A 57,287-nucleotide genomic window follows, 5' to 3' on the forward strand; every position below is an offset into this window, starting at 1 on the left:
GGCCCGCGAGGAGCGCAAGCGCACGGTGCTGATGCGCCTTGCGACGATGCCGGCCATCAAGACACTTGAGCAGTACGACTGGGCCCAGGCCGGTGGCGCCCCGAAGGCGCAGATCGTCGAGCTCGGCCATCTGGCCTTTGTCGAGCGCGCCGAGAACGTGGTGATGCTCGGGCCCAGCGGCGTGGGCAAGACCCATATTGCCCTGGCGCTGTGCCAGCGTGCGGTGATGGCGGGGCACAAAGCGCGGTTCATCACTGCGGCCGATTTGATGATGCAACTGGCCGCGGCCAAGGCCCAGAACCGGCTCAAGGCGTACTTCAACCGGGCGGTGCTCGGGCCGAAGCTGCTGGTGGTCGACGAGATCGGCTATCTGCCCTTCGGGCGCGATGAGGCCAATCTGTTCTTCAACGTCGTGGCCAAGCGCTACGAGCGCGGCTCGATGGTGCTCACCAGCAACCTGCCGTTCACGCAATGGCACAGCGCCTTCGCTGACGACCAGACGCTGACGGCAGCCATGCTCGACCGGCTGCTGCACCATGCCCACATCGTGCAGATCAGCGGCGAGAGCTACCGGTTGAAGGACAAGCGCAAAGCCGGACAGACGGTTAGCCGGGTGACGGCGATGGCATAACCGGCGCCGCGCTGCTCGGCTGCGTAGGGTCCAGCCCGTAGCAGCCGAACAGGGCGGTGATAACGACCCCGGGTGGGTCAGGTTTACTTCGGCGATCCGACGGAAAGTGGGTCAGATTTAAATCGGCGTTGACATAAAGTCGCCCGACAGTGAGCGCGCCAAGGAAGACGAACGCCTGCTGGGGCTGATCAAGCACCACTGGCTGGCGAGCGGCAGTGTGTCTGGGCATCGCAAGATCGCCAAGGATCTACGCGATCTGGGTGAGCGTTGCAGTCGCCATCGGGTGCATCGATTGATGCGCGCCGATGGGCTGCGTGCCCAGGTGGGCTATGGTCGCAAACCGCGCTTCCATGGCGGAACGCCGTGCAAGGCGGCACCCAACCTGCTGGATCGGCAGTTCGACGTGACCGAGCCGGACACGGCCTGGGCGAGCGACTTCACCTTTATCCGTACGCATGAAGGCTGGATGTACCTGGCTGTGGTAATCGATCTGTTTTCCAGGCAGGTCGTCGGTTGGGCGATGCGCGATCGAGCCGATACCGAGTTGGTCGTCCAAGCGCTGCTATCGGCGGTATGGCGGCGCAAACCCAACGCTGGTTGCCTGGTTCACTCGGACCAAGGGTCGGTCTACACCAGCGATGACTGGCAGAGTTTCCTGGCGTCCCATGGCTTGGTGTGCAGCATGAGTCGGCGTGGCAACTGCCACGACAACGCACCCGTGGAGAGCTTCTTCGGCCTGCTCAAACGCGAGCGGATCAGGCGGCGGATCTACCCCACCAAGGACGCCGCCTGCGCCGAGGTGTTCGACTACATCGAAATGTTCTACAACCCACAACGTCGTCATGGTTCAACGGGCGACCTATCGCCTGTAGAGTTCGAGCGGCGCTACGCGCAACGAGGGTCTTGAGTGTCTACGGAACTCTGGGCGTATCATTGCAGATCGGCTCGACCCCGTAGACATCACGGTGTTCGTCGATAAACCCCGTCATGGCTTGAACCGGCGGTCGAGCTCCGCCTGGGCAAAATACGCTGATGCCTTGCGCAGGATCTCGTTGGCCTGCCGCAACTCCCGTACCTCGCGTTCCAGCGACTTCATTTTCTCGCGCTCGGACGTGCTCAGCCCCTCACGCCGCCCCTGGTCGCGCTCGGCCTGCCTTACCCAGTTGCAGAGCGTCTGCGCCGTACAACCGATCTTCCCGGCGATCGATGCGATCGCCGCCCACTGCGAGGTGTGATCCTTCTGGTGCTCAAACACCATCCGCACCGCTCGCTCACGGACCTCTGGCGAATACTTCATTGCTTTGCTCATGACTCCATCCTCTCAAGAGTTGGAGCCTCCGAGAATCCCGGGGCGGTTCACCTCGACTTTTCGGCGCAGCTCTGGGTCTACGCCGTTCCAAAGCCGGGACCGTTGGGGGCTGAAGAAGCCATGGATGGTCTGGTGCGAGAGAGAGGCGCAGCTTGACCAGGTCGGCCCGTGGGAGAAGCGCTTGGGCGTGAGGGTTGAGCAACCAACGGTGCTCAGGCAGAGAGTCACCGCGACTACGAGGCTTGCCTTGCTCATCTTTCCTCCCAGAAAGGATTTGTCGCTTTCAGGGATAACCGATCTTGGACGGTTGGCAAGTGCAATGGCGAGCCCCCAGGGGGAGATTGCCACGGAGCAAACCTGGGGGCTCAGTGAACCAGGGCAGTCGAAGGCACCGGTTCGGTTGCATGCATAGCAGGCATTGAGCGCCTGTCAAGGATTCACTGGGCGGGCATTCGGTAGGTCGTGGTTGCGGGTCAGCGCCAGCAGAACAGTGGCGATCTCGTGTGCAGCCTTGACGAAAGGTTCGTCGTCGTCGGGGCTGTCGGTCCAGCACTCTTCCTTGCTGCCATGGAAGAGGTTGTTGCGCACTCGCTGCGCCGCTTCAACTAGCGCCGCCGCCTCGTTGTCAGGCAGGGCGTAGTCGTTGAAGACCGCCCGCTTCGCGGCGCCGTTGCCTTCCACTTCTTGCCGGCGGGGCCGATTCCTTGCCGGATCATCCAGGATTCGTCTTTGAGTCTCCGGCGATAGCCGCTCTTTCAGTGTGAGTGGTCTCAGGTCGGCGGCAGCCAGGCCGACCGCCTTCCAGTTGATAAGGGCGGGCGTGGGGCCATTGCCCTTGTCCTTTAGAAAGCGGGCGTGCTGCTTCAAGGCCGCCTCTAGCTCTGCAAAGACCTTAAAGAACGGCAGCGCGACGTCATCAGAAACGCTCATGGGGTTCCTTGGCAACTAATGTTGGCTCGTTTGACTAGGAAATGCTTGATTCAGTTGCTTGACTGGATCCCGTAAGACGTCCGCAACGATTGCAAAGTCCTCAGCTCGGAGAGCTCCCTGAGGCACGTCAAAGTCGATGATCTTAAACCCCGGGTCTTCGCGGATCACTGTGGGTGCAATCGAGCATTTTCGGGTAGCGCGGGCAGGAAGCTGGCGATGATCTTGAGCCTCAGGAACTCCTCGTCGCGATAGCCGTAGGCGCTGCGCTGGATGACCCGGATCTTGTTGTTGAGCCCTTCCACCAGGCCGAGGCTGACCTTGTTCTCCGGCCTGCAGTACGCCGCGATGCCGTCCCAGTGCCGCTCGATCATCCCCACGAACGTCTGGTAGGGCGCAAGCCGCTGCCAGCGCAGACTCTGCTTCCAGCGCTCGAAGAACTCCCGTGCACCTCGCTCGGTGCGGTAGCTCCACAGCTGCCCGAAGGACTCTTTCAGCAGGTACGCCGTGTTCAGACGTTTGTTGGCCGCCAGCAACTTGGCGAGCGCCTTCCGACCGTCCAGGGTAAGGTTTTCGCGATTGCTCAGCAGGGTGTAACGCTGGCCCTTGATGTAACTGCGATCCTGGCCTTGAAGGCGCTTGTACTCGTCGCGCCGCACCTGATCGAGCGCGTCGGACAGGTGGCGCATGATGTGGAATTTGTCGAACACGATGCTGGCGTTGGGCGCGTTCTTGCCCACCGAGTTGCGAAACGGCCGCCACATGTCCATCACCGCCACGTCGATGCCAGCACTGCGTTTTGGGCCCAATTCGGCGAAGAACTGGTCGATGTCCGCCTCGGTGCGCCCACTGCCGCCGAACCAGATCGGTCGGCCGCGCTCCAGATCGCTGACCACAACGCGGTAGTCATGGCCCTTGTGGATCGCGATCTCGTCGATGCCGATGGCGCGCGGCGCCGGCGTCCCCGCCCGGCGCACCTGCTCGGCCATGTACAGCTTGGACAGCTCCTTGACCGTGCTGTCGTGCAGGCGCTCCAGCTCAGCCACGGCCTTGTGCGTCATGCTTCGGCACAGATTGCCCACATGTAGGGCGAATCGCTCGGTGTAGCGCGGATTCTTGGCCAGCCAGTCCAGCCGCTCTACGTGCACGCCGCCGCACCCCGGGCAATCGACCCGCCAGCGCTCGAACTCCACGAACAGCATCCAGCCGGCCGCCCGCAAGTCGCGGGCGCGGCACAGGCGCTTGTCGTAGCGGCTGCGACACCGATGGCCACAGTTGGAACACACGGCCGTTTTTTTCGGCGCCGCAAGGTCACGATCCGCGCCTTCGGGGCGCCGAACACGCCCTTGAGCGTGGACTCCGCCGCGAAGCCAGGGAAGGAAAACAACTCACTCAGCCGACGGCCCGTTTTCATGCAGAACACCGCGTCAAGAAGTCAGCACAGGATGTACCACCTTCTGGGACGGTGGAAAGGGCCTGTTTCCAAGGCTCAACGCAGATTCAGGGGCCTCAAGGCACCCACACGAATCCGCGATGAGCCTAAACCCCGAAGTGTCTGTTCCGTCTGGCATCGTCTCGATTGCGAACAGGAGTTGGTGATTCTGTCCGGCCGCCGATGCAGCGGTCTCGATCATGTTCTTCAGGTTCTCGGCATCTTGTCCAGACTGCTGGGGTGTATCCATCACGAAGGGGAAGAAAGGCATGTCCCCATGCTCGGCGTTGGTGTCAATCAGCGCGAGATGAAGTGCGAGAACGACTCGGGCCGCGTAGCTTCCGCCAGCCCCGTCTCGGTCACCAACGACGATTTTTTTGGCCTGCTCCGCAAGGGGGATGTTGAGGCGATTGGAGTAGGTTGAGACTCTTCCCGCGTAGAAGTCCTTAACCACCTTTTTGCGCTTTTTGTCTTCCAACTTTTTGAGTTGATCCTTAAGTCGGCCTTCATCCAAAACAAGCTCTTCCAGTTCTTTTTGGAGAGGTTCAGCAGCTTCTCGGAAGGCAACGTCGAGCGTACGACGGCTCTCAGTGGCGAGGAGGTCGCTAAGTTGAAGATCCGCCTTGCGGCTCTGAGTTTCTTGGTCGTACAAATCGAGCTCTTGCCCAACATTCGTCAGAAGCTGTCGGAGCGAAGACTCCTCGTCCCGGAGTGCATTGCGCTGCTCGTGAAGCTCTTGGACCAACGCGCCCATGGTATCGGCGTCGACCGATAGCTCTAAGCGTGCGTGGAAAGAGTTCTGATGGAGGACGCAGCACGTCGGGCATTCGACCGGGCCGGACGGCAGATCAGATAGGTAGGCGATATCCGCGTCTAGCTCATGCTGGGCAGCCCAGGCCAGCTTTAACTCTGATCGGAGCTGCTCGCGTTGCGAGACCACGCTTAGGAGCTTGGCGCGGGTGGCGACCTGCAGCTCGTAGGTGCGTGCGGCTTGCCGTCCTAGGCGGGCCAGCTCCTCTTGGAAGGATTGCGCATCGATCTGAGGAACATCCGCAGGAAGGGCTTTTTGAACTTGCTTGAAGGCGTTGGACTGCGCGTCCAGCTCCCGTCGCTTTTCATTGGCTCTCGCTGTTGCCACTTCCTGTTGTTGCTTCGCCTCAAACCATGCGTTGGGCTTCATCCCGATGAAGGACTCAAGGGTGGGCTTTGGCCAACTCTTGAACTGGCTGAGACCTTTGAACGTTCCCCACTTGAGCCCCCAGCTTCCATCTTGGTCCAAATAGAACGGAACCAGCAGATGTTCCATACTGGCTTGGCCTGAGCCTGTACCGGCCTTTTGCCGAGTGAGATGCAAGCGGTAGCCAAAGAGCTGGCCCATGTGTATGTCCCATGCCCCCACTCGGTCCGTGGAGAACACAAGTGCTCCAGTCACGAACAGTCCGAGACGCTTGCCGTGGCGCAGTGCCAAGTAGTCTTGACCATTGTAGGAAAAGGCGGCCGCAGCGATCACATCGGGATCCCATGGGCCTGTCTCGCCTTTCGGGGGTGTGCAACCCAACGCCCAGAAGAGGTTCTTAGTTATTCTCGACTTGCCCATTCCGTTCGTGCCCAACAGGAGTGTCCTTGGGCCCAGGTCCAACTTGCGTGCGCGCTTGTCTCGCTGCGACAGCAGATAGAGCGTCTTGAAGGTGACGTTGCGGCTCATGCGCTTGCCTCAGGTTGCGTACCAGGCGCAGGAGCGAGTAGGTCGGGGTCGATTCCATCGTTGAGTACCAAAAGGGCGAGGGCGTAGATGTAGCCAGGCCTTAGGCCGGCGAACTCGGGAGGCGATGCGCTGATGGTTTGGGTGACCAGGCTATCCATAAGGTCTCTCAGCGGTAGGCTGCTGGCGGTTGTGGAAAGGTGAGACAGTTGCGTCGCAAGCGCTGCGACACACGTTTTGAACTGATCGTTGGTCCGATCGACGGCGTGTGCTAGGACCGTCGTCCTTTCGGCTTTGATCTTCTTAAGGGTCAGGAAGGGGTAGCCCGCCGCGGAAAGCTGATCAAGCGCAGAGTCGAGCTGATCGGAAGCCCGGTGTGTGGCGCCGGCGGCTTCGGAGAGGGCTTGGATGGCCTCGGATCTGGAGAGCACGCGGCTCTGCAGCTCGCGCAGACTGCCAGCGTAGCTGGTATCCGCTGCCTTGTTCTGAAGAGCCGACGCCAAGTAGCGTGCCCCAATCGTAGGATTGGGCAAATCAAATGGAATCTTGCCCGCGGCGCTTAGGTGCGCCAACTTGCCTGCCAAAAAAAGGTACTGCTCGCCCAATGGAAGGTTGGTGCGATGGAGCGCCCATTCTGCCAAGTCCACCTGTGCCAGCCCGATGGCCAGCTGATTGGCGATGCTCTTCTGAATATCGGCCTGTTCCGATGCGCTCAGGCTGGTGAGCTGGCAATGCGAGCTGGACATGCCCGCAGCGATCTTGACGGCCAAGTTGGAGACGAAGCGCAACTTCGTTGGATGTCCAGCGAACTCCGTTCGGCGCTTGTGAAGCTTGGCCAGGATAGAAGGGTCCCTTGACTTGTCTTTCTTCTTTGGGCCATGGCGATGAAGGTCTTTCAACCCCCAGCCGCCTGCCTGCTCGTTCTTCTTGATCTGGCAAAACTCGACGCAGGTCGGCGCGGAGGCGGAGTCGAGGATAGCGACGTCCTCTTTGACTTCCATGCCTACGGCGAAGTCGTCATCCGACTCGAGTAGCTCGGCAACGACAAGTGCTCCCCACCATTGCTGAAATGTGAATCCCAGCGTCGCATTCGCGCCGGTCTTCTCGTCGTCGAGGGTGTCCGCCAGCAGTGCTTCCAGCGCCTTTGGTAGCGGCGCGGTCTCGTCCGTAAGTGCCATGACAGCCCTAGATTTCCCCTGTGCCTAAGATTACCTCAAGGTGCCAACGCCTTGCGACCGGGACCGGCGATTCAGACAGGGAGGGACTTGTAGATGTTGCGATGCTGTTGCGATGAGGTGGGCGAGGAGGGTGTTGCCGGAAAGAACCATTGCGGCGCAAGGGATCAGGGGGTGAAAATTAACGAACGCTAATGATGCTTCATGAGCGGGGTGTGCTCGGGAGTACCCGTGCCGGGCTTGGATTTGTCTTTGTTGTCAGGGGTTTGCAAGAGGTCTTCCGAATCTGGGCGCGGTAGGGGGAGGCAGGCGATGGGTCTGCGGGCCGGTGGCGGGGGGAGTCCGAGGCCTGGATGCGGCAGCTGGGCTGGCCGGATCAGCGGTGGCGTGCAAGTTTAAGCCGAGCGGCCTGGGATCGCGATCCGGGCAAATCAGCCGGGTCACCAGGTCATGTACATGCCGCAGGCGGTATCGGTGGGCGAGGGGCACTGAGATGGACAGCGCTCGCTTCAGCTCCACATCGCCATGTCGGCGGCGGGGCTAGAGTGCACGGCTACACCGGCGCACAGATACCGACCATGGATAACCGACAGCAGGAATGGATGCAGGCAGTTACCGAGGCGCTGAGCGACCTGCTGGCTGCGCGCATTGCGCATGCCACTGTGCTGGAGGCCATGTTGGTCTCCCATCCAGACCCGGTTGCGCTCAGAAAGGTATGGGATGAATTGTCGTCCCAGCGCATTGCCTACGCAGCACAGAACAAGGCGACCGCACAGGTGGAACGGCCAATGGATGACTACACGCTGGCCCAATTCCAGGCCTGGGAAGAGAAGTTTCGCCGCTATTTTCCGCGCGATGTGGATCTACCGTAGGCATGCGGCCCAGAGCCTTGCGGGTGCCAACAAGGCAGCGTGGGGGCGCGGCACTCAGCCATCACGCCAGGAATGTTCGCAGGCTGCCGGTGACGTTGTGCAACGTCAGCCGTGTAGGGATCTGACTGCGCGCGGTGCCTTGCACGCGCGCCTGTTGCTTCGGGAGGAGGACTCTTCACCTTTGGAAAAGCTAAGATCGAAGCTTGTGCAGAGTTGGAGGCGCTAATGATCGATCGTCGTACTTTTCTTGCCACGGGCGTGGCAGCCGCTGCCGCCAGCTACAGCGCATCGGCGGCTCGGATCGCGCAGGCGCCGCAGGCCCGTGGGCCCGCGCCGTGGGGTGCGGTACCCAGTGCGCGACAGCTGCGGTGGCATCGGTGGGAGCAATACGCGTTCGTGCATTTTGCAATGAACACCTTCACCGACAAGGAATGGGGCTACGGCGACGAGGATCCGCGCAAATTCGATCCCAGCGATTTTTCACCCGATCAAATCGTCGCGGCCGCCAAGGCCGGTAATCTCAAAGGGCTTATTTTCACGGCCAAGCACCACGATGGGTTCTGCCTTTGGCCGACGCGTTTGACCGAGCATTGCATTCGGAACTCGCCCTACAAGAACGGCAAGGGCGACATCGTCGGCGAGATGGCAGCGGCGTGCCGACGCGCTGGCCTGGCGTTCGGTCTCTATCTCTCGCCCTGGGATCGCAACCATGCCGAGTATGGACGCCCCGGCTATCTCGACTATTTTCGCAAGCAGATCGTCGAACTCTGCACCGGCTACGGCGACCTGTTCGAGTTCTGGTTCGACGGTGCCAATGGCGGCGACGGCTACTACGGTGGAGCGCGCGAATCGCGCAAGATCGATGCGCCCGCGTACTACAACTGGCCGCAGATGATCGCCTTGGTGCACCAGCACCAGCCGATGGCCTGCACCTTCGATCCGCTTGGCGCCGATATCCGTTGGGGCGGGAACGAGGACGGTGTCGCCGGCGATCCGAGCTGGCCGACCATGCCCAATGCGCCGTACACCCAGGAAAACGGCAATTCCGGCGTGCGTGGGGCGGCACTGTGGTGGCCGGCCGAAACCAATACGTCGATCCGCCCGGGCTGGTTCTATCATGCCGATGAAGACGGCAAGGTGCGCAGCCCGGAGAACCTGGTGCGCTATTTCGACACGTCCGTCGCGCGCGGCACCAACATGAATCTCAATCTTCCGCCCGACCGACGCGGCCGCATTCCTGACCACGATGTGGCGGTGCTGCAAAGTTTCGGCGACGCCATCCGCGCCAGCTTCGCCATCGATCTCACCAAGGGGGCCAAGGCCAGTGCCAGCGCCTCGCGCGGTGCTGGGTTCGAGCCGACGCGCGTGCTGGACCGCCAGCCGGACAGCTACTGGTCCACGCCGGATGCGGTCACCCTGCCGACGCTGACGCTGGAACTGTCGGGGATGCACAGCTTCGATCTGATCCGGTTGCGCGAATACCTGCCGCTGGGTGTGCGCGTCACCCGCTTCGCGGTCGAAGCCGAGATCGATGGGCAATGGCGGCGGTTGGCCGAAGCGCAGTGCATCGGGGCGCAGCGGATTCTGCGGCTGGACCGCCCGGTCGCCGCGCGCCGGGTGCGGCTGGTGGTGCTGGAGGCGCCGGTCTGCCCGGCGATCAGCGAATTCGCGCTGTTCCGTGCGGTTGCACCAGTGCCAGTGGCGCGGCCCACGGCGAATGCGCCGGACGTGCTCTCCAGCGCCGGCTGGCGCATCGTCGAGGCAAGCGCGCCAGGTGCGGACACGCTGCTCGACGACGATGCCAGCACGATCTGGGTCACGCCCGCGCCCACGCCGGGACATCCGGCGCAGGCGACCATCGACCTCGGTGCGCTGCGGCAGGTCGCCGGTTTCAGCCTCACGCCCTCGCGCAGCGTGATGAGCGGCGCGGCGCCACCGAAGGGCTATCGCGCCGAAACCAGCGAAGATGGTCAACGCTGGCAGCCGGCCGGTGCCGGCGAACTGCCCAATATCGCCTATGCGCTCTCGACCCAGCGCCTGAATTTCCCCGAGGTCCGCCAGATCCGCTACCTGCGGTTGTCGTTCGCGGAGACGGCGGTGCCCGCCGAGCGGCTGGCGATCGCCGGTATCGGTGCGTTTTCGCGCCTGCGATGAAAGCGGACCAGCCCACGCGGCCATGCGCCGCGTGGGGGAGTGCATCGCTGGGGCGTGCCGTTCACGGGCCTGACGATGCATGAGAGGCGCTGATTGGTCCTGCGCCATGCGGTGCCTCCCGCATGGCGCAGGGCCGCCGCTTCTTTAAACCACCCAGGTACGCGCTTTCACCGCATCTGTGCGCAGGCGCAACCTGGCCGAGTTCAGTCCAGGCGCGGTCGCCTGTAGCACGATATCGCCGTTGTTGCGGGTGGTTTGCAGCAGCGCCGCACATAGCCCATTGAACGCCTTGCGCTGCGGTGCCTTGTCGTCTTCGTGGCTGGTGGGGTCGCCGTTGCCTACGCCGATCAGCTTGGCAGGGCCACGCAGCGCGAACTGCACCAGGTGGTCGGCATCGGGCACGAGGCGACCTTGGGCATCGACGATTTCCACCTTGACCACCGCTACGTCCTCGGCATCGGCGCGCAACGCATCGCGATCGCAACTCAGGCGAATAGCGGCTGCTGCGCCGGTGGTTTCGCGGCGCTCGCTCAGCACCAGCTTGCCACCGCGATAGCCGCGCGCTTCGATCGCGCCCGGAGCGTAGGCCACACGCCATTCCACATGGCCATAGGCAGGAACCTGCTGCAGTCCCTGGCTGACGCCGTTGACCAGCAGTTCCACCGCTTCCAGGTTGCTATGGCACCAGACGGCGATGTGACCATTGTCGTCCGGTTGCAGCAGGCCGTCCCAGTTCCAGTGCGGGAACAGGTGCAGCACCGGTTCGCTGGTCCACTGTGCGCGGTAGTACCAGTAGTTGTCCTTGGGGAAGCCGCAGCTGTCGAGTACGCCGAACTGCGAAGCGACGTTGGGCCAGCGGTTGTACGGGGTGGGTTCGCCGCGATAGTCGAAGCCGGTCCAGATAAAGCCGCCGGCAACATAGGGGCGTTGGGCGACATAGCTCCACCAGGCTTCGGCGGTGCTGGCCCACCAGGGGTGGTCCAGGTCGTAGGCGCGCGTATAGCCGCGGGTGTCTTCGCGGCGGTAGTTGCCGCGCACCGACACGGTGCTGCCGGTCTCGCTGCCGTAGATCGGAATGTTCGGGTAGCGCGCGTGGAAGCCATCCATCTGGCTGGTGCGGTAGTTGAAGCCGACCACGTCCACCACCTGGCCCACTCCATCGCCGAAGCCTTTGTCCATGGCGAAGGTGGTGGGGCGGGTGGGGTCGAGCTGGCGCACGCGCTGTTGCATGCGGGTGACGATGCGCGCGCCGCGTTCGGTGACCTGCTGCGGTTCTTCGTTGCCGAGCGACCACAGGATCACGCTGGGATGGTTGCGGCCGCGCCGCACCATCGTTTCCAGCTCGCCCATCGCCTCCGGGTCGGTGGACATGCGCCGGGTTTCTTCGATCACCAACATGCCGAGGCGATCGCACAGGGTCAGCAGTTCGGGCGTGGCCGGGTTGTGCGAGCTGCGGTACGCGTTGCAGCCCATCGATTTGAGCTGGCGTAGGCGCCATTCATGCAAGGCATCGGGAATGGCGGTGCCGACGCCGGCATGGTCCTGGTGATTGTTGGTGCCGTGTAGCTTGAGCGGTGCGCCGTTCAACAGGAAGCCGCGCTGCGCGTCGAAGGCGATGCTGCGCACGCCGAAGGTGGCAGTCACCGCGTCGGTCGCGCGGCCCTGGCTGTGGATGCTGGCAGTGGCGCTGTAGAGCTGTGGGGTCTCCACCGACCACAGTGCGGCCTGGCCCAGTGGCAAGTGTTGTTCGACCTGCTGCACCTGGCCGGGCGCAACGGTGACCACGGCGCTGACCGCCTGCGCGACGACGCGACCGTCGGGCGCGGTGATACGCGTTTGCACCGCGCACTGGCGCGGCACGGTGCCGTCGTTGCGCACCTCGGTGGAGACCTGCGCGGTAGCGTTGCCGGATTCGATGGTATTGCGCACGAACACGCCGTGCGGTGGCACATGTAGCGGATCGGTCTTCTGCAACCACAGGTGGCGGTAGATGCCGGCGCCTTCGTAGAACCAGCCTTCGCCCAGGGTGGCATCCACGCGTACGGCGATGACATTGGGCTTGCCGTAGTCGAGCACTTCGCTGAGGTCGACCTCAAAGCCGCAGTAACCGCTGGCATTGCGGCCGACAATGTGGCCATTGCAGAACACGATGCAATCGCGGAACACGCCGTCGAACACCAGGCAGATGCGCTTGCCCAGGTCGTCTGCGGGAATCTGCAGCATGCGCCGATACCAGCCGACGCTGTTTTCTGGAAAGCTGGTGCCCAGCGCCTTGTAGCCGTGCGAGGCGGCCGGGTCTTCCTCGGTCATGGTTGCCGAGATCGGCTCGCGCCGGAAGGGCAGGGTCACTGCCCAATCGTGCGGCAGATCCACCTGCTGCCAGGCGCTGTCGTCGAAGTCCAGCTGCGCTGCGGTGGCGGTGTCCTTGCCTGCCTTGGCGAAGCTGCGCTGGAAGGTGCCGAACTCGAAATCGCGCGCGGGGTCGCTGGCGTGGCCCAGATGGAAGCGCCAGCCGAAATCGAACAGCAGTCGGTCGCGCGGTGCCAGCGCGGCATCGCCCAGTGTTTCGGTTGCTGCGGTATTGCTCGCGCTCGCCGCTGCGGCGCCGGCAACGGCCGGTGCCAGGGCGCCGGTGGCAGCGGCCGGCAGGGCGGCACTGACGCTACTTGCAAGCATGCCGCGCAGGAGTGTGCGGCGATTGATGCCGGTCATGGCTGGGTCTCCTTGCGGACCGTGGCCGGCCTGTCCGCCCCCGGCGCACGCGTGCCGGGATGGTAGGAGGCCGGCGCACCGGTGTAGGGGTGGCGCATGAAGTCGATGGCAGGCAGCAGTTCGTTGCCGTGCCGGAAGTCGAAGAAACTGGCGTTCTCCCACGAGGAACCGGTGCCCCAGCGGGTCTTGCAGCTGCTGCTGGTCCAGGCCGGCTCCCAGTACACGACGCCGGCGCCACCGGTGTCGATCACCAGTTGGGTCAGGTCGATCATGTAGCGTGCCTGCCCCTGCGGGGTGGCGGGGTAGCCGGCGATCAGCGAGTCTGCGCCGAGCAGGTTGGGCGAGGTGTCGCCCGATTCCAGGGTCCATGGATACGCGGTTTCCACCACCACCACGTCGGCAGCGAAGCGCCCGCGCAGGCGCTGGATGGTCTTGCCCAACTGCGCCATCGATTGGGTGGACCACTTGCGGTAGTAGCTGATGCCGATCAAGTCGAAGTCGGTGACGCCGGCTTTGGTGGCGGCGGCGAACCACGGTTCCACGTTCTCTGGCTGGGCGATATGCAGCATCACCCGCGGCTTGATCGCAGAACGCGTACTCATGTCGCGCACGGCCTGGATGCCGGCATTGAACAGCTTGGCATTGCGTTGCCAGTCGATGGGGCGCTGCTTGTCCCAGGGCTGGCTGGCCATCAGGTCGGAATTGCTTTCGTTGCCGACCTGCACCAGTTCCGGCATCAGTCCGGCGCGATCCAGCGCACTGAGCGTGTCGTAGGTAAAGCCGTAGAGGATGCGGGCCAGCTCGTCGGTATCGGTGATGCTGGCCCAGGCCTTGGGAATCAGCTGTTTGTCGCCATCGGCCCATTCGTCGGAATAATGCAGGTCCAGCAGCACCTGCATGCCCTGCGCGCGTGCGCGGGCAATGGTCTTCTTGACGTCGGACAGGTCGCTGTACTTGGTCCAGCGGGCATCGTTCCACAGCCGCACGCGCACCAGATTGGCGCCATGCGCGCGGAACAGTTCGAACGGATCGGTGACCACGCCGTTGTCGCGGTAGCGAACGCCGCATTCCTCCATCTCGTTGACGTAGGACAGGTCCGCGCCGAGATACAGCGTGGCGGGTGCGGCGGCGTGGGCGGAGACGGAGACGGCCAACGCCAGCAGCGTCGGCATCCAGAAGCGGCGTGTGGAGCGCATGCGATTCCTCAGGCAAAGCAACAATAGAGCGGCCGACAGCGTGCTGCATGCGGCCGGCGTGCCGCGCGGCGGGTGTGCGGAACTGCAACCGGGGTTGCAGTTCGCTGCCGCGCAGTGGCCGCGCCCGTTTGATGGCGCGCGCCAGGCACGGGGGGATCAGAAGCGGTAGGTCGCCTCCAGCTGATAGCGCCGGCCGAACAACTGGTAGCCGCCATCGTCCTGATTGGCCAGGCGGTTGGGGCGGTTGTCGGTGTAGGCGCGCAGCGGTTCGTTGGTGAGATTGCTCGCCTGGAAGCGGAAACCGAGCTGCTTGCTGTACTGCCAGTTCAAGCTCAGATCCACCGTGCCCTCGCTCTGCAGCCGGGCCAGGCGTGCCGCGTTCCAGCCGTACACCACGGTGTAAGGGCTGTGGTACTTGTAGCCCACGCGTGCTTCGAAGGTGCCGTTGCTGTACCACAGGTCGAAGGTGCCGGTCCTACGCGCCAGGCCGCTCAGCGGCAGCGGGTTGTCTTCCGGCGAGAATTCCTTGAGGTTGGAATCCACCAGCGAGTAGTTGGAGTACACGCCGAAGTTTTCCAGGTGCGGGATGAAGAAGAACGGCGTCTGCAAGGTGAGTTCAACACCATTGATGTGGCCGCCGCCGCCGTTGAACGGCGCGCTGACCAGGTAATCCAGCCCGTTGATGACTTCGCGGTCGGTGCGGTAGCCGATGCTTGAGTCCACTTCCTTGCGATACACCGCCAATGCCGCCAGCGCCTCCTTGTGGAAGTACCACTCGTAGGACACATCGAGCTGGGTGGCCCTGAAGGGGTCCAGCTGCGGATTGCCGCCGCTGCCGGTGAGCTGGCCGACGGTGACGTTGGGATCGTCCAGGCGGCGACCGGTGCGCAGTTCGTCCAGCGGCGGGCGGGCGATGACCTTGGCCACCGCCATGCGCAGGATGCGCTGCTCGTCGATCAGGAAGTTGAGCGTGGCGCTGGGCAGTACATCGGTGTATTGCTTGCTGGCGCTGCTGGGCTGGATGGTGCTGCCCACCGAATCGAAGCCCTGGCTATCGGTCTTGGTGTTGACCAGCCGCACGCCGATATTGCCGGTGACGTCGGTGCCGAACAGCTGCGCGCTGAAGACCGCCTTGGCAAAGGCTTCGCGCACGTCTTCCTTGACCGCCCAGTGATCGAGCATCTGTTCGCTGAGCAGGGCCCGGTCGAATCCGCCGAAGCCGATGCGGGCGATGTCGTCCAGGTTGCCGCCGGTCAGCGTGGGCACGTTCAAGCCCGGCATGGTGACCGGGTAGATCAGGCCCTGGTAGGCGGAGATCGGTTGGTCGAAGTTCGACTGGGTGCTCAGGAAGCGTCGATTCTGCTTCTCGCGTTGCGCCGCGCGTGCGCCCACTTCCAGCGTGGTGAACGGGCCTGCGTCCACTGCGCGGCTGGCGTTGAGCGCCAGCGCGGCGATCTTGTCGCGCAGTGCCTGCGGGTCGGTCTGGCCGTTGAGGCCCCACTCAGGCGCGTCCGAGCTGGTGCTGATGGTGGGCTTGACGGTGCGGCGGAAGTCGAAGGAGAGCGTGTCCGGATTGCTGCCAAAGCGCACCGCCCGCCATTCGTTGTCGCGCTTGGCCTGCGAGAACGACAGATCGCCGGCCAGCGTCCACACATCGCCGCTCCACTTGGCGTTCAGGCCGCCGGCGGCGAGCGTCTTGATCTCGTTGTAATGGCTGACCACATGGTCGACCTGCAGGTTGGAGTTGGCGAGCGTGCCGGCCACCACGTCGCCGCCGACGATGGTGTAGGACGACCCGGGCGTGGTGTAGGGATTGGCGCCGCTGGAGAAGACGCTGTAAGCCAGCCCGTTGAACCAGTTCTGCAGCTGGTCCTCTTCGATGGCGATGCGCGAATACAGGCCGTCGAGCTTCAATTCGAGGTTGCCCGAGCGCCATTGCACCGTGCCCATGGCGCCGGTGCGGGTCTGGTCGATCAGCTTGAGCTGGTCGGCCGCGCCCCACGGGGTGGGATCGGGAGTGCCATCGCCATTGATGTCGCGTGCGCTGGCGGCATCGGTATAGCCCCAGCTGCCGATCGAGGAACCGGCGTTCTTCTGTTTCTGGTAGGTGGCGCCCAAGGCAACGGCGAGATTGTCATTGAGCTTGTGCACCCAGCTGGCGCCGAAGCGGCTGCCCCACGGGGTGTAGCCGGGGACGTCCTTGGCGTGGTCGTAGAACACCGGGCCAGCGGTGCCGACGAAACCAGGGCCGGTGTAGTCCAGCGGGCTGATGGTGGAGATGTCCACGGTGGCGGCCAGGCCGCCGGCCACCAGGTCGGCCGATTGGGTCTTGTAGACCTTGACGGTGGAGACGACCTCGGTGGGAAACACTTCCCAGCGCACCGCCCGGTTGGGCTCGGAGGAGGCGATTTCGCGGCCGTTGACGGTGCCCATGGTCATGCGCGGGCCCAGGCCACGCACGGTGGCCAGGCTCTCGTTGCCGCGGTCGCGGGTGCCGTTGACGCCAGGCAGGCGCACCAGCGCCTCGGCCACGGTGACGTTGGGCATCTGGCCCATGGTGTCGGCGGAGATGACCTCCACGACGTGGTCGGACATCTGCTTGGCCTGCACCGCGCGGTTCAGGCTGGCGCGCTGGCCGATGACGGTGATGTTGTCCAGGGTGACCGGCGCCTGGCCATTGCTGGCGCCGCTGCTGGCGTCGTTGGCCGGCGGTGCCACCGGTGCAGTGTCCTGCGCCTGCGCGCTGAATGCGGCGACCAGCACAAAGGCGATGGTGGTGCACAGAACGTCGCGGACCGGCATGCGGCGCGCAGGCCGGCTGGCCGGGCGGCGGGTGTGGTGAACAGGCATCGGTGGATCCCTCCCAGGATAAAGTGACCGAATAAGATGGTTGGCGGCGGCCTGCCGGCGCCGGTGTGCGAGGCGCGAATGGGCCGGCGTGGCGTGAGGCGGTAAGGCGTGTTGCGGTGTACTTGTGTGGCGCCAAGCCGCTCGACGAGCGCGTTGGCGTCCCCCTGTCCTGCATGTGTCCGCTTCAGGGTAGAAGCGCGAGTCATTCCATTCCAATGAAGCATTTTGCGGGAGCTATCCTGGCTTGGAATGCTGCAGTGCAGCGCTAGTGTCTGTTTCGTCACACTCCGGCGTGGATGGTGCCGCAGGGGATCGAAAGTTGCCCAGGTCGCGGCCGTGTGCCCTGGCCTCATTCTCCGCGCGCACTGGCCGCAAGCCGGGGCAGGGCGGGGAACGCGCGTTGCACGCAGTCGCTGCGTTCGCAGGTCAGGCAGCCCGGGCCGATCGGCACTGCATCGTCTACCGCGTCCAGATCCCAGCCGCGTGTGTAGACCAGTTGGTCGGCATGGCGCAGGTCGCAGCCCATTGCCAGCGCGAAGGTCTTGCGCGGGCGGCCGTAGCCCGGCGGTCCGCTGCTGACCTGGCGTGCCAGCCAGAAATAGCGCCGCCCGTCGGGCATGCGCGCGATCTGGGTGAGGATGCGGTCGGGCTGGTTGAAGGCCTCGTACACGATCCACAGCGGGCAGGCACCACCGACGTGGGAAAAATGGAAGTCGGTGGCCGAGTGGCGCTTGGAGACATTGCCGGCGCGGTCCACCCGCATGAAGAAGATCGGCAGCCCGGCCGCAGCATGCCGCTGCAGCGTGCTCAAACGATGGCAGACCGCTTCGAAGCCCACCCCGAACCGGTCCGCCAGCCATTCGATGTCGTAGCGCGAGGCCTGTGCGCTGTGCAGGAAATCGCTGTAGGGCATCACCAGCGCGCCGGCGAAATAATTCGACAGCCCGATCCGCGACAGCGCGATGCGCTCGGCATCGGCGAAACCGGCATCGGCAATGCGTGCGTCCAGCAGCGCTGAGCACTCCAGCAAGGCCAGTTGCGCGGCCAATTGGAACGCCTGCTGGCCCGGGCGCAGGTGCGCAGGTAGCCACAGCACGCGCGCCTGCGCATCCACATGCCGCTTGTCGTGGTGCAGGTCTGGCGATTGCTGCACCCGCAGGCCGTGGCGGTCGGCCAGGCGCTGGCGCAGCCGCAGCGGCAGGTTGTCGGTGGTCGCACCGAGTTCGGCATGCAGTGCTTCGGCGCGCTCGTCCAGTTCGGGCAGATAGTTGTGCGCGCGGTTGAAGTAATCGCGCACCTGCTCGCCGGGCGACAGCGATGGCATCGCCGCATGCTCCACCCCGATCTGCAGCTGCAGCGCGGCATTGCGCTCCAGCAGGTGCTGATGGCTGCGGTGCAGATCCAGCACTGCCTGCGCCACCTGCGGCAGGTTGCCGGTGAGTGCGCGCAGCTCGGCCGGCGACAGCGCATGGCCCAGGCTGCGCAGGGAGTCGTCCAGTGGCTCGACCAGCGCAGCCGGGTCGTCCAGATCGTGCAGCCCGTCCAGCGCGCCCAGCACCGTCTTGAGCCGCTGCTGGATCGCCAGCGTCAGCGGCCGCTGGTTGCGCTCGATCTGGTTCAGATAGCTGGGCGACAGGCCCAGCCGGCGCGCCAGCTCGGCCTGGGTCAGGCCGTGACGCTGGCGCAGCCGCTGCAGGCGCAGGCCGAGCTGGTGACGCGACGGGGGAAGGGAATACGGCATTCGCAAAATTCGCAAGATTCTGCGGGGAGCTTAGCGTGATTAAGCAGTCGAATGCTGGGAATGCCGGTTTGTGATGCGAACAATGCGAAGCACTGGGCCAGCGTGGCCCGATGCCCCCTGTGAGCGAGCCCCGTGATGAGCCAATCCGTCCCCCGCGTGTCCTTGTTGATCGATGGTGAAATGGTGGTGTCGGCCAGCGACCAGTGGCAGGACGTGGTCAACCCGGCCGACCAGGCCGTGCTGGCGCAGGTGCCATTCGCCACCATTGCCGAAGTCGATGCCGCCGTTGCCGCTGCCAGCCGTGCCTTCGTCACTTGGCGCAAGACGCCGATCGGCACCCGTGCGCGCATCTTTCTCAAGTACCAGCAGCTGATCCGCGAACACATGCCCGAACTGGCCGCGCTGCTCAGCGCCGAGCAGGGCAAGACCCTGGCCGATGCCGAAGGCGATGTGTTCCGTGGGCTGGAAGTGGTGGAGCACGCCGCGGCCATCGGCAACCTGCAACTGGGCGAGCTGGCCAACAATGTCGCCACCGGCGTGGATACCTACAGCCTGCTGCAGCCGCTGGGCGTGTGTGCGGGCATTACCCCGTTCAATTTCCCGGCGATGATTCCGCTATGGATGTTCCCGATGGCCATTGCCACCGGCAACACCTTCGTGCTCAAGCCGTCCGAGCAGGACCCGATGGTGACCATGCGGCTGGTGGAGTTGGCCCTGGAGGCCGGCATTCCCAAGGGCGTGCTCAACGTGGTGCACGGGGGCGAAGCGGTGGTCAACGCGCTGTGCGATCACCCGGAGATCAAGGCGCTGTCGTTCGTCGGCTCCACCCAGGTGGGCACGCATGTGTACCGGCGCGCCTCGCTGGCCGGCAAGCGCGTGCAATGCATGATGGGCGCCAAGAACCACGCCGTGGTGCTGCCGGACGCCAACCAGGAGCAGACGCTCAATGCGATGGTCGGTGCTGCATTCGGTGCCGCCGGGCAGCGTTGCATGGCCGCCTCCACGCTGGTGCTGGTGGGTGAGGCGCGGCAGTGGATTCCGGCGCTGGTCAGCAAGGCCAGAAGTTTGAAGCTCGGTGCCGGCAACGCCGCTGGCACCGATGTCGGTCCGCTGATTTCCTGCGCCGCGCGTACGCGCGTGGAAGCGCTGATCGCCTCGGGCGTGGAGCAGGGCGCCACGCTGGAACTGGACGGGCGTGCGCCGGCCGTGCCGGGTTTCGAGCAGGGCAACTTCGTCGGCCCGACGATCTTTTCCGGGGTCAGGCCGGGCATGCGCATCTACGACGAAGAGATCTTCGGGCCGGTGCTGGTGATCCTGGGCGCCGAGACGCTCGACGAAGCCATCGCCTTGGTCAACGCCAATCCCAACGGCAATGGCACCGCGCTGTTCACCCAGTCCGGCGCGGCGGCGCGGCGTTTCCAGGAAGACATCGACGTGGGACAGGTCGGCATCAACGTGCCGATTCCCGTGCCGGTACCGCTGTTTTCCTTCACCGGCTCGCGCGCCTCCAAGCTCGGCGACCTCGGCCCGTATGGCAAGCAGGTGGTGATGTTCTACACCCAGACCAAGACCGTGACCGCGCGCTGGTTCGACGACCAGACGCTGAGCCATGGCGTCAACACCACCATCTCCCTCAAGTGAGCCGATCGCCATGAACGCAGCCATCCAGCTCCATCCCAACACGGCCGATCTGAACGACGAGCAGCAGGCCTTCCGCGCCGCCGCACGCGACTTTGCCGACAAGGAACTGGCGCCGCACGCCGCGCGATGGGACGCGGAAGGGCACTTCCCGCGCGAGGCCATCGCCAAGGCCGCAGACCTCGGCTTCTGCGGTTTGTATACCGACGAGGGCGTGGGTGGCCTGGGCCTGCGCCGGCTGGATGCGGCCGTGGTGTTCGAGGAGCTCGCCACGGTGGATCCCTCCACCTCGGCCTTCATCAGCATCCACAACATGGCCACCTGGCTGATCGCCAGCTATGGCAGCGATGCGGTGCGCGCGCAGTGGGGCCAGGTGATGACCAGCGGCGCCAAGCTGGGCTCGTACTGCCTGACCGAACCGGGCAGTGGCTCGGACGCGGCATCGCTGAAGACCCGCGCGCAGCGCGATGGCGACAGCTACGTGCTCAACGGCAGCAAGGCCTTCATTTCCGGCGCGGGCGCTACCGATGTGCTGGTGGTGATGGCGCGCACCGGCGAAGACGGCGCGCGCGGCATCAGCGCCTTCGTGGTGCCGGCCGACGCGCCCGGCATCGGCTACGGCCGCAAGGAAGAGAAGATGGGCTGGAACAGCCAGCCCACGCGCGGGGTGACCTTCGCCGATGTGCGCATTCCGGCGGGCAACCTGCTCGGCCGGGAGGGAGAAGGCTTCAAGATCGCGATGAAGGCGCTGGATGGCGGCCGCATCAATATCGCCGCCTGTTCGCTGGGTGCCGCGCAGGGCGCGCTGGATGCCGCGCGCCGCTACATGGGCGAGCGACGCCAGTTCGGCAAGAAACTGGCCGATTTCCAGGCGCTACAGTTCAAGCTGGCCGACATGGCCACGCAACTGGTGGCCGCGCGGCAGATGGTGCATACCGCCGCACGCAAACTCGACGCCGGCAGTCGCGACGCCACGGTGTGGTGCGCGATGGCCAAGCGCTTTGCCACCGATGCCGGTTTTTCCATCTGTGACGAGGCACTGCAGATTCATGGCGGGTATGGCTATATCCGCGAATATCCAATCGAGCGATTGTTGCGCGACAGCCGCGTGCATCGCATCCTGGAAGGCACCAACGAAGTGATGCGCATGATCGTGGCGCGTCATCTGCTCAACGGCGAGGAGGAATTGCGATGAGCGAATGGGAAGGACGTGTACATACCGGCCTGCAGGTCGAACGCGATGGCCACGTGGCCATCGTCACGCTGAGCAACCCGCCGGCCAACACCTGGGCCGTGCAGAGCCTGGCCGCCTTGCGCGACCTGGTACATGCCCTGGATGCCGACCGCAGCGTCTATGCGTTGGTTATCACCGGCGAAGGCGAGAAGTTCTTCAGTGCCGGTGCCGACCTCAAGCAGTTCGCTAGTAGCGACCCGGCCGTGGCGCGCGAGGCCGCGCGTCGCTTCGGCGAAGCCTTCGAGGCATTGAGTGCGTTCCGCGGCGTGTCGATCGCCGCCATCAACGGGTATGCCATGGGTGGCGGACTGGAATGCGCGCTGGCCTGTGATCTGCGCATCGCCGAACAGCACGCGCAGCTCGCCTTGCCGGAAGCCAGCGTGGGCCTGCTGCCGTGTGCCGGTGGCACCCAGAACCTGCCGCGGCTGGTTGGCGAGGGCTGGGCCAAGCGCATGATCCTGCTCGGCGAGCGCATCGAAGCCGCCACCGCGCAGCGCATCGGGCTGGTGGAAGAGGTCGTCGGCCAGGGCGAGTCACGCGCGCTGGCGATCGCCTGGGCGCAACGTGCCGGCAAGCAGAGTCCGGTCAGTGTCGCCGCTTGCAAGCGGTTGGTGCAGGCCACCCGCAACGGGACCCATGCCGCAGCCCTGGTGGCCGAGCGCGAGGCCTTCGTGGACTTGTTCGAGCAGGCCGACCAGGCCGAGGGCGTGGCGGCATTCCTGGAAAAACGCGCGCCGCGCTGGAGCGCGCGCTGATGCCGCAGGCCAGCACGCGCGAGGATGCGCCGGTGCTGTTGGAGCAGCGCGACTGCGCCGATGGGCACCGCATCGGCATTGCCACCTTGAATGCGCCAAAGACCCTCAATGGGCTGTCGCTGGAGATGACGCGGCTGCTGGATGCGCAGTTGCGGGCCTGGGCCGACGACGCGCAGATGGCCTGCGTGGTGCTGCGTGGCGCCGGCGACAAGGCCTTGTGTGCCGGTGGCGATCTGCATGGTCTCTACCAGAGCATGCGCGCGCATCGCGACGCGGTGCCCGAACCTGCGCGGCGGCGCGCCAGGCCGCAGGACAACGTGCATGCGGCCACTTTCTTCGAAGAAGAATATCGGCTGGATTACCGTATCCACACCTATCCCAAGCCGGTGCTGTGCTGGGGCCATGGCATCGTGATGGGCGGCGGCATCGGGCTGATGTCCGGCGCCAGCCATCGCGTGGTCACCGAGCGCTCGCGCCTGGCCATGCCCGAGATCAGCGTGGGCCTGTTTCCGGATGTAGGCGGCAGCTGGCTGCTGCGCCGCGTGCCGCAGGGCGCCGGCCTGTTCCTGGCATTGACCGGCGCTGTGCTCAATGCCAGCGATGCCATCCACGCCGGGCTGGCCGACGTGCAGCTGGAACATGCGCAGTACCCGGCGGTGCTCGATGCCCTGAGCGCGCATGCATGGAGCGGCGATGCGCAGGAGGATCGCACGCAACTGGCTGCGTTCCTGCAAGGCATTGCACAGCCGCTGCAACCCGGCCCGCTGCAGTTGCATGCGGACTTGATCGCACAGTTGGTGTCCGGCGACACGCTGGAACAGGTCGTTGCGGCCATCGATGCCCTGCAAAGCGAAGATGCCTGGTTGCAGGCCGCGCGCATCACGCTGGCCGCCGGTGCGCCCGGTTCGGTACGCCTGGCCTGGGAGCTGCAACGCCATCCCGGCACCGCCACGCTGGCCGAGACGTTTCGTACTGAATACGTGGTTGCGCTGCATGCCGCCGCGCACGGCGATTTTGCCGAAGGCATTCGCGCCCTGCTGATCGACAAGGACCGCCAGCCACAGTGGCAACCGGCGTCGCTGGCCCAGGCCGATGCGGCGTGGGCTGCGGGATTCTTCGATGCCCCCTGGCCGGCGGAGCAACATCCGCTGGCCGATCTGGGCACGTGCTAGGCGTGGCGATGCGCGGTGGCGTGCAGGCCGGCGCGACGGCGTGATACAGCGATTCTGCATGCCTGCGGCCATGCGTTCATTGCAGGCCAGGGCATGATCCGTTTGTTTTGAAGCATGCTCCAACCTGGAGAGCCACACGATGAGCAAGATCGCCTTTATCGGCCTGGGCAACATGGGTGGCCCGATGGCCGCCAACCTGGTCAAGGCCGGGCACCAGGTGCGCGTGTTCGACCTGGTGTCCGCCGCGCTGGACGCCGCTGCGGCCGCCGGTGCGCAGGTGGCCGGCTCGGCGCACGACACCCTGGCCGAGGCCGAGATCGTCATCTCGATGTTGCCGGCCAGCCGCCATGTGGAAGGCCTGTACCTGGGCGATGGCGGCCTCCTGGCGCAGATCCCGGACGGCGCGCTGGTCATCGACTGCAGCACCATCGCACCGGTGTCCGCGCGCAAGCTGGCCGACGCCGCGCGCGCGCGCGGGTTGGCGATGCTGGACGCGCCGGTGTCCGGCGGCACCGCTGGTGCGGTGGCCGGCACGCTGACCTTCATCGTCGGTGGTGCTGCCGATGCACTGGAGCGCGCGCGCGGTGTGCTGCTGGTGATGGGTAAGAACATCTTTCACGTTGGCGACAACGGTGCCGGCCAGGTCGCCAAGCTGTGCAACAACATGGCGTTGGGCGTCATCATGGCGGCCACTGGCGAAGCGCTGGCGCTGGGCGTGGCGCAAGGCCTGGATCCAACCGTGCTGTCGCAAATGATGGCGGTCAGTACCGGCCGCAGTTGGGCCACCGAGGTCTGCAACCCCTGGCCGGGCGTGCTACCCAACGCGCCGGCTTCGCGCGGCTACAGCGGCGGCTTCGGCAATGATCTGATGCTCAAGGATCTGGGGCTGGTGGCCGAATCGGCGGTGCAGGCCGGGGTCTCGATCCCGCTGGGTGAGCTGGCGCGCAACCTGTATGCGATGAATAGTCAGGCGGGTAACGGCGCGCTGGATTTTTCCAGTGTGGTCAAGCTGGTCGCCAAGGTTTGAGAGCGGCTTATAAAACCACGACGCCCACCGCCAGGTGGGCGTCGTCGGCGTTGTCACTCGCCTCCGTCGTGCAGGTGATCGAACGGGGGGCGTAGGGGGCAGAGCGATGATCTGCGGCTTGGCTGCGAGGCCCTTGCCCGCCTACCGTCGCGGGACACGCCGCAAGTACATCCCTGTAGGCGCTTATGCGGCATCCATGCCGCATAAGGTCCCGCGACGCTAGGCGGGCAAGTACCGGTCGAGATGGTCGGTATGCATGCTTGCAAGCAGTGCATTCAGCGTTGCCGTCTGACGAAGCGCGGTCTGGTTAGTCTCGCCTCATTCGAGCACTTTCACTGCCAAGACGACATCACTCCACGCGCCCATGAAGGCAGTGGGGTCAGTACCTGTTGCCATTGCTACGGTGGTCGAGTGCCTTTGTTAGCCGCTTCAAGGTGCTACCCGGCCAGTGCAATGGCGCCGCGCTCACGTGATGTGATTTCATCACGCACAGGTGTAATAGTCTCCGCATGCCCACGCGCCTACTGTGTGTGCGCACTGCATGAGGCCGCACAGCATGGGACACGACCACAACCACGCCCCCAGCGAGATCCGCCACGAAACGCCGTTGTGGTGGGCGCTTGGTCTGACGGCTACCTTCCTGGTGGCCGAAGTCATCGGTGCCTTCGTGTCCAACAGCCTGGCGTTGCTGTCGGATGCGGCGCACATGGCCACCGACACGCTCGGCTTGATGATCGCGTTGCTCGCAGTGCGCCTGAGCCGGCGTCCAGCGGATGCGCGTCGCACCTATGGCTATGTGCGGCTGGAAGCGCTGGGTGCGCTGGCCAATGGCGCGCTGCTGTTTGGCGTGGGCGCCTACATCCTGTGGGAAGCCGCACAACGCTTTCGCGCGCCGCAGGACATTTCCTCCAACGGCATGCTGCTGATCGCCGGGTTGGGCCTGGTGATTAATCTGGTCGCGATGAAGCTGCTGCATGCCGGTAGCGGCGAAAGCCTCAACGTCAAGGGCGCCTACCTGGAAGTGTGGAGCGACATGCTGGGGTCGGTGGCGGTCATCATCGGCGCCTTGCTGATCCGCTGGACCGGCTGGCAGTGGATCGATCCGGTATTGGCCGTGCTGATCGGCCTGTGGGTGCTGCCACGCACCTGGGTGCTGCTGCGCGAAGCGATCAATGTGCTGCTGGAAGGCGTGCCCAAGGGCATCGACCTGGCCCAGGTGCGGCAGGTACTGGCCAGCCATCCGGGCGTTGAGGACGTGCACGATCTGCATGTCTGGGCACTGGCCTCCAGCACGCCCGCGCTTACCGCGCATGTGGTGGTCGGTGAACGTGCCGATCGGGACCAGTTGCGCGATGCGCTCGCCACGTTGTTGCATGTGCGTTTCGACATCGACCACGTCACCTTGCAGGTGGAGGGCGGCGACTGCGGTACTCCGCCGTGCGGCGCGCCCAGGTCCGCGCAGGCGGGCGAGGGGCACGATCATCCTCGTCACGCGCATGCCGGGCATCGCCACCCGCACTGACGTCCGGCATGTGCGTCCCTGAGCGCTGTGCCGTCCAGGCCGGCGGCGGTCCAGTCGGGCCTTGCGTGCCGCGCCGGAGTGCGCGGCACAGGCCATACCCGGTCGGTGCACAGAAAAAGCCGGGCCGCCTGCCGTCACGCTTGCGGCAGGCGATCATTCGACGCGCGGACCGGGCCGGGGTTCAGGCCACCGGCGCGCGCAACACCGGCGAGTCCCAACCCGGGCGCGGCGCAAAACGCTCGCCGTAGCGGGCATGCAGCGCCTGCAGGCGGGCCAGCAGCGCATCGGCGCCAACGGTGCGGATGTGCTGGATCGGGCCGCCGCGGAACGGGGCGAAGCCGGTGCCGAAGATCACGCCGGCGTCGAGCAGGTCCGCATCGGCCACCACCCCGTCATGCAGGCAAGCCACCGCTTCGTTGAGCAGTGGCAGGACCAGGCGGTCTTCCAGATCGGCCGGCACTTCGTAGCCGCTGGCCACCTCTGGTTTGACTGCGCGTCCGTTCTCCCACTTGTACAACCCCTGTCCATCCTTCTTGCCGCGCTTGCCGGGGTCCACGGTCGCCAGTGCGGCTGGAATCGGCAGGTGCAGGAACGGCGCCAGCTCGGCGCCGACGCCTGCGGCCACATCCAGGCCCACGGTGTCGATCAGCTCGATCGGCCCCATCGGCATGCCGAACGTGACCGCGGTCTTGTCCAGCACCGGTCCCGGAATGCCGTCGGCATAGGCAGTGGCCGCTTCCAGCAGGTACGGAAACAGCACGCGGTTGACCAGGAAGCCGGGAGTGCCGGCCACCGGCACCGGCAACTTGTCCAGCGCCTTGCAGAACGCCGCCAGGCGCGCCACGTTGGCCGGATCCAGCCCATCGTGCTGCACGATCTCCACCAGCGGCATCATCGCCACCGGGTTGAAGTAGTGCAGGCCGGCGAACTGGGCCGGGCGCAACAGCTGGCCGCGCAACTCGGTCAGCGGGATCGACGAGGTGTTGGTGGTCAGCACCGCATCGGGCTTGAGCTGCGGTTCGATCGATTGGTAGAGCGCGCGCTTGGCCTGCGGATTCTCGATGATCGCCTCGATCACCAGGTCCGCCTGCGCCACCCCGGCACCGGCCAGATCACCCCGTAGGCGTGCAGCCACCGCCGGGCGTTTGGTCTCGTCCTTGACCCGCTTGGCGAACAGCTCGCCGCCACGGCCCAGCGCGGTGTCGATGAAGCGCTGCTCGCGATCCTGCAGGGTGACCTCGAAGCCCTTGTAGGCCGCCCATGCCGCGATATCGCCGCCCATCACCCCGGCGCCGATCACATGCACATGGCGAATCGGTGCCGCCGCGCCTTCCGCGTCCCTGCCGCCCAGCGCCTTCAGCCGCTCGGTGAGGAAGAAGATGCGGATCAGGTTGCGTGCGGCCGGGGTGCTGGCGAGCTTGACCACCGCCTTGCGTTCGGCGGCCAGGCGCGCCTGGATGCCGCCGCCACCGGCGCGTTCCCACACGTCGATCAAGGCGTATGGCGCCGGGTAATGCGCCTTGCGCGCCTTGCGCGCGACCTGCTTGCGCAGTTGCGGGGCCAGCAGCTTGCGCGCCAGCAGGATGTTGGTGGCCCAGGCGGTGGCACGTTGCTTGAGCGAACGCGTGGTGCCGGCCAGTGCCAGGGCAGCGGCCACATCGACCAGCACCGGGGGTGCGGCGACCTTGTCCACTAGACCCAGGGCACGCGCGGCCTTGGCCGACACGCTGCGGCCGGTCAGCATCAGGTCCATCGCCGCCGGTGCGCCGATCAGGCGCGGCAAGCGGGCGCTGCCGCCCCAGCCGGGGAAGATGCCGAGCTTGGTTTCCGGCAGGCCGATGCGGGTGCTGCCGTCGTCGGAGGCCACCCGGTAGCGGCAGGCCAGCGCGATCTCGGTGCCGCCGCCCATGCAGAAGCCGTGGATGGCCGCCACCGTGGGGCAGGGCAGTTCGGCCAGCTTCTGGAACACCTGCTGGCCGCGATGGATCGCGTCGTTGACCGTGCCCTTGCGGTCGAAGTCCTGGAATTCCTTGAGGTCGGCCCCGGCAATGAAGCCGTTGGCCTTGGCCGAGCGCAGCACCACGCCCTTGGGCGGGTCCAGTGCCAGCCGTTCCACCAGTGCGCCCAGCTCGAGCAGCACCTCCTGCGAAAATGCGTTGACCGCTGCGCCCTGGCGATCAAGGCTGAGCACGAGCACGCCGTCCTCGCGCAGGTCGGCCTGCCAGTGGCTGAATCGTAGCCCGTCGAAACCTGGAAGCATGCGGTTGGCCGTCCGGCGATAGTGAGGAAAGGCCGTTATCATCCAGAGGTTGTTTCCTTCACGTCAAATGCCCATACCTGTCGACAGGGGCGGCACGTGCCTCGGCGGGGCGTCGCTGGCGACGCATCGGTACCACTACCCGGATGCGTGACGCGCGGACGGATCGGTATGAACTTTCCTCTTCAATCGCGGTCTCATTGCCCGACTTCGGTGGGCTGACAGGAGTGCGGCCCACCATGGCCGAAGTCGATACACCTCAGGAGCTGGACCTGGAACTGGTCCGGCGCGTGCAGCGCGGCGAGAGCGCGGCGTTCGATGGGCTGGTGCGCAAGTACCAGCACAGGATCGTCGCCTTGATCGGGCGCTACATCGCCGACTGGAGCGAATGCCAGGATGTGGCCCAGGACACGTTTGTGCGCGCGTACCGCGCGATCAACAGTTTCCGCGGCGACTCGCAGTTCTATACATGGTTGCACCGCATTGCCGTCAACACCGCCAAGAACCATCTGGTTGCGCACAACCGCCGGCCGCCCACCGACGACATCGAGATCAGCGATGCCGAGCAGTTCGATGGGGCCACCCGGTTGCGCGACACCGATACCCCGGAGCGTGAACTGATGCGACAGGAGCTGGAACAAACGGTGATGCGCGCGGTCCAAGCCCTGCCGGAAGAACTCCGGTTGGCCATCACTCTGCGCGAGGTGGAAGGCCTGAGTTACGAAGACATCGCGCGAAAGATGGATTGCCCGATCGGAACGGTGCGCTCGCGCATCTTCCGAGCGCGCGAGGCCATCGACATCGAGCTGCGGCCTCTGCTGGAGACCGAAAGCGCTACCCGTGAGCGACACCGCGTATGAGCCATCACCCCGATATGTCCACCACCGATAAGTTCGACCGCCACTACCGGCAGCAGTTGTCCGCGCTGGTGGATGGCGAGCTGAGCGCGGACGAATCGCGCTTCCTGTTGCGCCGGCTGGCCCACGACGACGAACTCGCCGGCTGCCACGAACGTTGGCAGCTGTGCGGCGATGTGTTGCGCGGCGCGGCCAATGCGCCGGCACCGCTGGATTTCGCCGCGCGCGTGCGCAGCGCGATTGCCGATGAGCCTGCCCCTCTGCCACAGCCGGCGCCGCGCGCGGCCGCACGCTGGCGGTGGGGCGGCGGCGCGGCGATTGCCGCGTCGGTCGCGGCGATCGCCATGTTCATGGCGCGCGAGCGCTTGCCGGAACCGGCTCCGACGGTGACCGAGGTGCCGGTGTATGCCACTGCGGCGCAGCTGCCTGCCGCCGTGCAACCGCCGGTCGCGCCAAAGGCGCCGGCAACGCCCGCCCCGGCCAATCCTGGCGACGGTGGCGCGCTTGTTGCCGCCGTCCCGGCCGCTGCGCTGGCCTCCACGCGCCGCAGCGGCGCCACCCGCAACCAGCAGGTGGCGCGCGGTGTGGCCGCGCGCCAGCAGCAGGCGCCGGCGCAGAGGATGGCTGCTGCCACCCCGGCTGCGGCGAACCCGGCGTTATCGTCCAACCCGTTCACGCACCCGGATACCACCTTGCAGGCGCGTCCCTGGCCGCGCGCGGCACTGTCCGGCGCTGGCGACAGCCCGCTCAACGCCAGTTTCAGCCAGAGCCGCCAGGGCCAGGCGTTCTATCCGTTCGAACCAGCGCCGCAGGCGGTCCGGACTGCGCAACCCAGCCTGCCGCCGTCGGCGCAGGGCCTGCAGCACTGACCCGGCGGCCGATCTTCATCCATTCGGCGCCCTCCCTCCCATTATCTTGTCGGACCCGTGTCGCTGCACGGGTTCCGGTTCCTGTCGCCCTGCCATCGGAGGCAACTCGATGAATCACCGCATGCGTACCCAGATGTTTGGCCTGATCGCCATGACTTTGCCGCTGGCAGCCTGTGCCCAGCAGACGCCGCCGTCGGCACCGGCCAAGGCCAGTGCGCCGATCGCCGCCAACCGCAGCACCACCCCGGCGCCACAGTTGGTGGCGGGCTTGCCGGACTTCACCAACCTGGTCGAGCAGGTCGGCCCGGGCGTGGTCAATATCGAAACCACCATTACCCGCAAGGATGCGATGGCGCGGCAGCAGCGCAGCGGCCCGGGTGGCCGTGGCGGCGGGGCGATGCCCGACGACGAGCAGATGCCGGAATTCTTCAAGCGCTTTTTCGGCCCGGATTTCCAGATGCCGGGCGGCCCACGTCGGGGGCCGGGTGGTGGCGATGACGATGGCGGCATCGCTGGCAAGTCGATGGGATCGGGCTTCATCATTTCCGCCGACGGCTATGTGCTGACCAATCACCATGTGGTCGATGGCGCCAGCGAAGTCACCGTCAAGCTGACCGACCGTCGTGAGTTCAAGGCCAAGGTGGTGGGCAGCGACGCGCAGTACGACGTGGCGCTGCTGAAGATCGAGGCCAAGGGCCTGCCGACCGTGCGCCTGGGCGATTCCAACACGCTCAAGCCGGGCCAGTGGGTGGTGGCGATCGGCTCGCCGTTCGGCCTGGACCACTCGGTCACTGCCGGCATCGTCAGTGCCACCGGCCGCAGCAATCCGTATGCGGACCAGCGCTACGTGCCCTTCATCCAGACCGACGTGGCGATCAACCAGGGCAACTCCGGCGGCCCGCTGCTCAATACCCGCGGTGAAGTGGTCGGCATCAATTCGCAGATCTTCTCCGCCTCCGGCGGCTACATGGGGATCAGCTTCGCGATCCCGATCGACCTGGCCTTCGGCGCCGCCGAGCAGATCAAGGCGACCGGGCGCGTGAGTCGCGGCATGCTGGGGGTGCAGGTTGGCGCGATCGATGCGTTGAAGGCACAGGGCCTGGGGCTGCCGGATACGCGTGGTGCGCTGGTCAACGACATACCTGCCGGTAGCCCGGCTGCCAAGGCCGGGGTCGAGGTGGGTGATGTGATCCGTGCGGTCAATGGCAAGCCGATCGAGGCCTCCAGCGATCTGCCGCCGATGATCGGCCTGCTGGCACCAGGCACCAAGGTCGTCCTGGACGTGCTGCGCGACGGCAAGCCGCGCCAGGTCAGCGTCACCCTGGCGCCGTTGCAGGATGGCAGCGAAGACGCCGCACCGCGCACCGCCGCCGCCGATGCCACGCCGGAGGCCCCGGCCAGCGTGGCCTTGCTCGGCCTGCAGGTGGCCGACCTGACGGCCGCCGAGCGCAGCCGCCTGGGCCTTGCGGCGGGCGAGGGCGTGCGGATCGCGGCAGTCACCGGCGCCGCCGCGCGCAGCACCCAGCCGCCGCTGTCGCCGGGCCTGGTCATCGCCCGCGTCGCCCGCACCAAGGTGGGCAGCGTCGCCGACCTCAACCGCGCGCTGTCCAGCTACAAGAAGGGCGACGTGGTCATGCTGCTGGTCACCGACGGCACGGCGACCAGCTATGTGGCCCTGAAGGCCGGCGGCTAAGGGAGGGAATGGAGAATCGGGAATCGGGAATCGGGAATGGGCAAGAGCAAGAGCAAGAGCGGGTCCGCGAGGCGATGGCTCGTCTTGCTTTTCCGATTCCCCACTCCCGATTCCCAATTCCCGGCCCCAAGAGGGAATGGAGAATCGGGAATCGGGAATGGGCAAGAGCAAGAGCAAGAGCGGGTCCGCGAGGCGATGGCTCGTCTTGCTTTTCCGATTCCCCACTCCCGATTCCCGATTCCCCGGCCCCAACGGGGCTGGCCGTGCGATAATGCTGCGTTACCCTGACGACGGCTGCGCCGGCGCCCACCTCAATGTCCTCTGATTCAATGCGGAACATCCGCAATTTCTCCATCATTGCCCACGTCGACCACGGTAAATCGACCCTGGCCGACCGGATCATCCAGTTGTGTGGCGGCCTGCAGGCGCGCGAGATGGAGGCCCAGGTGCTGGACTCCAACCCGATCGAGCGCGAGCGCGGCATCACCATCAAGGCGCAGTCGGTGTCCCTGCCGTATACCGCCAAGGACGGGCAGACCTACCACCTGAACTTCATCGACACCCCCGGGCATGTGGACTTCTCCTATGAAGTCAGCCGCTCGCTGGCTGCCTGCGAAGGCGCGCTGCTGGTGGTGGATGCGGCGCAGGGCGTGGAAGCGCAGTCGGTGGCCAACTGCTACACGGCAGTGGAGCAGGGCCTGGAAGTGGTGCCGGTGCTCAACAAGATCGACCTGCCCACCGCCGACGTCGACCGCGCCAAGGCCGAGATCGAAGCGGTGATCGGCATCGATGCCGAAGACGCGGTGGCGGTCAGCGCCAAGACCGGCCTGAACATCGATCTGGTGCTGGAAGCCATCGTGCAGCGCATTCCGCCGCCGACCCCGCGCGATACCGATAAATTGCAGGCGCTCATCATCGATTCCTGGTTCGACAACTACCTGGGCGTGGTCTCTCTGGTGCGCGTGATGCAGGGCCAGATCAAGCCAGGCAGCAAGATCCTGGTGATGTCCACCGGCCGCACGCATCTGGTGGACAAGGTCGGCGTGTTCACGCCCAAGCGCAAGGAGCTGGCGGCCCTGGGCGCCGGCGAAGTGGGCTGGATCAATGCCTCGATCAAGGACGTGCACGGTGCGCCGGTCGGCGACACCCTGACCCTGGCCGGCGACCCCGCCCCGCATGCCTTGCCCGGCTTCCAGGAAATGCAGCCGCGCGTGTTCGCCGGCCTGTTTCCGGTCGATGCCGAGGACTACCCGGACCTGCGCGAGGCGCTGGACAAGCTGCGCCTGAACGATGCGGCGCTGCGCTTCGAGCCGGAAAGCTCCGAGGCGATGGGCTTCGGCTTCCGCTGCGGCTTTTTGGGCATGCTGCACATGGAGATCGTGCAGGAGCGGCTGGAGCGCGAGTACAACCTGGATCTCATCAGCACCGCGCCGACCGTGGTGTACGAAGTGCTCAAGACCGATGGCTCGGTCATCAACATGGACAACCCGGCCAAGTTGCCGCAGTTGAACCTGGTGGAGGAGATCCGCGAGCCGATCATCCGCGCCAACGTGCTGACGCCCGAAGAATACATCGGCAACATCATCAAGCTGTGCGAGGAAAAGCGCGGCACCCAGATCGGCATCAACTACCTGGGGAGCCAGGTGCAGATCAGCTACGAGCTGCCGATGGCCGAGGTGGTGCTGGATTTCTTCGACAAGCTCAAGTCGGTCAGCCGTGGCTATGCCTCGCTGGATTACCACTTCGTGCGGTTCGATGCCGGCCCGTTCGTGCGCGTGGACGTGCTGATCAACGGCGACAAGGTCGATGCGCTGTCGCTGATCGTGCACCGCAGCCACGCCGACCGGCGCGGCCGCGAGCTGTGCGAAAAGATGAAGGAGCTGATCCCGCGGCAGATGTTCGACGTGGCGATCCAGGCGGCGATCGGCTCGCAGATCATCTCGCGCTCCACGGTCAAGGCGATGCGCAAGAACGTGCTGGCCAAGTGCTATGGTGGCGACGTCTCGCGCAAGAAAAAGCTGCTGGAAAAGCAGAAGGAAGGCAAGAAGCGCATGAAGCAGGTCGGCCGCGTGGAGATTCCGCAGGAGGCCTTCCTGGCTGTCCTGCAGATGGATAAGTAGCTGGGAATGGTAAATCGGGAATCGGGAATCGCAAGAGCGCGAGCGCTCCTGCTGTTCCGATTCCCCATTCTCGATTCTCGATTCCCTTTCCGAAGGAACACCAATGAAATGGTTTGAAATCATCCTGGTTGTGCTGACCCTGGGCAGCGGCTTCATCTGGCTGCTGGACAAGCTGTTCCTGGCCAAGCGCCGGGCCGCACGGGCCGGGTTGCTGGACAGCGAGCCGGCCATCATCGACTACTCGCGCGCCTTCTTCCCGGTGCTGGCGGTGGTGTTGATCCTGCGCAGCTTCGTGGCCGAGCCGTACAAGATTCCGTCCAGCTCGATGATGCCCAACCTGCTGATCGGCGATTTCATCCTGGTCAACAAGTTCGCCTACGGCTTCCGCCTGCCGATCACCAATACCAAGTTCATCCCCACCGGCGAGCCCAAGCGCGGCGACGTGGTGGTGTTCAAGCCGCCGCATGCGCCGGACCAGAACTGGATCAAGCGCGTGGTGGGCCTGCCCGGCGACAGGATCGGTTTCCACGGCGACACGCTGTACATCAACGACAAGCCCATGCGCTACACGGTCAAGGGCGAGTACATCGGCAAGGGCAAGGGCGCCGAAATGACCGGCACCTCGCTGCTGGTGGAAGACCTGCCCGGTCGCACGCATACCGTGCTGGAGTGGGTGGGCCGCAACATGCCGGCCGGCCAGGGCGACTGGACGGTGCCGGCAGACAGCTATTTCGTGATGGGGGACAATCGCGACAATAGCGAAGACAGCCGGTTCTGGACCCAGACGCACTTCCTGCCGGAAGCCAATCTGCGCGGCAAGGCGTTCCTGATCTGGCTCAATTGCGAAGGGTGGTTCTGCAAGGGGAGTTTCGATCCATCGCGGATCGGGACCGGAATCCAGTAAATGCACGCACGGCGTGCCAGGGGAAGCACAATGAAGCGCAAGCAGAGCGGTATGACGTTGACCTCGTTCGTGGTGGTGCTGGCGGTGGTCGGGTTCGGCCTGTATATCGGGATGAAGCTGTTTCCGATGTACCAGGAGTACTACTCCGTGCGCACCGCGATGAAGGGCTTGGCCAACGAGCCGGGGAGTGCCAACATGGACCCGTCCAAGTTACAGGATCTGTTCTTTCGTCGGCTGTATATCAACTACTCGGAAAACGTCAAGAAAGAGGACGTCAAGTTCGAGCGGATCGATGGCGGCTGGCGGATGAAGGTCAACTACGAAGTGCGTCGCGAGCTGATCGGTAATCTGGATATCGTGGGCAAGTTCGACACGTCCGAGGACATGAAAGGGCGCAGTGTCGAATAGAACCTTCCAGCGCGGTGATCCGATCGGGCATGCGTTCGCCGATCCGGGTCTGCTCGCCCAGGCGCTGCGCCATCGCAGCGCCGGAACGCCGCACAACGAGCGGTTGGAGTTCCTCGGCGACGGGATCGTCAACCTGCTGATCGCCGAGGCGCTGTACCAGCGCTGGCCCAAGGCCGACGAAGGCGCACTGACCCGCGCACGCGCCGAGCTGGTACGCGAAGGTGCGCTGGCGGTGATCGGCCGCACGCTCAACCTGGGCGAACGGCTGACCCTGGGGCCGGGCGAACTCAAATCCGGCGGCCATCGCCGCGATTCCATCCTGGCCGATGCGGTCGAGGCGATCGTCGCGGCCATCTACCTGGACTGCGGCTTCGAGCGCTGCCGGGCAGTGGTGTTGCCGTGGTTCGAGCCCTCGCTGGCGGCATTGCCGGTCGGCAAGGCGGAAAAAGATCCCAAGACCCGGCTGCAGGAATGGTTGCAGGCACGGCAGCTGCCATTGCCCACCTACGCCCTGCTCAGCGAAAGCGGCGACGAGCACGCCAAGCAGTTCCATGTGGCCTGCATCCTGGAGCAGCCCTTCGCGCGTGCCGAAGGCCAGGGCACCTCGCGCCGTCTTGCCGAACAACAGGCGGCGGCCACCGTCATCGCACAATTGGATGTCAATACGTGAGCGAAACCACTCCCCACCGTAGCGGCAGCGTTGCCGTGATCGGCCGGCCGAATGTCGGCAAATCCACCTTGACCAATGCCCTGGTGGGCGCCAAGGTCAGCATCGTCTCCAACCGGCCGCAGACCACGCGCCACCGCTTGCTGGGCATCGCCACCTTCCCGGAAGGCCAGCTGATGCTGGTCGACACGCCCGGGCTGCATCGCGAGCAGAAGCGCGCGATGAACCGGGTGATGAACCGTGCCGCGCGCGGCTCGCTCGAAGGTGTGGATGCGGCCGTGCTGGTGATCGAGGCCGGCCGCTGGGACGAAGAGGACACCCTGGCTTTCCGCGTGCTCAGCGATGCCAACGTGCCGGTCGTGCTGGTGGTCAACAAGGTGGACCGGCTCAAGGACAAGACCGCGCTGTTCCCGTTCCTGGCCCAGGTCAGCGAAGGGCGCACCTTCGCGGCGGTGCATCCGGTCTCCGCGCTCAAGCGCAAGGGGCTGGAAGCCTTGGTGAGCGATCTGCTCAAGCTGGTGCCCGAAGCCGAGGCGATGTTCGGCGAGGACGAAATCACCGACCGCAGCCAGCGTTTCCTGGCCGGCGAGCTGGTCCGCGAGCAGCTGATGCGTCAGCTCGGCGAAGAATTGCCGTATGCCACCACGGTGGAGATCGAACGGTTTGCCGAAGACGGCGCGCTGCTGCGCATTGGTGCGGTGATCTGGGTCGAGCGCGAAGGCCAGAAGGCCATCGTGATCGGCAAGGGCGGCACCCGCCTGAAGGACATCGGCGGCAAGGCGCGCCTGCAGATGGAGCGGCTGTTCGGTGCCAAGGTGTTCCTGGAAACCTGGGTGCGCGTGCGCGAAGGCTGGTCGGACGACGAGGCGGCGTTGAAGGCGTTCGGCTACGAATGAGGCCGGGACCGGGGACCCGGGACCCGGGACCCGGGAAGAGCGCTGGAGCGTTCATCCGAAGCAAGCGGAAAACGGCGCTGTGGTGCGCCTTTGGTGCTGACCGCATGGCGCTTGGATTTGGCGGCGACGGCGGCGTGCATTTTCGGCGACGTGGCGAGCAGCTGCTTGCCCTGGCTTTTCCCAAGTCCCGGCTCCTCCTCGCATGCTGATCGAACACGAGCCCGGCTTCGTATTGCATGTGCGGGCCTGGCGCGAAACCAGCTTGCTGGTGGAGGTGCTGACCGAACAGCACGGGCGGGTGGGACTGCTGGCGCGTGGTGTGCACGGGCCGCGCAAGCAGGCGTTGCGGGCGGCATTGCAGCCGTTGCAGTTGATCCAGTTCAGTGCCGTGCAACGCGGCGAGCTCGCACAGTTGCGCCAGGCCGAGGCGCTGGATACCGCGCCGCGTCTGGTCGGCGAACGCATGCTGGCCGGTTTCTATATGTGCGAACTGCTGCTGCGCCTTGCGCCACGCAATGATGCGGTGCCGGAGTTGTACGCGTGCTATGCGCAGGCGCGCGCGCATCTGGCCTCCGAACTGCCACTGGCCTGGGGGTTGCGCCGGTTCGAGCGCGACGTGCTGGAGGGGCTGGGGTTCGGCTTCGATCTGCAACACGACAGTGATGGCCAGCCGATCGACCCGGCTGCGCGGTATCGGCTCGATGCCCAGGACGGCGCCATGCGTGTGCTGAGCGAACGCCTGGCGCAGGACCGGCGCGAAACCGTTACCGGTGCGGGGTTGCTGGCCCTGGGGGAAGACCGCATGCCGGCCGCCGAGGACATGCCCGGCCTGCGGCGCAGCATGCGCCGCGTGCTGCTGCAGCATTTGAACGGGCGCGGCCTGAAATCCTGGGAAATGCTCGAGGATCTGGCGCGCCATCGCTGAGCGCCCGCGCGGCGTGGCTCAGCGCAGCAAGGCCGTCACCGCCGCGTGGAACTGGGTCTGTGCGGTGCGCGACCGCGGGTCGCCGCGCAGCAGGCGCACGGCGCCGGCCAGGCGGGCGGCGCCGACAAAGCCGCAGCTGGCCTGCAGGCGGTGCAGGTGGTCACGCAAGGCCTGCCCGTCGCTGATCTTCAGGGCCGAGTCCACCGCATCACGGGTGCCAGGTAGCTCGGCCAGGAACAACTCGCGCAAGGCATTGAGGTGGTGCTGCTGACCGTTGAGCGCACTCAGTGCGGCCGTCTCGTCCCAATCGTGGGTGGCGATATCCAGCACTCCCGCCGGTGCCACGCTGTAGCGGCCGCGCGACAGCCCGCGGCGTACGGCTTGCAACAGGCGTTCGGTGGACAGCGGCTTGACCAGCATTTCCAGGAATCCTTCCGATTGCAGGTCGCGCTGCATGTCCGCATTGCCGTCGGCGGTATGCGCCAACGCGGGCACGTCCGGATGCAGCAGGCGCAATGCGCGCAGCAGGCCACCGCCGGTGCCGTCGGGAAGGTTGACATCGATCAGCCACAGATCGTGACGGCGCTCGCGGGCGCGGTCCAGCGCCGATGCCAATGAATCGGCCCAGTCGACCAGGGCCGGCAGGCTTTCCAGCGCGGCTTGCAGGAAGCCACGGCTGATCGGGTCGTCTTCCACCAACAGCAGGCGTGGATGGGGTTCTTGACGGGTTGCAATATTCATGCTGCCTCCTTGCCAGCGATGCCGCGTCCTGACCTGCCGCGCGTTGGCGAAGTGTGCCTGTGTTTGTGGGGCGCCACAATTGCCGCGCTGCCCGGCGAGGCCGGCGTCGATCGCATCTGCGACAATACGCACCCTTTTTGCCCGCAGCCTGTCGCCACGTGGCCAGAACCCGCAATCGCCTAGACCGTACTCCTTTCCAGACCGCCATCACCGATCTCAGCCACGACGGCCGCGGAGTGGCCCGTCGCGACGGCGAGGGCGGCAAGGTGACCTTCATCAGCGGCGCCTTGCCGGGCGAACAGGTACGTGCCGAACCCACCGCGCGCAGCCGCCATTTCGACGAAGCCAAAACGATCGAAGTGCTGGAGGCCTCACCGCAGCGGGTGGCTCCGCGTTGCCCGCACTTCGGCGTCTGCGCCGGTTGCGTGCTGCAGCACCTGGAACAATCGCAGCAGATCCTCGCCAAGCAGCGCGTGCTGACCGACAACCTCGAACGGATCGGGCATGTCACCCCGCAGACCGTGTTGCCTGCCCTGGTGGGTGACAGCTGGGGCTACCGGCGCAAGGGGCGTTTCTCGGTGAGGCGGGTGGAGAAGAAGGACAAGACCCTGGTCGGCTTCCGCGAGCTGGACCCGCGTTTCGTGGCCGACCTGTCGGTGTGCTACACGGTGATTCCGCAGATCGGCGAGAAGATCCCGTTGCTGGCGGCGCTGATCGAAGGCATGGACGGCAAGCGCGACATCCCACAGATCGAATTCATCGCTGGCGACGAAGCGGTGGCGCTGACCATCCGTCACATGCAGCCGCTCAGCGAGCGCGATCAGCAGGCCTGGGTGGAATTTGCCCAGACGCACGGCTTTGCCATCTTCCTGCAGCCCGGCGGCGTGGACAGCGTGCACCCGCTGTGGCCGCGCGAGGTGCCGCTGGCATTCCGCCTGCCGCAATGGGATGTCGAGCTGGCGTTCCGGCCGCTGGACTTCATCCAGGTCAATGCCTCGCTCAACCAGAAGATGATCGCGCATGCGCTGGCGCTGCTCGATGCCAGCGCTGACGATCGTGTGCTGGATTTGTTCTGCGGCCTGGGTAACTTCACCCTGCCGCTGGCACGCACAGTGCGCGAGGTGGTAGGCGTGGAAGGCGATGCCGGGCTGGTAGCGCGCGCCAAGGAAAACGCCGAGCGCAATGGCCTGGCCAACGCGCAGTTCTACGCCGCCGACCTCACCCAGGACCAACGCAATGCGCCATGGATGAAGCAGGGCTTCGACAAGCTGCTGCTCGATCCGCCGCGTTCCGGCGCACTGGAAGTGCTGCAACAGCTGCCATTGAAGCGCTTCCAGCGCATCGTCTACGTCAGCTGCCACCCCGGTTCACTGGCGCGCGATGCCGGCTATCTGGTCAACGAACAGGGCTTCACGCTGGTGTCGGCGGGGGCGATGGACATGTTCCCGCACACCGCGCATGTGGAAAGTATTGCGGTGTTTGAGAAGCGGTGAATCGGGAATAGGGAATAGGGAATCGTAACGGCGGACGGCTTATGCTTTCCCGATTCCCGATTCCCGATTCCCATGCCTCTCGAAATCGAACGCAAGTTTCTCGTAACCGGCGATGGGTGGCGTGCTGCCGCGCATGCGGTGATCCCGATGGCGCAGGGCTACATCAATGACCAGGCGGCGTTGCGTAGCGGGGCGCAGAATGCGTCGGTACGGGTCCGGGTGCAGGGCGAGAGCGCGTTCTTGAATCTGAAGTCGCGCGAGGTGGGGCATACCCGGCAGGAGTTCGAGTACCCGATTCCCGTTGCCGATGCGCGCGCGCTGCTGGACCTGTGTGTCGGCGGGCTGATCGACAAGCGCCGGCATCTGGTCCAGTACCAGGGCCATATGTGGGAAGTGGACGAATTTCTCGGCGACAATGCCGGGCTGGTGGTGGCCGAGATCGAGCTCGCCAGTGCCGATGAAGCCTTTGCCAAGCCCGAGTGGATCGGCGCGGAAGTGACCGACGACACGCGTTACTACAATCTGGCGCTGGCATCGCATCCGTTCAAGCAGTGGCGGGAGTCGGGATTGGGGATTGGGGATTGGTAAAGGAGCAAGGGTGATGCGTCGGCCCTGGACGATGCGTTGCCAATCCCCAATCCCCAATCCCCAATCCGCGTGTTGGGGCTTATGCTCTGCCAATCCCCACTGCCAAATCCCCAATCCCCGCTTATGCGCATCGATATCTGGTCCGACGTGGTCTGCCCCTGGTGCTGGATCGGCAAACGCCGTTTCGAACAGGCCATTGCCGCGCTTGGCGACAAGGCGCCGGCGCTGGACATTCATTACCACGCGTTCGAGCTGGACCCGGAGGCCGGCACAGATCCGGTGCCGTTGCGCGATGCCCTGGCACGCAAGTTCGGCGGTGCCGCACGCGTAGATCAGATGCTTGCGCAGACCCAGGCCACGGCGCGCGCCGAGGGCCTGCCATTGGATTTTGGCCGCGGCCAGGTGCAGGTCAATACCCTGCGTGCGCATCGGCTGCTGTGGCTGGCCACCCACGAAGGCGATGTGGGTGCGGTGATGGAAGCCCTGTTCCATGCGCATTTCGCCGAAGGCCGCAACGTTGCGGCGACGCAGACGCTGGTGAATGCCGGTGAGGCCGGCGGTCTGGCGGCTGCGCGGGTGCAGGCAATGCTGGACTCCGACGAAGGCACGGTGGAAGTGCAGGCGCAGTTGGCACAGGCCAGCGCACTGGGCATCCGGGCAGTGCCCAGTTTCGTGATCGACGGACGCAGCCTGATCCAGGGGGCGCAGCCGCCGGAGAGTTTTGCGCAGGCGCTGTTGCAGCTGGCCGCCGAATCGGTGCCTGTCGGTGGCGCCGACGCCTGCGGGCCGGATGGCTGCGCGGTCTGACCTGCCGATGGCAGCACGTCTGTGCAAGGTGTTGATCCGATGATGTCGCCATGCCGCCCAACGCGCGTGGCGATCATTGGTGCCGGCCTGGCGGGGCTGGCCTGCGCCGATGCACTGCAGAGAGTTGGCCTTCGCGTAACGGTGTACGAAAGCGCCGACACAGTTGGCGGACGCCTGCATACCTGCACCGGACAGGGCTGGCAGTGCGACGACGGCGCGCAGTACTTCACCGCGCGCGATCCGGGTTTTGCGGCCGTGGTGGATGCATGGATCGCTGCCGGCATCGCCGCGCGCTGGCCGGCACGGGTCGCCAGTTGGGATGGCGCCACGCTGCGCCACTCGCAACGCGCATTGGCGCGGTTTGTGGGGACTCCCACGATGGACGCACCCGCACGCGCGCTGGCAGCCGGCCTGGAGGTGCGCACGCGGACGAGTGTCCATGCGATCGAGCGCAGCAGCGCGGGATGGGTGGTCAACCTCGGTGCTGCGACTGCAGCGGCAACACAGATGGTCGATGCGGTGCTGCTGGCAGTGCCGGCTCCCGATGCGGCCAGGTTGCTGGCCGAGCGCGCACCTGCGCTGTTGCGCGTTGCCCGCAGCGCGCAGATGTTGCCGGCCTGGGCCGTCGTGTTGCGGTTTGCTGCGCCCATCGATCCGGGCTACGACGCCTTGTTCGTCAACGCCGGCCCGGTGCGCTGGGTGGCGCGCGATTCCAGCAAACCCGCACGCGCCGGTGCCGAGACCTGGTTGCTGCATGCCACGGCGACGTGGAGCCAGGTGCATGGCGATGCCACGCCCGCGCAGGTGATCGCCAGCCTGTTGCCCGAACTGGCGGCGCTGGGCCTGCCGCCACCGCTGGCCTGCGACGCGTATCGCTGGGTGGCGGCCAGTACTGATCCGCCATTGCAGGCCGGCTCTGTCTGGGATGCCAGCCTCGGGCTCGGCCTGTGTGGCGACTGGCTGGCGGGTGGGAAGGTCGAAGGCGCCTGGCGCAGCGGAACTGCCCTGGCACGCGAGGTGGCCGGCGTCACGGTAACAGGCGTCAAGCCGCAGTGATGGGATGGCGTGCCGCCGCGTCGGTAGCGATGCAGCACTGCCTGCAATGCACGCGCGTGGTCGCATCGCCCGGCATGCTTTCGACAACGCTGCACACGCTGCACACGCTGCTGCGCGCTACGCAATCCGCAGTGCCCGCCACGGCTGTGCTGGGCCGACGTTGGTGATGCCGCCCGAAACCCATTCGACTGATAGCACGGCGCAAACGCCTGCCCACACCTTGCGCCTGATCCTGGGCGATCAGCTCAATCCGCAGCACAGCTGGTTCGCCACGCATGACCCTGGCGTGGTCCATGTGCTGATGGAGGTGCGCGCCGAAACCGACTACGTGCTGCACCATGCGCAGAAGATCCTGGCGATCTTCGCCGCGATGCGTGCGTTTGCCGCCGCGCTGCGACAGGCTGGCCACCGCGTGCGGTACGTGGCAATCGACGCCGCCAGCAACCGGCAGTCGATTCCGGCCAACCTTGGCGCACTGATGGCGCATTACCGCGCGCAGCAACTGGAATATCAGGCCCCGGACGAATGGCGGCTGGACGAGGCCTTGCAGCAGTGGCGTGCCACGCAGGCGTTCGTCACGCGCATGGTCGATAGCGAGCATTTCCTGACCACGCGTGACGAGGTGGCTGCGTGCTTCCGCGCGGGTAGCCAATGGCGCATGGAAGTGTTCTATCGGCAGATGCGCAGGCGCCATCGCATCCTGCTCGATGCCGCCGGGCAACCGGAAGGCGGGCGCTGGAACTTCGATCACGACAATCGCGCGCCGTGGCCAGGCGATCCGCTGGCGCCGCAAGACTGGCGCAGCGCACACGATCACAGCCAGTTATGGCGCAGCATCGAAGCGGCAGGCGTCCGCAGTTTCGGCGCACCCAGTGCCGACGCGTTGCCGTGGCCACTGGATCGCGCCGAAGCGTTGCAGCACCTGGAGGCCTTCATCGAACGCGCCTTGCCGGATTTCGGCCGCTACGAAGATGCGATGAGCACGCGTAGCCCGCGGCTGTTCCATTCGCTGCTGTCGTTCGCGCTCAACGTCAAGATGCTGCACCCGGCCGAAGTCATCGCGCGCGCGCAAGCTGCCTGGCGGCAGGGGCGGGCACCGCTGGCCTCGGTGGAAGGCTTCATCCGGCAGATCCTGGGCTGGCGCGAATACGTGCGCGGCGTGTACTGGTCACAGATGCCTGAGTACGCGCAGACCAATCACCTGGATCAGCACCTGCCGTTGCCGCACTGGTTCTGGGATGGGCAGATCGGCATGCGCTGCCTGGCCGATGCGGTGGGCAATTCGCTGGCCAACGCGCATGCGCACCACATCCAGCGGCTGATGGTGATCGGCAATTTTGCGCTGCTGGCGGGGCTGGATCCGCAGGCGCTGCATCGTTGGTACCTGGGGGTCTATATCGACGCCTTCGAGTGGGTGGAGCTGCCCAATACGGTGGGGATGAGCCAGTTCGCCGATGGCGGCCTGCTCGGCAGCAAGCCGTATATCAGCGGCGCGGCCTATATCGACCGCATGAGCGATTACTGCGGCGGCTGCCGCTACCAGCGCAAGGTGCGGGTCGGTGCACGGGCCTGCCCGTACAACGCCTTGTATTGGGATTTTCTGCAGCGGCAACGTTCGTTGCTGGGGAATAACGAACGCTTGGCGATGCCGTACCGGCAGCTCGACCGCATGGCGCCCGAGGTGCTGGAAGGCATCCAGGCCCAGGCGGCGCATTGGCGGGCACAGCTGGAAGTGCTCTGAAACCGGGGCGAGGCCGAGACCGGCGCGGCGACCCGGCGGTCAGGACGCCATGCAGCGTGGCTGCCCGCCAGCCTACCGATCCAACGCCTGCCTGAATGCGCAATCTGACGCTGCAACGCGCATCTGCGACAATGCCGCGCTGCGCCCTCGTGGCGCCTGGCCCGGGAGTCCCCCAACATGCTTTTGATCGGCGTTGCCGGTACCGAACTCAGCGCACAGGAACGCGACTGGCTGCAGCACGATGCGGTCGCCGGGGTGGTGCTGTTCAAGCGCAACTTCGCCTCGCGCGCGCAGGTGGCCGAGTTGTCCGCCTCCATCCGCGCCGCCGCGCCGCGCCCGGTGTTGATCTGCGTGGACCAGGAAGGCGGCCGTGTGCAGCGCTTTCGCGAAGGCTTCAGCGCGTTGGCGCCGTTGCAGAGCTTCGGCACCCAGTACCAGCAGGATCCGGAGGGCGCGCTTGCCGCGGCCCGCGCGCATGCACAGCTGATGGCCAGCGAAGTCCGCGCCAGCGGCGTGGACCTGAGTTTTGCACCGGTGGTGGACCTGGGCCGCGGCAATCGCGCCATCGGCGATCGCGCCTTCAGCGACGATCCGCAGGTCGTGGCCACCTTCACCCGCGCCTATGTGCAGGCCCTGCATGGCGCCGGCATGGCGGCCACGCTCAAGCATTTTCCCGGCCATGGCACGGTGCTGGAAGATACCCATGTGGATCACGCCAGCGACCCGCGTCCGCTTGAGGTGCTGCAGGCCGAAGACCTGTTGCCGTTCGTGGCGGGCATCGAGGCCGGCGCCGACGCGGTGATGATGGCGCACGTGGTCTACCCGCAGGTGGCGCCCGAACCGGCCGGCTATTCGTCGCGCTGGATCGAGCAGATCCTGCGCGGGCAACTGGGCTTTCGCGGCGTGGTGTTCTCCGACGACATCGGCATGGCCGCCTCGTTCAGCGCCGGCGGTGTGGCCGGGCGCGTGCATGCGCATCTGGATGCCGGCTGCGATGTGGTGCTGGTCTGCCATCCGGAACTGGTTCCCGAGTCGCTGCAGGCCGTGCAGGGCCGCCACCTCAATACCGCCGCGCTGATCGGCCTGATCGGGCGCGGTGCGCTCGGCTGGGACGGCTTGCTGGCCGGCACCGACGCTTCCTTCAACACTCCTTCTGCCCCTTCCGGAACACTTGCCTGATGTCCACGCTCACCATTTCCCAGGCCCTGGCCCAAGCCGACCTGCTGGTCGATCGCCCCGCCATCGACGCGGCCGTCTCCACCATCGCCGACGCCATCGCGCGCGACTATGCCGGCGAAGTGCCGGTGTACCTCACCATCATGCACGGCGCGCTGCCGTTTTCCGGCCAGCTGGCGCTGGAGCTGGGCGCGCGGGGTCAGGACCTGCAGTTCGATTACCTGCACGCCACCCGTTACCGCGGCGAAACCGTCGGCGGCGAGCTGGTGTGGAAGCACCGCCCGGCCACGGCATTGTTCGGTCGCCGGGTGATCCTGGTCGACGACATCCTCGATGAGGGCTACACGCTGCAGAGCGTGCGCCAGTGGTGCCTGGAGCAGGGCGCCACCGATGTGCGCGTGGCGGTGCTGACCGTCAAGCGTCACGACCGCTGCGTGCCTGGCGTGACCGCCGACTACGTGGGCGTGGAAGTGCCCGACCGCTACGTATTCGGCTTCGGCATGGACGTCAACGAGCAGCTGCGCGGCATCCCTGCCATCTATGCGATGAAGCAGTAACTCCACGCCCGTTTCGTAGCAGAGGTCGTCCATGTCCCCCAATTCCATTGCACTGGCCGTCATTGGCGGCACCGGTGTCTACAAGCTTGCGCAGCTCGACGACGTGCAGACGCATGAACTCGACACCCCGTACGGCGCACCGTCCGGGCCGATCCGTGTCGGCAGGTTGCTCGGCCATCGCGTGGCGTTCCTGGCCCGGCATGGCGAAGGGCATTCGCTGCCGCCGCACAAGGTCAACTACCGCGCAAACATCGCTGCATTGCAGCAAATCGGCGCCTCGCGCGTGCTGGCGCTCAATACCGTCGGCGGCATCACCGAGCAGTTCGGACCGCGCGTGCTGGCATGCCCGGACCAGCTGATCGACTACACCTCGGGCCGCATTTCCACGTTCTGTGAAGAGCCGGGGAGCGAGGTGCAGCATGTGGATTTCGGCCACCCGTATTCGCCGCTGTTCCGCAGCAAGGTAATCGCTGCCGCCAAGGTGACCGGCGTCACGCTGGTTGCCGGCGGATGCTACGGCGCAACCCAGGGGCCGCGTCTGGAAACGGTTGCAGAGGTTGCCCGCATGCGCCGCGACGGCTGCGATCTGGTTGGCATGACCGGCATGCCGGAGGCAGGGCTGGCGCGCGAAAAGGGCCTGGAATACGCGTGTCTGGCGATCGTGGCCAACTGGGCTGCCGGCTGCGGCGATGCCCAGGAGATCACCATGGCCGAGGTATTGTCCAATGTGGAAGCGGCCTCGTCGGGCATGCCGGAACTGATTGGCGAACTTGCGCGTGGGTGATTGTCATCGGGGCATAAGCTTTGCATACTCGGCGGCGTACGCACCGCCGTACATCACCCATTAATTATTGCAAAGGTCTCGCATCACCATGCCTAACGGTACCGTCAAGTGGTTCAACGACGCCAAGGGATTTGGCTTCATCTCACCGGAGGACGGCAGCGCCGATGTCTTCGCGCACTTCTCCGCGATCAACTCCAAGGGCTTCCGCAGCCTGCAGGAAGGCCAGGCCGTCAGTTATGACGTGACCCAGGGCCCCAAGGGCGCCCAGGCTTCGAACATCACGCCGGTCGAGTAACCCCACTCGATTGTGCGCTTGAAGAACCCCGCTACGGCGGGGTTTTTTTTGCACCGGCCCAAGCGCGGGCGGTGCGCGCGATATGTCCTTGGCTGCGGATCTGTTTCTTCTACGCGTACAACGTGGGCGCGCTGATGTCGGTGTGACGGCTCTGGTCAGCAACGCTCTGATTGTTGGGAACATCATCCGCCGGACGATCTGGTGTTTGAATTCGGGGCTATAGCGGGCCATCGGGGTCTCCATCTGAGGATTCAGGGGAGCGGACAACTATCGCGACATGATGCCCAGTCGGCGATTCGTCGATCGCGCAACAGCGCATTCGCCACAGCGCCGGTTCAACGCACCGGCAAGGCCACCGCATCGCCTTCCACGCAGGCAACCAGGCGCTCGCCCGGGATCAGGGTCGGCACCACGCCGGCGGTGAAATGCGAGAACGCCGGAAGGATGGTGACGTTCTCGCGCAACCAGAACGCCGGCCAGCGCCGCGACAGCCCGGGCAGTGTCGCCAGCGGATGCAGATGCCCGCACAGCACATGGCCGGTGGGGTGCGGTAGCGGATCGTGGCGCAACACGAACGGGCCGTCTTCGACCTGTTCGCCGGCTGCTTCGATATGCAGATCTGCACTTGCCAAGGCGCGATCGTGATTGCCGCGGATGGCGATCACGCGCAGGGTGCAATGCCGTTCGCGCCAGGCGCTCCAGCGTCGATGCCAGGCCGCGCGCGGTGCCGGTCCGTGCAGCAGGTCGCCAAGAATCCATAGCGCGTCCACCTCGCACTGCGCGAGCAACGCATCCAGCCGGTCCAGATCATGCGCGGTGCCGCCTGCCGGCAACCCGATGCCGGCACGCCGGAACACATCGGCCTTGCCCAGATGCAGGTCGGCAATCAGCAAGGCGCGCCGCGCTGGCCGGTACAGCGCACGTTCGCCGAGCAGTTGCACGGTTTCGCCGCCCAGCTGCAGCTGCACGCTATCGCCCATGCTTGCGCTCCAGTTGTTCGGCGGCGCGCAACACGCGCGCTTTCCAGTCTTCAGTGCTCAGCTGGCCACGCACGCGCTCGGCCCACAGCGGAAACGACAATGGGGTGAGGCTGCGTGGCGTGCGCAGGCGCAGCTCGCGCCGGGCGCAGTCCTCCAGCGCGTGCGCCAGGCGCGCCAGTTCCAGTTGGCCTTCGAAGACTTCGCGTTCGGCTTGCGCCAGCAGCAGATGGTCGGGATCGAAGCGCTGTAACACGTCGTAGAGCAATCCGCTGGACGCCTGCAACTGACGCAGGCTGCGCGGTGCGCGACCTGGCAACGAGGGCGACAACAGACCGGCCACGCGCGCGATCTCGCGGAATTGGCGGCGTGCCAGCTCGCCCAGGTTGAGGCTGTCGCGCAGATCGTCGAACAGGCCAACCGGCGACAGCAGTGCTTGCAGCAGGCCAGCGTCGATCTCGACGTCCTGCGCCGGCGAGAGCACGAAGCCGTAATCGTTGGCGGCGAAGCTGAAGGTATTGCGCTGGCGGCGGCCCCAGCGTGCGGCCAACAGCGCGGCCAACCCTTCGTTGACCTGGCGGCCGGCGAACGGGTACACGAACACATGCCGGCCATCGCGCGCCTTGATGCTTTCCACCAACAGGTGATCGGGGCCGGGGAGCGACGAGAGCGATGCCTGCAAGTGCAGCAGCGGTGCCAGCGCCTGCATCTCCGGCGCCTCGCCAGGATCGGCGAACAGCGCCTCCACTTCGCGCCCCAATGCCGACGACAGCGGCATGCGCCCGCCCATCCATTTGGGCACCACGCCGCTGCCGCCTTTGGCCACACGTACGTAGGCGGTCATGTCTTCCAGGCGCACTAGCTCCAGCAGCCGGCCGGCGAACTGGAAACGGTCGCCGCGGCGCAGGCGGCCGACGAACTGTTCTTCCACCGCGCCCAGCCGGCCGCCACGCAGGAACTGCACGCGCACGCTGCCATCGCTGGTGATCGTGCCGATGGACAGCCGATGGCGCAGCGCAACGCGCCGATCGGTGACGCGGTAGATGCCGTCGTCGTCGCGCACCACCTTGTGGAAATCCGGGTAATGCGCCAACGCGCTGCCGCCTTGCACGATGAAATCGAGCACTGCAGTCCAGGTGGCCCGGTCCAGTGCGGCGAAGGCATCGGTGCCGCGTACCTGCGTGAACAAGGCATCGGCATCGAAGCCGCCGCCGAGCGCGAGGGTGACGCAGTGCTGTGCCAGCACGTCCAGCGACAACCGTGGCGGTGGCCGTGCTTCGATGTGGCCGTGGGCAATCGCACGACGCGCAGCGGCGTACTCCACCAGTTCCAGCGCATGCGAGGGCACGCACACCACGTGGCCGGATTCGCCGGGCCGGTGCCGCGCCCGGCCGGCGCGTTGCAGCAACCGCGCAATGCCCTTGGGGCTGCCGACCTGCAGCACCTGATCCACCGCCGGAAAATCCACGCCCAGATCCAGGCTGGAAGTGGCGACCACGCAGCGCAAGCTGCCATCGCGCAGCCCTTGCTCGGCAGCTGCGCGCAAGCTCGGGTCCAGCGAGCCGTGGTGCAGCGCCAGCGTGGCCGGATCGTCCGGCCACACGGCGCTCAGGGCCTGATGCCACAGCTCTGCCTGTGCGCGCGTATTGGTAAACACCAGGCTGGTGCCGTGCTGCAGGATCTTCTGCAGCACGCGCGCCAGTTGCGCCAGGCCCAGGTGGCCGGCCCACGGAAAGCGCTCGCCGCTGTCGGGCAACAGCGTCTCCAGCGTCATGGCGCGCGGCTTGACGCCGGACACCAGCGCGGCATCGGGTAGATGCGGCAGCAGTACGTCGCGTGCCTGCGCCAGATTGCCCAAGGTGGCCGACAGGCCCCAGATGCGCAGGGTCGGCGTCCAGCCGCGCAGGCGCGCCAGGCACAGCTGCAGCAGCACGCCCCGCTTGTTGCCCAGCAGCTCGTGCCACTCGTCCACGATCACGCAACGCAACGCCGACAGCTGCGGCGCGGTGTCCGGATACGACAGCAACAGGGCGAGCGATTCGGGCGTGGTGACCAGTACATCGAGCTTGCCGCTGCGCGCCAGGCGCTTGTCGCGCGCGCTGGCATCGCCGGTACGCAGGCCCACCTGCCAATCCAGCCCCAAGGCGTCCACCGGTTCGCGCAGCGCACGCGCGGTGTCGGCGGCCAGTGCGCGCAGTGGTGTGATCCAGAGCACCTGCAGCGTGCGTTGTTGCTGCCGGCGTGCGCTGGCTGGGGGCCTGGCGGAGTGTGCCGCTGGTTTGCGTCCGCGCGCGGCCAGCGCTTCCAGCAGCGGACCGCCGAAGGCCGCCAGCGTCTTGCCGCTCCCTGTGGGGGTATGCAGCAACCCGGATTCGCCGTCGAGATAGCGCTTCCACACATCGCGTTGAAATGGCAACGGCGCCCAGCCGCGCTGTGCGAACCAGACGCGCCACTGCTGCAGCGGCGTCGCGCGCAGTGGCTGCGGTGCCGTCACCGCGCCAGTGCCTGCAGGCTGCTCAGATGATCGGCTTCGGACATCGGCTTGTCCTGACGCCAACGCAGAATGCGTGGGAAGCGCACCGCGATGCCGGATTTGTGCCGGGCGCTGCGGTTCACCGCTTCAAACCCCAGCTCGAACACATGATGCGCAGTGACCGCGCGCACCGGGCCGAACCGCTCGGTGGTGTTGGCACGAATCCAGCGATCCAGCTGCAGAATTTCCTTGTCGTCCAGACCCGAATACGCCTTGGCGATCGGCACCAATTGCCCGTCATGCCACAGCCCGAAGGTGTAGTCGGTGTAGAGCGTGCTGCGCCGGCCGTGGCCGGCTTGCGCGTACAACAACACCGCATCGATGGTGAGTGGGTCGATCTTCCATTTCCACCAATCGCCGCGACGGCGACCGGCCTGATACACCGAGGTGGCGCGCTTGAGCATCAGCCCTTCCACGCCGCGTTCGCGTGCTTCCACGCGCACCTGCGCTGCGGCCTGCCAGTCGCTCGCCTGCACCAGCGGCGAGGCGACAATGCGCGGGTCGGCAAGTGTGGTCAGCACGCCTTCCAGCAATGCGCGTCGCTCCTGCAGCGGGCGCTCGCGCAGGTCCACGCCATCCAGTTCCAGCAGGTCGTAGGCGACCACGCGCGCCGGTGCGGCCGCCAGGGTCTTGGGCCCCGGCTTGAGCCGCTGGATGCGCGTTTGCAAGGCGGTGAACGCCATCGGCAACGGCTGCCCGGGTTGCCAGGCCAGCAGTTCGCCATCGATGACGGTGCCGTCGGGCAACTGCAACGCCGCCTGTTCGATCTCCGGGAAGCGGCCATCCAGGCGTTCTTCGCCGCGCGACCACAAGGCCGCTTCGCCCGCGCGCCGGATCAGCTGCAGGCGGATGCCATCCCATTTCCATTCCAGCAGCCAGTCGTCGATGGCGCCCAGCGTGTCCACCTCCGCCTCCAGCGGCGAGGCGAGAAAGAACGGATAGGGCTGCTGGCGGTCGCCGGGCAGTTCCTCGCTGGTCAACAGGTCGGCCAGGTAGGTGGGATGCGGGCGCCAGCTGCCCAGCATGCGTTGCGCGATGCGGGCGATGTCCACGCCCGACAACTCGGCCAGTGCCTGTTGCACCAGCCGCTGCGACACACCCACGCGCAGGGCGCCGGTTAGCAGTTTGTTGAACACCAGGCGCTCGTCGAAGGCCAGGCTGCGCCAGGCCTGCACGATGCACGCCTTGCGCACGTCCACCTCCTGGTTGGCGATCGGCAACAGCCGCTGTTCGATCCAGTCGGCCAGCGGCAGATCGGCCGCTTCGGTGGCCGGGTCGTCGAGCAGCAAGGCCAGCGTTTCGGCTAGGTCGCCCACGTGGTCGTAGCTGTCGGCCACCAGCCAGTCGGCGATCCCGGCGGTGTCGGTGATCCATTCGCGCAGCTCGCCGCTGCTGGCAATGCGCATGCGGCTGCTGGCGACCTTGCCGCCGGCCAGCAGGTACAGCGCCCAGGCCGCATCCAGCGGAGCGGCATCGCGAAAATAGGCGACCAGCGCGGCACGCTTGTCGAGCGTGCCGGTACTGCGGTCCAGGGTGCGGTACAGCGCAGCAAACCGCTTCACGGCACCGCCTGCGCCGTTGCATGTCGGTCGGCCGCGCGCAGCTCCAGCGCACGGCGCGTGAATGCCGCCAGCGTGCGCGGGCGGCGCTGTGGCCGGGGTGGGCCGATGACCGCGGCCGGCGCACTGCGATGCACGCGAAATGCCAGCGCATGCCGGCGGAACGCCAGTGCGCCGCTCAAACGAATGCGCGGACGTGCGCGCGTATACCGGCGTGCGGGGAGTGGGTTCATTCCTCGGCTCCAAAATCGGTGCGGAAGGCTTCGGCTGCAACACCGCGCTCGCGTAGGTGCTGTATCAGTGCATCGGTGTTGCCATGGGTGGCGATCACGCGGCGCGCGCCGGTGTCTTCGATGGTGCGCAGCAGGTCCGGCCAGTCGGCGTGGTCGGACATCACGAAGCCGCGGTCGTAATTGCGTCGCCGCCGGTTGCCGCGGATGCGCATCCAGCCCGAGGCGAATCCCTGTTGTGCATGCCGGAAACGGCGGATCCAGGTGCTGCCCGCAGCCGAAGGCGGTGCCAGCACCAGTTGTCCGGCATAGTCGGCGCCGCGCGCGTGCTCGCTGACTGGTTGGGTATCCAGCATCGGGATGCCGGCCTGGCGATACACCTCCACGCCGGTGGCGACCGCGCCGTGCAGCAACGCCGGTTGGGTGTCCCAGGCACGCAGTTCGGCCAGTACGCGTTGCGCCTTGCCCAGGGCGTAGCAATACAGGATGGCGGCTTCGCCGCGTGCGGCGCATTCGTGGCGCCAAGCGACGATGTCGGCGGCAACACTCGATGTGTCCGGCCAGCGATACACCGGCAGGCCGAAGGTCGCTTCGGTGATGAAGGTGTCGCAGGGCACCACCTCGAAGGGCTTGCAGGTGGGATCGTGCTGGCGCTTGTAGTCGCCCGAGGCCACCCAGACCTCGCCATCCACTTCGATGCGCACCTGCGCCGAGCCCAGTACGTGTCCGGCCGGATGCAGCGACACGCGGGCGCGTCCCAACGGAAACGCTTCACCATCGGCATGCGTGTGATAGGCCTGTTCGCCAAGCCGCCACTGCAGGATCGGCAGGCTTTCGCGCGTGCAGTGGTACTCGCCCATGCCGCTGCGCGCGTGGTCGCCATGCCCGTGGGTAATTACCGCGCGCGGCACCGGCCGCCACGGATCGATGTGGAAGTCGCCCTGCGGGCAATACAACCCTTCGGGCCCCAGCACCACCAGATCGCCGTGTTTGTCGTTGCCGTTGCGCATGGCCCAACTCTGGCCAAGCCGGTGTGCAGATCCTGAGAATGGGAATGCATGCTGCTGGGAAGAGAACGCGCTCGCCATCCCCGTGCTGCGTGCGCGAACGCTGTATCGGCCTGCGGACGGGCGCGATCTTCTGCGCGCCCTCTCATTGCGGCCCGCAATCGTCCAGGCTAATGCCGCGTACGCCGCCCGGGCGCGCGCACGGCCTTCGCTTCCACCGCCAGGGTGAAGCCGCGTTCCTCACCGCCCAGCATGGCGCCGACATCGACCACCTGGCGGCGGATCTCCTCGCCCTTGCCATTGCGCACGATCACCACCACCGTGTACTCCCACGGATCGCCATCAGCGGGATGGCGGATGGTGCCGTCCACCTTGAGCGGCACGATCGGTGCCGGCTGCGCGTGTTGCGCAGCCGCCGAGTCGAAGCGCAGATGGTGCTTGCAGGCCGGGCAGACGCTGGCGCTTTCCAGGATCGTGGCCTTGCAGTGCGGGCAGCTGCGCGTGGCGCCGGGCGTGCCCGGGCGGGGTGCACTCATGTGGCGTCGCTGTCGCCGCCGCTGCTGCTGCCGGCAGCAGCGCTGCCATTGCCACTGCCATTGGCCTTGCCGCCACTGGCTGGCCTGGCCGCGTCCTCGCCCCAGCCGAAATCGGCCTGGCCGCGCATGCGTGCGCCCGAGGCCACGGTGAGGCTGCCGGCCTTGACGTCACCGACCAGCACGCCAGAGGTTTGCAACTCCACCTGCGCGGCCGATTCGATATTGCCTTCCAGCTCGCCGGCGATGATGACCTTGTTGGCGCGCACGCCGCCGTTGAGTTTGGCGCCGCGTTCGATGGTGAGGTCGCCCTTGACGTTGACATCGCCCTTGAAGCGCCCGGCCAGTCGCACATGCCCGGCGCCTTCGATCTTGCCTTCGATGCTGATGTCGGCGGCGATCAGCGATTCCTTGGCGCCGTCCTGCCGCGGTGAGGCGGCCGCGGTCGGCACCGCGCTGGGTGCGGTGCTGGCCGGCACCGGGGGGGCAGGGCTGGCGTCGGCGGTGAACAGCCGGCCGTCGGCAGCCGGAATCTCGGGGGCGGCGGGGGCGCCGTCTTTCTTGTTGGGACCTGGATCGCGCCACATCGACATCGGATTGCCTCGCTTCGGGGGTCGAAGCCGACTATCGCCGCGTCAATCAATATTTTTTGTGACAGTCCGCGCAATCCGGGATCGACGGCGTGCCGGCTCAGTCCCGCGGGGGTACTTCGGTGCCATGTCGCTCCACCCGGTTGCGCCCACGGTGCTTGGCCGCATACAACGCCGCGTCGGCCTTCTGGATCAGGGTGGCACCGAGTTCGCCATCGGCCGGGAAGCTGGCCACGCCGATGGAGGCGGTCACCCGCGGCAAGGTGCGCTGGCCGTCGCTGACGGCCAGCGCTGCGATATGGCCGCGGATCTGTTCGGCCAGGCGCATGGCTTCTTCGCCATCGGCCTCGGGCAGGATCACGGTGAATTCTTCGCCGCCATAGCGGCAGGCCACGTCTTCGGCGCGCAGGCGGGTCAGCAGCAGCTCGCCCACCGCAGCCAGCAGCAGGTCGCCACCGGTATGTCCCTGGCTGTCGTTGAACCGTTTGAAGTGATCGACATCGAGCATCAGCACCGATAACGGCAGGCCGCGCCGCGCGCAGCGCGCCAGCTCGTGGCTGAGCGATTCTTCCAGGTAGCGGCGGTTGTACAGGCCGGTCAGCGCATCGCGGATCGACTGCAGGCGCAGCGATTCGCGCAGGCGCAGGTTGCTCAGCGCCAACGACAGCTGCTCGGCGGCGGCTTCGGCGATTTCCAGCCGCGGCAACGGCCCGGGGCCTGCCGAGGACAGGAACAGGAAACCGAGCTGGGTGCCTTGCGCGGACATCGGCAGGCAGGCGGTGGCAAGGACTGCATCGCCTTCGGGTATCTGCAGATGCCCGCACAGTGCATCCCGGCGCAGGTCGTCCACCGTGTGCGGCTGGCCACGACGCAGCGCCCAGCACTGCTCCGGCAGCAGGTGTGGCGCGCTCTGTACCAGCGGCTCGCCCCAGTGGCTGATTGCCTCGGCGCGGTCTTGCGAGGCGCGCAACAGGTACACGCTTCCGGCGATGCCTGGCAGCAGGCTGGCCAAGGTACGGCTGGTGACCTCCAGCGCCTCTTCGGCGCTGACGCAGCTCTGCAACAGGCCGGTGTAGCGGCTGATCAGGTTGAGATCGGCGGTGCTACGCTGCAGGGCACTCACGCTTTCGCCCAGCTCGCGGTTGGCTTGCGCGGCCAGCCGCTCGGCATGGGCCCGATGACGCAATTCGCGCACCAACAACGCATTGACCGCGCCGACGACCAGCAGCCCGAACGGAATGCCGGCCAAGGCCAGCACCAGCAGCAGGGTTGCGCTTTGCCGGCTGCTCTCGGCGCGCTGCGTCAGCAACTCCTGCTCGGCCTGCACCATCGTCAGCGCCTGTTCGCTGATGGCGGTGGTGGTGCGGAACGCACTCTGCCGGATGTTCGCGCGGGCCGGCTCCAGGCCGCTCTGCGCATAGATGTCCAGCACCTTCTGGATCTGCTGCAGCCGGGTCTGGACCAGCGTCTGCAACTGGGCCAGGCGCTGCTCCTGCGAGGGATTGTCGATAATCAGCCGGCGCAGGTTGTCGAGCAGGATCGGCAGGCGCTCGATACTGGCCTGGTAGTTCAGCAGATAGGCTTCGTTACCGGTCAGCAGGAAGCCACGCTGCGCCGATTCGGCATCCAGCAGGCGGGCCTGGATTTCATCGACCCGGCCGATCACCTCGTGCGTGTGCGAGACCAGCGCGGCATCGGCCAGCGAGCGGCGTGCGCCGATGAAGATGCCGATGCCGATGACCACGAAGATCAGCGCGGAAAACAGCAGCGCCAGCTGGTTGCGGCGGCGCGATGTAAAGAAGGTGGGCATGCGTAATGCTAGCGCGCCGACCTGAACAACACGAGAGGCAGTGCAGGGGGTAACGTGCGCGCCGGCACGGATCGGCCGGCGCGCGGATACCCAGGGGCGGCGTGCGCAGGCGCCTTAGTGCTCCGGGTGCTCGGCGTCCTGCCGCTCGGCGTTGCGTTCGGCCTTGTCGGCCATCTGGCGGGTCTTGTCGGCGGTGGCATCGGCAGCATTGGCCGTGGCGCGGCTGGCATCGGCGGCCAGCTCGCGTGCGGCCACGCGTGCATCGGCGGTGGCTTCCTTCGCCTGCACGGCGGCGCGGTCGGCGGCTTGTTCGGTGGCAGCAGCGGCGTGCTTGGCCGCAGACGCGGCGTCGCGGCGCGCCTGTTCGGCGTCGGGCCCCTGGCAAGCGGCCAGGGCGAAGGTGGCAATGGCGCTCAACGACAGCAGGTGGATCGTCTTCATGGTGGGTCCTGTTCCGGTTCCGGTGTTGGAAGCCCGAGCTTAGGCAGGCACCGATGCAATCCGCGTCAAGGCGCAGCTCGCCAGGGCTGCCCGGCACGGCGGTGGTATCAGGTGACGGATCCGGGCGCAGTGGCTGGGCGAGCCGTCTGCCCGGCGACGCGCAGGCAAAGAAAAAGCCGCTGGAAACCAGCGGCTTTTTCCGAACACGCTTAGAGCGAAGAAGTGATTACTTCTTGGCTTCTTCAGCGGTGTCCTTGGCAGCTTCGGCGGTGTTTTCAGCGGTCTTGGCAGCGTCGGCAGCCTGCTCAGCAGCAGCGTCGGTCGCGGCGCCGGAAGCGGCCTGGGCAGCGTCGGCAGCGGTGTCGGCCGAAGCAGCGGCGGTGTTGGCAGCAGCCTGAGCGGCGTCAGCCGACTGCGAGCCCGAGGCAGCAGCCTGGTCGGCAGCGGTCTGAGCGTCGGCAGCAGCTTCGTTGGCCGAAGCAGCAGCGTCCTGAGCCTGTTCCGGCTTCGAGCAAGCGGTCAGGGCCAGGCCCAGCGCCATTGCGATCAGCAGCTTGTTGATGGTCATTGTTTCAATCCTCGTCGTTAGATTAGGCAACGCGCTATTGCGCGCCCCCGACATGATGACGGCCACAAGACGGGTGTCAAGCGCACGCGCATTCAGTTTTGCAAAATCGCCGTTAAATGCTGCTAAATCAATTCGATAGCAATGGCGGTCGCCTCG

At 66.1% G+C, this 57,287-nt stretch carries 48 protein-coding genes, 2 pseudogenes and 1 other annotated feature (2 of these 51 only partly in view); of the genes and pseudogenes, 28 read left to right on the forward strand and 22 right to left on the reverse strand.

Annotation, left to right across the window (positions count from 1 at the left end; all coding sequences use genetic code 11):
* A protein-coding gene (gene istB, locus ACCQ13_RS05435; protein WP_159406785.1) for an IS21-like element ISXci1 family helper ATPase IstB crosses the window boundary here: on the forward strand, positions 1–631 show its 3' portion. It extends 152 nt beyond the left edge of the window; only the last 631 of its 783 coding nucleotides appear in the window; its start codon lies beyond the left edge, outside the window; its stop codon occupies positions 629–631.
* Between the two features lie 133 nt (positions 632–764).
* Positions 765–1,538, forward strand: a pseudogene (locus ACCQ13_RS05440) (IS3 family transposase); the annotation flags it as partial.
* Between the two features lie 7 nt (positions 1,539–1,545).
* Positions 1,546–1,662, reverse strand: a sequence feature (AL1L pseudoknot).
* Here ACCQ13_RS05440 and ACCQ13_RS05445 read toward each other — a convergent pair.
* The 5 genes and pseudogenes from ACCQ13_RS05445 to ACCQ13_RS05465 form a co-directional block, all read right to left on the reverse strand.
* A pseudogene (locus tag ACCQ13_RS05445) lies at positions 1,546–1,940 on the reverse strand (transposase); the annotation flags it as partial. It overlaps the preceding feature by 117 nt.
* A gap of 429 nt (positions 1,941–2,369) precedes the next feature.
* Positions 2,370–2,870, reverse strand: coding sequence for a hypothetical protein (locus ACCQ13_RS05450; RefSeq protein ID WP_159406786.1), 501 nt, complete (start codon positions 2,868–2,870; stop codon positions 2,370–2,372).
* Between the two features lie 164 nt (positions 2,871–3,034).
* Positions 3,035–4,153 carry an ISL3 family transposase gene (locus ACCQ13_RS05455; RefSeq protein ID WP_159406429.1) on the reverse strand — a complete coding sequence of 373 codons (1,119 nt, stop codon included), beginning with the start codon at positions 4,151–4,153 and terminating at the stop codon, positions 3,035–3,037.
* A gap of 141 nt (positions 4,154–4,294) precedes the next feature.
* Positions 4,295–6,004: a hypothetical protein gene (locus ACCQ13_RS05460; RefSeq protein WP_372372355.1), complete on the reverse strand. Its 1,710-nt coding sequence runs from the start codon at positions 6,002–6,004 to the stop codon at positions 4,295–4,297.
* The gene (locus ACCQ13_RS05465) at positions 6,001–7,179 is read right to left on the reverse strand and encodes a dsDNA nuclease domain-containing protein (protein WP_159406788.1); all 1,179 of its coding nucleotides are present in this window, start codon (positions 7,177–7,179) and stop codon (positions 6,001–6,003) included. Before ACCQ13_RS05465 ends, ACCQ13_RS05460 begins: the two co-directional genes overlap by 4 nt.
* A gap of 575 nt (positions 7,180–7,754) precedes the next feature.
* Here ACCQ13_RS05465 and ACCQ13_RS05470 point away from each other — a divergent pair.
* Together ACCQ13_RS05470 and ACCQ13_RS05475 are read left to right on the forward strand one after the other, a co-directional pair.
* Entirely contained in the window at positions 7,755–8,048 is a 294-nt protein-coding gene (locus tag ACCQ13_RS05470; RefSeq protein WP_159406789.1) for a hypothetical protein, read from the forward strand.
* A 225-nt stretch (positions 8,049–8,273) separates the two neighbouring features.
* A complete protein-coding gene (locus ACCQ13_RS05475; RefSeq protein ID WP_159406790.1) occupies positions 8,274–10,202 on the forward strand; it encodes an alpha-L-fucosidase in 1,929 nt (642 codons plus the stop codon).
* Between the two features lie 144 nt (positions 10,203–10,346).
* Here the strand turns inward: ACCQ13_RS05475 and galA are convergent, their stop codons facing one another.
* The 4 genes from galA to ACCQ13_RS05495 all read right to left on the reverse strand — a co-directional run bounded on the left by galA (position 10,347) and on the right by ACCQ13_RS05495 (position 18,701).
* On the reverse strand, positions 10,347–12,914 hold the full coding sequence (gene galA, locus ACCQ13_RS05480) for a beta-galactosidase GalA (RefSeq protein WP_159406791.1): 2,568 nt from the start codon (positions 12,912–12,914) through the stop codon (positions 10,347–10,349).
* A complete protein-coding gene (locus ACCQ13_RS05485) occupies positions 12,911–14,110 on the reverse strand; it encodes a glycoside hydrolase family 53 protein (protein WP_223214407.1) in 1,200 nt (399 codons plus the stop codon). The genes galA and ACCQ13_RS05485 overlap by 4 nt, the downstream gene beginning before the upstream one ends.
* A gap of 156 nt (positions 14,111–14,266) precedes the next feature.
* Positions 14,267–16,960: a TonB-dependent receptor gene (locus ACCQ13_RS05490; protein ID WP_104602101.1), complete on the reverse strand. Its 2,694-nt coding sequence runs from the start codon at positions 16,958–16,960 to the stop codon at positions 14,267–14,269.
* A gap of 349 nt (positions 16,961–17,309) precedes the next feature.
* Positions 17,310–18,701 (reverse strand): helix-turn-helix domain-containing protein, encoded by a 1,392-nt coding sequence (locus tag ACCQ13_RS05495; RefSeq protein ID WP_104602100.1) that lies wholly within the window; start codon positions 18,699–18,701, stop codon positions 17,310–17,312.
* 135 nt (positions 18,702–18,836) lie between these two features.
* On the opposite strand from ACCQ13_RS05495, the gene ACCQ13_RS05500 reads away from it, so the two are divergent.
* From ACCQ13_RS05500 to ACCQ13_RS05525, 6 genes are all read left to right on the forward strand, one after another.
* Entirely contained in the window at positions 18,837–20,342 is a 1,506-nt protein-coding gene (locus tag ACCQ13_RS05500) for a CoA-acylating methylmalonate-semialdehyde dehydrogenase (protein ID WP_159406792.1), read from the forward strand.
* A gap of 10 nt (positions 20,343–20,352) precedes the next feature.
* Positions 20,353–21,534, forward strand: coding sequence for an acyl-CoA dehydrogenase family protein (locus ACCQ13_RS05505; protein WP_104602098.1), 1,182 nt, complete (start codon positions 20,353–20,355; stop codon positions 21,532–21,534).
* Complete coding sequence (locus ACCQ13_RS05510) at positions 21,531–22,328, forward strand: enoyl-CoA hydratase (RefSeq protein ID WP_159406793.1); 798 nt, start codon at positions 21,531–21,533, stop codon at positions 22,326–22,328. The genes ACCQ13_RS05505 and ACCQ13_RS05510 overlap by 4 nt, the downstream gene beginning before the upstream one ends.
* On the forward strand, positions 22,313–23,500 hold the full coding sequence (locus ACCQ13_RS05515) for an enoyl-CoA hydratase/isomerase family protein (protein ID WP_208800634.1): 1,188 nt from the start codon (positions 22,313–22,315) through the stop codon (positions 23,498–23,500). The genes ACCQ13_RS05510 and ACCQ13_RS05515 overlap by 16 nt, the downstream gene beginning before the upstream one ends.
* A gap of 124 nt (positions 23,501–23,624) precedes the next feature.
* Positions 23,625–24,527 carry a 3-hydroxyisobutyrate dehydrogenase gene (gene mmsB / locus ACCQ13_RS05520; protein ID WP_208800636.1) on the forward strand — a complete coding sequence of 301 codons (903 nt, stop codon included), beginning with the start codon at positions 23,625–23,627 and terminating at the stop codon, positions 24,525–24,527.
* A 556-nt stretch (positions 24,528–25,083) separates the two neighbouring features.
* Positions 25,084–26,049 carry a cation diffusion facilitator family transporter gene (locus tag ACCQ13_RS05525; RefSeq protein WP_159406795.1) on the forward strand — a complete coding sequence of 322 codons (966 nt, stop codon included), beginning with the start codon at positions 25,084–25,086 and terminating at the stop codon, positions 26,047–26,049.
* Positions 26,050–26,230: 181 nt separating this feature from the next.
* On the opposite strand, the gene ACCQ13_RS05530 is transcribed toward ACCQ13_RS05525, so the two are convergent.
* Positions 26,231–28,309, reverse strand: a complete 2,079-nt coding sequence (locus ACCQ13_RS05530; protein WP_159406796.1) for a 3-hydroxyacyl-CoA dehydrogenase NAD-binding domain-containing protein — start codon at positions 28,307–28,309, stop codon at positions 26,231–26,233.
* A 236-nt stretch (positions 28,310–28,545) separates the two neighbouring features.
* Here ACCQ13_RS05530 and rpoE point away from each other — a divergent pair, with 236 nt between their 5' ends.
* From rpoE to recO, 9 genes are all read left to right on the forward strand, one after another.
* Positions 28,546–29,166 carry an RNA polymerase sigma factor RpoE gene (gene rpoE, locus ACCQ13_RS05535; protein ID WP_104602092.1) on the forward strand — a complete coding sequence of 207 codons (621 nt, stop codon included), beginning with the start codon at positions 28,546–28,548 and terminating at the stop codon, positions 29,164–29,166.
* On the forward strand, positions 29,163–30,032 hold the full coding sequence (locus ACCQ13_RS05540; RefSeq protein WP_159406798.1) for a sigma-E factor negative regulatory protein: 870 nt from the start codon (positions 29,163–29,165) through the stop codon (positions 30,030–30,032). Before rpoE ends, ACCQ13_RS05540 begins: the two co-directional genes overlap by 4 nt.
* Positions 30,033–30,141: 109 nt before the next feature.
* The gene (locus tag ACCQ13_RS05545; RefSeq protein WP_104602090.1) at positions 30,142–31,725 is read left to right on the forward strand and encodes a DegQ family serine endoprotease; all 1,584 of its coding nucleotides are present in this window, start codon (positions 30,142–30,144) and stop codon (positions 31,723–31,725) included.
* A gap of 329 nt (positions 31,726–32,054) precedes the next feature.
* Positions 32,055–33,845 (forward strand): translation elongation factor 4, encoded by a 1,791-nt coding sequence (gene lepA, locus ACCQ13_RS05550; protein WP_167526996.1) that lies wholly within the window; start codon positions 32,055–32,057, stop codon positions 33,843–33,845.
* Between the two features lie 103 nt (positions 33,846–33,948).
* On the forward strand, positions 33,949–34,749 hold the full coding sequence (lepB, locus tag ACCQ13_RS05555) for a signal peptidase I (RefSeq protein ID WP_159406800.1): 801 nt from the start codon (positions 33,949–33,951) through the stop codon (positions 34,747–34,749).
* The gene (locus ACCQ13_RS05560) at positions 34,750–35,157 is read left to right on the forward strand and encodes a DUF4845 domain-containing protein (protein WP_104602086.1); all 408 of its coding nucleotides are present in this window, start codon (positions 34,750–34,752) and stop codon (positions 35,155–35,157) included.
* Positions 35,147–35,827, forward strand: coding sequence for a ribonuclease III (gene rnc / locus ACCQ13_RS05565; protein WP_159406801.1), 681 nt, complete (start codon positions 35,147–35,149; stop codon positions 35,825–35,827). Before ACCQ13_RS05560 ends, rnc begins: the two co-directional genes overlap by 11 nt.
* Positions 35,824–36,720 (forward strand): GTPase Era, encoded by an 897-nt coding sequence (era, locus tag ACCQ13_RS05570; protein ID WP_104602084.1) that lies wholly within the window; start codon positions 35,824–35,826, stop codon positions 36,718–36,720. Before rnc ends, era begins: the two co-directional genes overlap by 4 nt.
* Before the next feature lie 202 nt (positions 36,721–36,922).
* Complete coding sequence (gene recO, locus ACCQ13_RS05575; RefSeq protein ID WP_104602083.1) at positions 36,923–37,645, forward strand: DNA repair protein RecO; 723 nt, start codon at positions 36,923–36,925, stop codon at positions 37,643–37,645.
* Between the two features lie 18 nt (positions 37,646–37,663).
* Here recO and ACCQ13_RS05580 read toward each other — a convergent pair whose 3' ends face one another.
* Positions 37,664–38,386, reverse strand: coding sequence for a response regulator (locus ACCQ13_RS05580; RefSeq protein WP_159406802.1), 723 nt, complete (start codon positions 38,384–38,386; stop codon positions 37,664–37,666).
* Between the two features lie 158 nt (positions 38,387–38,544).
* Between ACCQ13_RS05580 and rlmD the strand changes: the two genes are divergently transcribed.
* The 9 genes from rlmD to ACCQ13_RS05625 all read left to right on the forward strand — a co-directional run bounded on the left by rlmD (position 38,545) and on the right by ACCQ13_RS05625 (position 46,883).
* Positions 38,545–39,879, forward strand: a complete 1,335-nt coding sequence (rlmD, locus tag ACCQ13_RS05585) for a 23S rRNA (uracil(1939)-C(5))-methyltransferase RlmD (protein WP_104602081.1) — start codon at positions 38,545–38,547, stop codon at positions 39,877–39,879.
* 72 nt (positions 39,880–39,951) lie between these two features.
* On the forward strand, positions 39,952–40,467 hold the full coding sequence (locus ACCQ13_RS05590; RefSeq protein ID WP_159406803.1) for a CYTH domain-containing protein: 516 nt from the start codon (positions 39,952–39,954) through the stop codon (positions 40,465–40,467).
* Between the two features lie 123 nt (positions 40,468–40,590).
* Complete coding sequence (locus ACCQ13_RS05595; protein ID WP_104602079.1) at positions 40,591–41,274, forward strand: DsbA family oxidoreductase; 684 nt, start codon at positions 40,591–40,593, stop codon at positions 41,272–41,274.
* A 39-nt stretch (positions 41,275–41,313) separates the two neighbouring features.
* On the forward strand, positions 41,314–42,330 hold the full coding sequence (locus tag ACCQ13_RS05600; protein ID WP_223214408.1) for an NAD(P)/FAD-dependent oxidoreductase: 1,017 nt from the start codon (positions 41,314–41,316) through the stop codon (positions 42,328–42,330).
* Positions 42,331–42,496: 166 nt separating this feature from the next.
* Entirely contained in the window at positions 42,497–44,071 is a 1,575-nt protein-coding gene (locus tag ACCQ13_RS05605; RefSeq protein WP_104602210.1) for a cryptochrome/photolyase family protein, read from the forward strand.
* 177 nt (positions 44,072–44,248) lie between these two features.
* Positions 44,249–45,250 carry a beta-N-acetylhexosaminidase gene (nagZ, locus tag ACCQ13_RS05610; protein WP_104602078.1) on the forward strand — a complete coding sequence of 334 codons (1,002 nt, stop codon included), beginning with the start codon at positions 44,249–44,251 and terminating at the stop codon, positions 45,248–45,250.
* Complete coding sequence (locus tag ACCQ13_RS05615) at positions 45,250–45,804, forward strand: hypoxanthine-guanine phosphoribosyltransferase (protein ID WP_104602077.1); 555 nt, start codon at positions 45,250–45,252, stop codon at positions 45,802–45,804. The genes nagZ and ACCQ13_RS05615 overlap by 1 nt, the downstream gene beginning before the upstream one ends.
* 31 nt (positions 45,805–45,835) lie before the next feature.
* Positions 45,836–46,588 (forward strand): S-methyl-5'-thioinosine phosphorylase, encoded by a 753-nt coding sequence (locus tag ACCQ13_RS05620; RefSeq protein ID WP_104602076.1) that lies wholly within the window; start codon positions 45,836–45,838, stop codon positions 46,586–46,588.
* Positions 46,589–46,676: 88 nt separating this feature from the next.
* Positions 46,677–46,883 (forward strand): cold-shock protein, encoded by a 207-nt coding sequence (locus ACCQ13_RS05625; RefSeq protein ID WP_104602075.1) that lies wholly within the window; start codon positions 46,677–46,679, stop codon positions 46,881–46,883.
* Positions 46,884–47,218: 335 nt separating this feature from the next.
* Here ACCQ13_RS05625 and pdeM read toward each other — a convergent pair whose 3' ends face one another.
* The 11 genes from pdeM to ACCQ13_RS05680 all read right to left on the reverse strand — a co-directional run.
* A complete protein-coding gene (gene pdeM / locus ACCQ13_RS05630) occupies positions 47,219–47,863 on the reverse strand; it encodes a ligase-associated DNA damage response endonuclease PdeM (RefSeq protein WP_159406804.1) in 645 nt (214 codons plus the stop codon).
* The gene (locus ACCQ13_RS05635) at positions 47,853–50,354 is read right to left on the reverse strand and encodes a ligase-associated DNA damage response DEXH box helicase (RefSeq protein WP_159406805.1); all 2,502 of its coding nucleotides are present in this window, start codon (positions 50,352–50,354) and stop codon (positions 47,853–47,855) included. Before ACCQ13_RS05635 ends, pdeM begins: the two co-directional genes overlap by 11 nt.
* Positions 50,351–51,955: an ATP-dependent DNA ligase gene (locus ACCQ13_RS05640; protein ID WP_104602072.1), complete on the reverse strand. Its 1,605-nt coding sequence runs from the start codon at positions 51,953–51,955 to the stop codon at positions 50,351–50,353. The genes ACCQ13_RS05635 and ACCQ13_RS05640 overlap by 4 nt, the downstream gene beginning before the upstream one ends.
* Complete coding sequence (locus tag ACCQ13_RS05645; RefSeq protein ID WP_104602071.1) at positions 51,952–52,185, reverse strand: hypothetical protein; 234 nt, start codon at positions 52,183–52,185, stop codon at positions 51,952–51,954. Before ACCQ13_RS05645 ends, ACCQ13_RS05640 begins: the two co-directional genes overlap by 4 nt.
* Complete coding sequence (locus ACCQ13_RS05650; RefSeq protein WP_159406806.1) at positions 52,182–53,192, reverse strand: ligase-associated DNA damage response exonuclease; 1,011 nt, start codon at positions 53,190–53,192, stop codon at positions 52,182–52,184. Before ACCQ13_RS05650 ends, ACCQ13_RS05645 begins: the two co-directional genes overlap by 4 nt.
* Before the next feature lie 167 nt (positions 53,193–53,359).
* Positions 53,360–53,725: a hypothetical protein gene (locus tag ACCQ13_RS05655; RefSeq protein WP_104602069.1), complete on the reverse strand. Its 366-nt coding sequence runs from the start codon at positions 53,723–53,725 to the stop codon at positions 53,360–53,362.
* Positions 53,722–54,315: a bactofilin family protein gene (locus ACCQ13_RS05660; RefSeq protein ID WP_104602068.1), complete on the reverse strand. Its 594-nt coding sequence runs from the start codon at positions 54,313–54,315 to the stop codon at positions 53,722–53,724. Before ACCQ13_RS05660 ends, ACCQ13_RS05655 begins: the two co-directional genes overlap by 4 nt.
* 97 nt (positions 54,316–54,412) lie before the next feature.
* Entirely contained in the window at positions 54,413–56,122 is a 1,710-nt protein-coding gene (locus ACCQ13_RS05665; RefSeq protein WP_104602067.1) for a diguanylate cyclase, read from the reverse strand.
* Between the two features lie 114 nt (positions 56,123–56,236).
* Positions 56,237–56,563: an XAC1346 family secretion chaperone gene (locus tag ACCQ13_RS05670; RefSeq protein ID WP_104602066.1), complete on the reverse strand. Its 327-nt coding sequence runs from the start codon at positions 56,561–56,563 to the stop codon at positions 56,237–56,239.
* 226 nt (positions 56,564–56,789) lie between these two features.
* Positions 56,790–57,131 carry a hypothetical protein gene (locus ACCQ13_RS05675; protein WP_016904096.1) on the reverse strand — a complete coding sequence of 114 codons (342 nt, stop codon included), beginning with the start codon at positions 57,129–57,131 and terminating at the stop codon, positions 56,790–56,792.
* 122 nt (positions 57,132–57,253) lie between these two features.
* On the reverse strand, positions 57,254–57,287 hold the end of the coding sequence (locus ACCQ13_RS05680) for a thiolase family protein (protein ID WP_159406807.1). It continues 1,142 nt past the right edge of the window; 34 of the gene's 1,176 nt are visible here — the last part of the coding sequence; its start codon lies off the right edge, out of view; the stop codon is at positions 57,254–57,256.

This window comes from Xanthomonas sp. NCPPB 1638 (assembly GCF_041475635.2).
Lineage (GTDB): Bacteria > Pseudomonadota > Gammaproteobacteria > Xanthomonadales > Xanthomonadaceae > Xanthomonas > Xanthomonas cucurbitae.

What these genes read in the sequence shown, in the direction of transcription:
- ACCQ13_RS05475 (WP_159406790.1), top strand. Translation starts at nt 8,274, where the DNA reads ATGATCGATCGTCGTACTTTTCTTGCCACGGGCGTGGCAGCCGCTGCC.
- ACCQ13_RS05615 (WP_104602077.1), top strand. Translation starts at nt 45,250, where the DNA reads ATGTCCACGCTCACCATTTCCCAGGCCCTGGCCCAAGCCGACCTGCTG.
- ACCQ13_RS05540 (WP_159406798.1), top strand. Translation starts at nt 29,163, where the DNA reads ATGAGCCATCACCCCGATATGTCCACCACCGATAAGTTCGACCGCCAC.
- ACCQ13_RS05490 (WP_104602101.1), bottom strand. Translation starts at nt 16,960, where the DNA reads ATGCCTGTTCACCACACCCGCCGCCCGGCCAGCCGGCCTGCGCGCCGC.
- galA (WP_159406791.1), bottom strand. Translation starts at nt 12,914, where the DNA reads ATGACCGGCATCAATCGCCGCACACTCCTGCGCGGCATGCTTGCAAGT.
- ACCQ13_RS05665 (WP_104602067.1), bottom strand. Translation starts at nt 56,122, where the DNA reads ATGCCCACCTTCTTTACATCGCGCCGCCGCAACCAGCTGGCGCTGCTG.
- ACCQ13_RS05525 (WP_159406795.1), top strand. Translation starts at nt 25,084, where the DNA reads ATGGGACACGACCACAACCACGCCCCCAGCGAGATCCGCCACGAAACG.
- ACCQ13_RS05590 (WP_159406803.1), top strand. Translation starts at nt 39,952, where the DNA reads ATGCCTCTCGAAATCGAACGCAAGTTTCTCGTAACCGGCGATGGGTGG.
- ACCQ13_RS05670 (WP_104602066.1), bottom strand. Translation starts at nt 56,563, where the DNA reads ATGAAGACGATCCACCTGCTGTCGTTGAGCGCCATTGCCACCTTCGCC.
- ACCQ13_RS05675 (WP_016904096.1), bottom strand. Translation starts at nt 57,131, where the DNA reads ATGACCATCAACAAGCTGCTGATCGCAATGGCGCTGGGCCTGGCCCTG.
- ACCQ13_RS05595 (WP_104602079.1), top strand. Translation starts at nt 40,591, where the DNA reads ATGCGCATCGATATCTGGTCCGACGTGGTCTGCCCCTGGTGCTGGATC.
- ACCQ13_RS05605 (WP_104602210.1), top strand. Translation starts at nt 42,497, where the DNA reads ATGCCGCCCGAAACCCATTCGACTGATAGCACGGCGCAAACGCCTGCC.
- ACCQ13_RS05510 (WP_159406793.1), top strand. Translation starts at nt 21,531, where the DNA reads ATGAGCGAATGGGAAGGACGTGTACATACCGGCCTGCAGGTCGAACGC.
- ACCQ13_RS05650 (WP_159406806.1), bottom strand. Translation starts at nt 53,192, where the DNA reads ATGCGCAACGGCAACGACAAACACGGCGATCTGGTGGTGCTGGGGCCC.
- ACCQ13_RS05645 (WP_104602071.1), bottom strand. Translation starts at nt 52,185, where the DNA reads ATGAACCCACTCCCCGCACGCCGGTATACGCGCGCACGTCCGCGCATT.
- recO (WP_104602083.1), top strand. Translation starts at nt 36,923, where the DNA reads ATGCTGATCGAACACGAGCCCGGCTTCGTATTGCATGTGCGGGCCTGG.
- pdeM (WP_159406804.1), bottom strand. Translation starts at nt 47,863, where the DNA reads ATGGGCGATAGCGTGCAGCTGCAGCTGGGCGGCGAAACCGTGCAACTG.
- ACCQ13_RS05625 (WP_104602075.1), top strand. Translation starts at nt 46,677, where the DNA reads ATGCCTAACGGTACCGTCAAGTGGTTCAACGACGCCAAGGGATTTGGC.
- ACCQ13_RS05460 (WP_372372355.1), bottom strand. Translation starts at nt 6,004, where the DNA reads ATGAGCCGCAACGTCACCTTCAAGACGCTCTATCTGCTGTCGCAGCGA.
- ACCQ13_RS05505 (WP_104602098.1), top strand. Translation starts at nt 20,353, where the DNA reads ATGAACGCAGCCATCCAGCTCCATCCCAACACGGCCGATCTGAACGAC.
- ACCQ13_RS05450 (WP_159406786.1), bottom strand. Translation starts at nt 2,870, where the DNA reads ATGAGCGTTTCTGATGACGTCGCGCTGCCGTTCTTTAAGGTCTTTGCA.
- lepB (WP_159406800.1), top strand. Translation starts at nt 33,949, where the DNA reads ATGAAATGGTTTGAAATCATCCTGGTTGTGCTGACCCTGGGCAGCGGC.
- ACCQ13_RS05465 (WP_159406788.1), bottom strand. Translation starts at nt 7,179, where the DNA reads ATGGCACTTACGGACGAGACCGCGCCGCTACCAAAGGCGCTGGAAGCA.
- nagZ (WP_104602078.1), top strand. Translation starts at nt 44,249, where the DNA reads ATGCTTTTGATCGGCGTTGCCGGTACCGAACTCAGCGCACAGGAACGC.
- ACCQ13_RS05600 (WP_223214408.1), top strand. Translation starts at nt 41,314, where the DNA reads ATGATGTCGCCATGCCGCCCAACGCGCGTGGCGATCATTGGTGCCGGC.
- ACCQ13_RS05655 (WP_104602069.1), bottom strand. Translation starts at nt 53,725, where the DNA reads ATGAGTGCACCCCGCCCGGGCACGCCCGGCGCCACGCGCAGCTGCCCG.
- ACCQ13_RS05485 (WP_223214407.1), bottom strand. Translation starts at nt 14,110, where the DNA reads ATGCGCTCCACACGCCGCTTCTGGATGCCGACGCTGCTGGCGTTGGCC.
- ACCQ13_RS05495 (WP_104602100.1), bottom strand. Translation starts at nt 18,701, where the DNA reads ATGCCGTATTCCCTTCCCCCGTCGCGTCACCAGCTCGGCCTGCGCCTG.
- ACCQ13_RS05500 (WP_159406792.1), top strand. Translation starts at nt 18,837, where the DNA reads ATGAGCCAATCCGTCCCCCGCGTGTCCTTGTTGATCGATGGTGAAATG.
- ACCQ13_RS05620 (WP_104602076.1), top strand. Translation starts at nt 45,836, where the DNA reads ATGTCCCCCAATTCCATTGCACTGGCCGTCATTGGCGGCACCGGTGTC.
- lepA (WP_167526996.1), top strand. Translation starts at nt 32,055, where the DNA reads ATGCGGAACATCCGCAATTTCTCCATCATTGCCCACGTCGACCACGGT.
- ACCQ13_RS05580 (WP_159406802.1), bottom strand. Translation starts at nt 38,386, where the DNA reads ATGAATATTGCAACCCGTCAAGAACCCCATCCACGCCTGCTGTTGGTG.
- ACCQ13_RS05560 (WP_104602086.1), top strand. Translation starts at nt 34,750, where the DNA reads ATGCACGCACGGCGTGCCAGGGGAAGCACAATGAAGCGCAAGCAGAGC.
- ACCQ13_RS05660 (WP_104602068.1), bottom strand. Translation starts at nt 54,315, where the DNA reads ATGTCGATGTGGCGCGATCCAGGTCCCAACAAGAAAGACGGCGCCCCC.
- ACCQ13_RS05470 (WP_159406789.1), top strand. Translation starts at nt 7,755, where the DNA reads ATGGATAACCGACAGCAGGAATGGATGCAGGCAGTTACCGAGGCGCTG.
- ACCQ13_RS05530 (WP_159406796.1), bottom strand. Translation starts at nt 28,309, where the DNA reads ATGCTTCCAGGTTTCGACGGGCTACGATTCAGCCACTGGCAGGCCGAC.
- rpoE (WP_104602092.1), top strand. Translation starts at nt 28,546, where the DNA reads ATGGCCGAAGTCGATACACCTCAGGAGCTGGACCTGGAACTGGTCCGG.
- ACCQ13_RS05545 (WP_104602090.1), top strand. Translation starts at nt 30,142, where the DNA reads ATGAATCACCGCATGCGTACCCAGATGTTTGGCCTGATCGCCATGACT.